The organism is Limnohabitans sp. MMS-10A-178 (assembly GCF_003063375.1).
Lineage (GTDB): Bacteria > Pseudomonadota > Gammaproteobacteria > Burkholderiales > Burkholderiaceae_C > Limnohabitans_A.
The window spans coordinates 1,529,723-1,585,930 of the sequence record NZ_NERY01000001.1; the positions used below are offsets into that span (position 1 = coordinate 1,529,723).

Annotated in this window: 60 protein-coding genes (2 of these 60 only partly in view); 34 read left to right on the top strand and 26 right to left on the bottom strand. The window is 52.0% G+C overall.

Going from position 1 to position 56,208, the window contains the following annotated elements:
• The 14 genes from fabG to B9Z32_RS07645 form a co-directional block, all read left to right on the top strand.
• Window positions 1–211 carry the final stretch of a 3-oxoacyl-ACP reductase FabG gene (gene fabG / locus B9Z32_RS07580; RefSeq protein WP_108420640.1) on the top strand. 545 nt of this gene lie to the left of the window's left edge, so 211 of the gene's 756 nt are visible here — the last part of the coding sequence; its start codon lies beyond the left edge, outside the window; its stop codon occupies window positions 209–211.
• A 36-nt stretch (window positions 212–247) separates the two neighbouring features.
• Window positions 248–484, top strand: coding sequence for an acyl carrier protein (gene acpP, locus B9Z32_RS07585; RefSeq protein WP_055361315.1), 237 nt, complete (start codon window positions 248–250; stop codon window positions 482–484).
• Window positions 485–490: 6 nt separating this feature from the next.
• Window positions 491–1,735 carry a beta-ketoacyl-ACP synthase II gene (gene fabF / locus B9Z32_RS07590; RefSeq protein WP_108420641.1) on the top strand — a complete coding sequence of 415 codons (1,245 nt, stop codon included), beginning with the start codon at window positions 491–493 and terminating at the stop codon, window positions 1,733–1,735.
• A 5-nt stretch (window positions 1,736–1,740) separates the two neighbouring features.
• Window positions 1,741–2,187, top strand: coding sequence for a hypothetical protein (locus tag B9Z32_RS07595; RefSeq protein WP_146179470.1), 447 nt, complete (start codon window positions 1,741–1,743; stop codon window positions 2,185–2,187).
• A gap of 34 nt (window positions 2,188–2,221) precedes the next feature.
• A complete protein-coding gene (locus tag B9Z32_RS07600; RefSeq protein WP_369909703.1) occupies window positions 2,222–3,715 on the top strand; it encodes a DegQ family serine endoprotease in 1,494 nt (497 codons plus the stop codon).
• 454 nt (window positions 3,716–4,169) lie between these two features.
• Window positions 4,170–5,978: a translation elongation factor 4 gene (gene lepA / locus B9Z32_RS07605; protein ID WP_108420644.1), complete on the top strand. Its 1,809-nt coding sequence runs from the start codon at window positions 4,170–4,172 to the stop codon at window positions 5,976–5,978.
• On the top strand, window positions 5,978–6,943 hold the full coding sequence (gene lepB, locus B9Z32_RS07610) for a signal peptidase I (protein WP_108420645.1): 966 nt from the start codon (window positions 5,978–5,980) through the stop codon (window positions 6,941–6,943). Before lepA ends, lepB begins: the two co-directional genes overlap by 1 nt.
• A 69-nt stretch (window positions 6,944–7,012) precedes the next feature.
• Window positions 7,013–7,699 carry a ribonuclease III gene (gene rnc / locus B9Z32_RS07615; RefSeq protein WP_108420646.1) on the top strand — a complete coding sequence of 229 codons (687 nt, stop codon included), beginning with the start codon at window positions 7,013–7,015 and terminating at the stop codon, window positions 7,697–7,699.
• On the top strand, window positions 7,696–8,610 hold the full coding sequence (era, locus tag B9Z32_RS07620; RefSeq protein WP_108420647.1) for a GTPase Era: 915 nt from the start codon (window positions 7,696–7,698) through the stop codon (window positions 8,608–8,610). Before rnc ends, era begins: the two co-directional genes overlap by 4 nt.
• 12 nt (window positions 8,611–8,622) lie before the next feature.
• A complete protein-coding gene (gene recO, locus B9Z32_RS07625) occupies window positions 8,623–9,378 on the top strand; it encodes a DNA repair protein RecO (RefSeq protein ID WP_108420648.1) in 756 nt (251 codons plus the stop codon).
• A 7-nt stretch (window positions 9,379–9,385) separates the two neighbouring features.
• Window positions 9,386–10,132 carry a pyridoxine 5'-phosphate synthase gene (locus B9Z32_RS07630; protein WP_108420649.1) on the top strand — a complete coding sequence of 249 codons (747 nt, stop codon included), beginning with the start codon at window positions 9,386–9,388 and terminating at the stop codon, window positions 10,130–10,132.
• Between the two features lie 12 nt (window positions 10,133–10,144).
• The gene (acpS, locus tag B9Z32_RS07635; RefSeq protein WP_108420650.1) at window positions 10,145–10,540 is read left to right on the top strand and encodes a holo-ACP synthase; all 396 of its coding nucleotides are present in this window, start codon (window positions 10,145–10,147) and stop codon (window positions 10,538–10,540) included.
• The gene (nagZ, locus tag B9Z32_RS07640; RefSeq protein WP_108420651.1) at window positions 10,537–11,619 is read left to right on the top strand and encodes a beta-N-acetylhexosaminidase; all 1,083 of its coding nucleotides are present in this window, start codon (window positions 10,537–10,539) and stop codon (window positions 11,617–11,619) included. The genes acpS and nagZ overlap by 4 nt, the downstream gene beginning before the upstream one ends.
• 1 nt (window position 11,620) lies before the next feature.
• The gene (locus tag B9Z32_RS07645) at window positions 11,621–11,917 is read left to right on the top strand and encodes a hypothetical protein (RefSeq protein ID WP_108420652.1); all 297 of its coding nucleotides are present in this window, start codon (window positions 11,621–11,623) and stop codon (window positions 11,915–11,917) included.
• Window positions 11,918–11,942: 25 nt separating this feature from the next.
• Here B9Z32_RS07645 and lysS read toward each other — a convergent pair whose 3' ends face one another.
• The gene (lysS, locus tag B9Z32_RS07650) at window positions 11,943–13,493 is read right to left on the bottom strand and encodes a lysine--tRNA ligase (RefSeq protein ID WP_108420653.1); all 1,551 of its coding nucleotides are present in this window, start codon (window positions 13,491–13,493) and stop codon (window positions 11,943–11,945) included.
• 120 nt (window positions 13,494–13,613) lie between these two features.
• On the opposite strand from lysS, the gene B9Z32_RS07655 reads away from it, so the two are divergent.
• The gene (locus B9Z32_RS07655; protein WP_108420654.1) at window positions 13,614–14,159 is read left to right on the top strand and encodes a YggT family protein; all 546 of its coding nucleotides are present in this window, start codon (window positions 13,614–13,616) and stop codon (window positions 14,157–14,159) included.
• Window positions 14,160–14,184: 25 nt separating this feature from the next.
• Here B9Z32_RS07655 and accD read toward each other — a convergent pair whose 3' ends face one another.
• The 17 genes from accD to B9Z32_RS07740 all read right to left on the bottom strand — a co-directional run bounded on the left by accD (window position 14,185) and on the right by B9Z32_RS07740 (window position 30,598).
• Window positions 14,185–15,057 carry an acetyl-CoA carboxylase, carboxyltransferase subunit beta gene (gene accD / locus B9Z32_RS07660; protein ID WP_108420655.1) on the bottom strand — a complete coding sequence of 291 codons (873 nt, stop codon included), beginning with the start codon at window positions 15,055–15,057 and terminating at the stop codon, window positions 14,185–14,187.
• Between the two features lie 22 nt (window positions 15,058–15,079).
• Entirely contained in the window at window positions 15,080–15,889 is an 810-nt protein-coding gene (gene trpA, locus B9Z32_RS07665) for a tryptophan synthase subunit alpha (RefSeq protein ID WP_108420656.1), read from the bottom strand.
• Window positions 15,886–17,181: a tryptophan synthase subunit beta gene (trpB, locus tag B9Z32_RS07670; protein ID WP_108421073.1), complete on the bottom strand. Its 1,296-nt coding sequence runs from the start codon at window positions 17,179–17,181 to the stop codon at window positions 15,886–15,888. Before trpB ends, trpA begins: the two co-directional genes overlap by 4 nt.
• Window positions 17,182–17,191: 10 nt before the next feature.
• Window positions 17,192–17,875 carry a phosphoribosylanthranilate isomerase gene (locus tag B9Z32_RS07675; RefSeq protein WP_108420657.1) on the bottom strand — a complete coding sequence of 228 codons (684 nt, stop codon included), beginning with the start codon at window positions 17,873–17,875 and terminating at the stop codon, window positions 17,192–17,194.
• Window positions 17,872–18,654, bottom strand: a complete 783-nt coding sequence (gene truA, locus B9Z32_RS07680; protein ID WP_108420658.1) for a tRNA pseudouridine(38-40) synthase TruA — start codon at window positions 18,652–18,654, stop codon at window positions 17,872–17,874. Before truA ends, B9Z32_RS07675 begins: the two co-directional genes overlap by 4 nt.
• Window positions 18,651–20,030, bottom strand: coding sequence for a FimV family protein (locus B9Z32_RS07685; protein ID WP_108420659.1), 1,380 nt, complete (start codon window positions 20,028–20,030; stop codon window positions 18,651–18,653). Before B9Z32_RS07685 ends, truA begins: the two co-directional genes overlap by 4 nt.
• A 29-nt stretch (window positions 20,031–20,059) precedes the next feature.
• Window positions 20,060–21,187, bottom strand: coding sequence for an aspartate-semialdehyde dehydrogenase (gene asd, locus B9Z32_RS07690; RefSeq protein ID WP_108420660.1), 1,128 nt, complete (start codon window positions 21,185–21,187; stop codon window positions 20,060–20,062).
• Window positions 21,188–21,259: 72 nt separating this feature from the next.
• Window positions 21,260–22,345, bottom strand: a complete 1,086-nt coding sequence (leuB, locus tag B9Z32_RS07695; protein WP_108420661.1) for a 3-isopropylmalate dehydrogenase — start codon at window positions 22,343–22,345, stop codon at window positions 21,260–21,262.
• A 24-nt stretch (window positions 22,346–22,369) separates the two neighbouring features.
• On the bottom strand, window positions 22,370–23,014 hold the full coding sequence (gene leuD / locus B9Z32_RS07700; RefSeq protein WP_108420662.1) for a 3-isopropylmalate dehydratase small subunit: 645 nt from the start codon (window positions 23,012–23,014) through the stop codon (window positions 22,370–22,372).
• A 46-nt stretch (window positions 23,015–23,060) separates the two neighbouring features.
• Window positions 23,061–24,482, bottom strand: a complete 1,422-nt coding sequence (leuC, locus tag B9Z32_RS07705) for a 3-isopropylmalate dehydratase large subunit (protein WP_108420663.1) — start codon at window positions 24,480–24,482, stop codon at window positions 23,061–23,063.
• A gap of 89 nt (window positions 24,483–24,571) precedes the next feature.
• Window positions 24,572–25,876: a citrate synthase gene (gltA, locus tag B9Z32_RS07710; protein ID WP_108420664.1), complete on the bottom strand. Its 1,305-nt coding sequence runs from the start codon at window positions 25,874–25,876 to the stop codon at window positions 24,572–24,574.
• A 63-nt stretch (window positions 25,877–25,939) separates the two neighbouring features.
• Window positions 25,940–26,230 carry a succinate dehydrogenase assembly factor 2 gene (locus B9Z32_RS07715; RefSeq protein ID WP_108420665.1) on the bottom strand — a complete coding sequence of 97 codons (291 nt, stop codon included), beginning with the start codon at window positions 26,228–26,230 and terminating at the stop codon, window positions 25,940–25,942.
• Window positions 26,231–26,257: 27 nt separating this feature from the next.
• Window positions 26,258–26,962, bottom strand: coding sequence for a succinate dehydrogenase iron-sulfur subunit (locus B9Z32_RS07720; RefSeq protein WP_108420666.1), 705 nt, complete (start codon window positions 26,960–26,962; stop codon window positions 26,258–26,260).
• Window positions 26,963–26,980: 18 nt separating this feature from the next.
• Window positions 26,981–28,786 (bottom strand): succinate dehydrogenase flavoprotein subunit, encoded by a 1,806-nt coding sequence (gene sdhA / locus B9Z32_RS07725; protein ID WP_108420667.1) that lies wholly within the window; start codon window positions 28,784–28,786, stop codon window positions 26,981–26,983.
• Between the two features lie 69 nt (window positions 28,787–28,855).
• Complete coding sequence (gene sdhD / locus B9Z32_RS07730) at window positions 28,856–29,221, bottom strand: succinate dehydrogenase, hydrophobic membrane anchor protein (protein ID WP_108420668.1); 366 nt, start codon at window positions 29,219–29,221, stop codon at window positions 28,856–28,858.
• A gap of 15 nt (window positions 29,222–29,236) precedes the next feature.
• Window positions 29,237–29,668 (bottom strand): succinate dehydrogenase, cytochrome b556 subunit, encoded by a 432-nt coding sequence (gene sdhC, locus B9Z32_RS07735; RefSeq protein ID WP_108420669.1) that lies wholly within the window; start codon window positions 29,666–29,668, stop codon window positions 29,237–29,239.
• Between the two features lie 147 nt (window positions 29,669–29,815).
• A complete protein-coding gene (locus tag B9Z32_RS07740) occupies window positions 29,816–30,598 on the bottom strand; it encodes a GntR family transcriptional regulator (protein ID WP_108420670.1) in 783 nt (260 codons plus the stop codon).
• Between the two features lie 230 nt (window positions 30,599–30,828).
• Here B9Z32_RS07740 and B9Z32_RS07745 point away from each other — a divergent pair, with 230 nt between their 5' ends.
• The 5 genes from B9Z32_RS07745 (at window position 30,829) to B9Z32_RS07765 (ending at window position 37,258) form a co-directional block, all read left to right on the top strand.
• A complete protein-coding gene (locus B9Z32_RS07745; protein ID WP_108420671.1) occupies window positions 30,829–31,815 on the top strand; it encodes a malate dehydrogenase in 987 nt (328 codons plus the stop codon).
• A 15-nt stretch (window positions 31,816–31,830) separates the two neighbouring features.
• Entirely contained in the window at window positions 31,831–32,826 is a 996-nt protein-coding gene (locus B9Z32_RS07750; RefSeq protein ID WP_233248125.1) for a CoA ester lyase, read from the top strand.
• Window positions 32,823–33,317 carry a hypothetical protein gene (locus B9Z32_RS07755; protein ID WP_233248126.1) on the top strand — a complete coding sequence of 165 codons (495 nt, stop codon included), beginning with the start codon at window positions 32,823–32,825 and terminating at the stop codon, window positions 33,315–33,317. Before B9Z32_RS07750 ends, B9Z32_RS07755 begins: the two co-directional genes overlap by 4 nt.
• Before the next feature lie 57 nt (window positions 33,318–33,374).
• Entirely contained in the window at window positions 33,375–35,966 is a 2,592-nt protein-coding gene (gene acnB / locus B9Z32_RS07760; protein WP_108420673.1) for a bifunctional aconitate hydratase 2/2-methylisocitrate dehydratase, read from the top strand.
• A 104-nt stretch (window positions 35,967–36,070) separates the two neighbouring features.
• On the top strand, window positions 36,071–37,258 hold the full coding sequence (locus B9Z32_RS07765; protein WP_108421074.1) for an FAD-dependent monooxygenase: 1,188 nt from the start codon (window positions 36,071–36,073) through the stop codon (window positions 37,256–37,258).
• A 34-nt stretch (window positions 37,259–37,292) separates the two neighbouring features.
• Here B9Z32_RS07765 and argF read toward each other — a convergent pair whose 3' ends face one another.
• Together argF and B9Z32_RS07775 are read right to left on the bottom strand one after the other, a co-directional pair.
• Window positions 37,293–38,228, bottom strand: a complete 936-nt coding sequence (argF, locus tag B9Z32_RS07770) for an ornithine carbamoyltransferase (RefSeq protein ID WP_108420674.1) — start codon at window positions 38,226–38,228, stop codon at window positions 37,293–37,295.
• Window positions 38,228–39,430: an aspartate aminotransferase family protein gene (locus tag B9Z32_RS07775; protein ID WP_108420675.1), complete on the bottom strand. Its 1,203-nt coding sequence runs from the start codon at window positions 39,428–39,430 to the stop codon at window positions 38,228–38,230. The genes argF and B9Z32_RS07775 overlap by 1 nt, the downstream gene beginning before the upstream one ends.
• 166 nt (window positions 39,431–39,596) lie before the next feature.
• Here B9Z32_RS07775 and B9Z32_RS07780 point away from each other — a divergent pair, with 166 nt between their 5' ends.
• Window positions 39,597–39,911: a DUF3579 domain-containing protein gene (locus B9Z32_RS07780; RefSeq protein ID WP_108420676.1), complete on the top strand. Its 315-nt coding sequence runs from the start codon at window positions 39,597–39,599 to the stop codon at window positions 39,909–39,911.
• Between the two features lie 127 nt (window positions 39,912–40,038).
• On the opposite strand, the gene rpsT is transcribed toward B9Z32_RS07780, so the two are convergent.
• A complete protein-coding gene (gene rpsT, locus B9Z32_RS07785; protein ID WP_108420677.1) occupies window positions 40,039–40,335 on the bottom strand; it encodes a 30S ribosomal protein S20 in 297 nt (98 codons plus the stop codon).
• 116 nt (window positions 40,336–40,451) lie between these two features.
• On the opposite strand from rpsT, the gene murJ reads away from it, so the two are divergent.
• Complete coding sequence (gene murJ, locus B9Z32_RS07790) at window positions 40,452–42,017, top strand: murein biosynthesis integral membrane protein MurJ (protein WP_108421075.1); 1,566 nt, start codon at window positions 40,452–40,454, stop codon at window positions 42,015–42,017.
• A gap of 14 nt (window positions 42,018–42,031) precedes the next feature.
• Complete coding sequence (locus B9Z32_RS07795) at window positions 42,032–42,877, top strand: SirB1 family protein (protein ID WP_108421076.1); 846 nt, start codon at window positions 42,032–42,034, stop codon at window positions 42,875–42,877.
• Window positions 42,878–42,880: 3 nt separating this feature from the next.
• Here the strand turns inward: B9Z32_RS07795 and purM are convergent, their stop codons facing one another.
• A complete protein-coding gene (purM, locus tag B9Z32_RS07800) occupies window positions 42,881–43,912 on the bottom strand; it encodes a phosphoribosylformylglycinamidine cyclo-ligase (protein ID WP_108420678.1) in 1,032 nt (343 codons plus the stop codon).
• A 131-nt stretch (window positions 43,913–44,043) separates the two neighbouring features.
• Between purM and B9Z32_RS07805 the strand changes: the two genes are divergently transcribed.
• Genes B9Z32_RS07805 through folK form a run of 5 tightly spaced genes read left to right on the top strand, consistent with a single transcriptional unit; the run spans window position 44,044 to window position 48,376 of the window.
• Window positions 44,044–45,123, top strand: coding sequence for an AI-2E family transporter (locus B9Z32_RS07805; RefSeq protein WP_108420679.1), 1,080 nt, complete (start codon window positions 44,044–44,046; stop codon window positions 45,121–45,123).
• A complete protein-coding gene (hda, locus tag B9Z32_RS07810; protein WP_108420680.1) occupies window positions 45,120–45,806 on the top strand; it encodes a DnaA regulatory inactivator Hda in 687 nt (228 codons plus the stop codon). Before B9Z32_RS07805 ends, hda begins: the two co-directional genes overlap by 4 nt.
• Window positions 45,803–46,468: an HAD family phosphatase gene (locus B9Z32_RS07815; protein WP_108420681.1), complete on the top strand. Its 666-nt coding sequence runs from the start codon at window positions 45,803–45,805 to the stop codon at window positions 46,466–46,468. Before hda ends, B9Z32_RS07815 begins: the two co-directional genes overlap by 4 nt.
• Window positions 46,465–47,919, top strand: a complete 1,455-nt coding sequence (pcnB, locus tag B9Z32_RS07820; RefSeq protein WP_108420682.1) for a polynucleotide adenylyltransferase PcnB — start codon at window positions 46,465–46,467, stop codon at window positions 47,917–47,919. The genes B9Z32_RS07815 and pcnB overlap by 4 nt, the downstream gene beginning before the upstream one ends.
• Window positions 47,906–48,376, top strand: coding sequence for a 2-amino-4-hydroxy-6-hydroxymethyldihydropteridine diphosphokinase (folK, locus tag B9Z32_RS07825; RefSeq protein ID WP_108420683.1), 471 nt, complete (start codon window positions 47,906–47,908; stop codon window positions 48,374–48,376). Before pcnB ends, folK begins: the two co-directional genes overlap by 14 nt.
• A 7-nt stretch (window positions 48,377–48,383) precedes the next feature.
• On the opposite strand, the gene B9Z32_RS07830 is transcribed toward folK, so the two are convergent.
• Window positions 48,384–48,851, bottom strand: a complete 468-nt coding sequence (locus tag B9Z32_RS07830) for a hypothetical protein (RefSeq protein WP_108420684.1) — start codon at window positions 48,849–48,851, stop codon at window positions 48,384–48,386.
• 8 nt (window positions 48,852–48,859) lie between these two features.
• Window positions 48,860–49,381 carry a GNAT family N-acetyltransferase gene (locus B9Z32_RS07835; protein ID WP_108420685.1) on the bottom strand — a complete coding sequence of 174 codons (522 nt, stop codon included), beginning with the start codon at window positions 49,379–49,381 and terminating at the stop codon, window positions 48,860–48,862.
• A gap of 132 nt (window positions 49,382–49,513) precedes the next feature.
• Between B9Z32_RS07835 and rpsP the strand changes: the two genes are divergently transcribed.
• From rpsP to rplS, 4 genes are all read left to right on the top strand, one after another.
• Entirely contained in the window at window positions 49,514–49,765 is a 252-nt protein-coding gene (gene rpsP / locus B9Z32_RS07840) for a 30S ribosomal protein S16 (RefSeq protein ID WP_108420686.1), read from the top strand.
• Window positions 49,766–49,814: 49 nt separating this feature from the next.
• Window positions 49,815–50,432, top strand: coding sequence for a ribosome maturation factor RimM (gene rimM, locus B9Z32_RS07845; protein ID WP_369909725.1), 618 nt, complete (start codon window positions 49,815–49,817; stop codon window positions 50,430–50,432).
• Between the two features lie 17 nt (window positions 50,433–50,449).
• Window positions 50,450–51,235, top strand: a complete 786-nt coding sequence (trmD, locus tag B9Z32_RS07850) for a tRNA (guanosine(37)-N1)-methyltransferase TrmD (protein WP_108420688.1) — start codon at window positions 50,450–50,452, stop codon at window positions 51,233–51,235.
• A 111-nt stretch (window positions 51,236–51,346) separates the two neighbouring features.
• Complete coding sequence (gene rplS, locus B9Z32_RS07855) at window positions 51,347–51,730, top strand: 50S ribosomal protein L19 (protein ID WP_108421077.1); 384 nt, start codon at window positions 51,347–51,349, stop codon at window positions 51,728–51,730.
• A 104-nt stretch (window positions 51,731–51,834) separates the two neighbouring features.
• On the opposite strand, the gene B9Z32_RS07860 is transcribed toward rplS, so the two are convergent.
• Together B9Z32_RS07860 and orn are read right to left on the bottom strand one after the other, a co-directional pair.
• Window positions 51,835–53,787, bottom strand: a complete 1,953-nt coding sequence (locus tag B9Z32_RS07860) for a DEAD/DEAH box helicase (RefSeq protein ID WP_108421078.1) — start codon at window positions 53,785–53,787, stop codon at window positions 51,835–51,837.
• Window positions 53,788–54,064: 277 nt separating this feature from the next.
• A complete protein-coding gene (gene orn, locus B9Z32_RS07865; protein WP_108420689.1) occupies window positions 54,065–54,664 on the bottom strand; it encodes an oligoribonuclease in 600 nt (199 codons plus the stop codon).
• A gap of 64 nt (window positions 54,665–54,728) precedes the next feature.
• Here orn and B9Z32_RS07870 point away from each other — a divergent pair, with 64 nt between their 5' ends.
• Window positions 54,729–55,994, top strand: coding sequence for a M48 family metallopeptidase (locus tag B9Z32_RS07870; RefSeq protein WP_108420690.1), 1,266 nt, complete (start codon window positions 54,729–54,731; stop codon window positions 55,992–55,994).
• 61 nt (window positions 55,995–56,055) lie between these two features.
• Window positions 56,056–56,208 carry the 5' portion of a ribosome small subunit-dependent GTPase A gene (gene rsgA, locus B9Z32_RS07875; protein WP_108421079.1) on the top strand. 786 nt of this gene lie beyond the right edge of the window, so the window shows 153 of its 939 coding nt (coding positions 1–153); it begins with the start codon at window positions 56,056–56,058; the stop codon falls past the right edge of the window.

Here is a 56,208-nt window from a genome sequence, read left to right on the forward strand (position 1 = left end):
AGTCAATTGCGTTGCGCCCGGCTTTATTGCCACGGACATGACCGCCGCATTGCCAGAAGCACAACACCAAGCCCTGATGGCTCAAATTCCATTGGGTAAACTAGGCTTGCCAGAGGATATTGCGCATGCAGTGTCCTATTTGGCCGGCCCTGGGGCTGCTTACGTTACGGGTCAGGAATTGCATGTCAATGGCGGCATGCACATGTCCTGATAAAATCTTATTTTTTACAACCCTCAGAGGGCATCCATGAGCGATATCGAAGCACGTGTCAAAAAAATCATTGCTGAACAACTCGGCGTTGAAGAGTCACAAGTTACACCAGAGAAAGCATTCGTTGCCGATCTGGGTGCAGACTCTCTAGACACCGTAGAACTGGTGATGGCACTAGAAGACGAATTTGGCATTGAAATTCCAGACGAAGACGCTGAGAAAATCACCACGGTCAAAGCGGCTATTGATTACGCCCAAAGCAAAAAGGCTTGATCTGAGATGACCCGTCGCCGCGTTGTTGTTACGGGCCTGGGATGTATCAGCCCCGTTGGAAACACGGTGGCGGAGGCATGGGCCAATCTCTTGGCAGGCCAGTCTGGTATTGGTCTGATTTCCAAATTTGACACTTCAGCGTTCTCTTGCAGAATTGCCGGAGAGGTGAAGGGCTTCAATTTGGAGCAGTACATTGGTGCCAAAGAAGCGCGCACCATGGACACTTTCATCCACTACGGTATTGCGGCAGCTGTGCAAGCTGTAGAGGACGCGGGTTTGCCAGTTGGCGAAGCCTTGGATGAGGAACTTGCCACGCGCATAGCCTGTGTCATTGGCTCTGGCATTGGTGGTTTGCCCATGATTGAGCAAACCCATGTCGAGTACACAGCGCGGGGCCCTCGCAGAATTTCTCCTTTCTTTGTGCCAGCATCCATCATCAACATGATCGCGGGTCATGTGTCGATGCGTTTTGGTTTCAAAGGACCTAATTTGGCCGTTGTCACGGCATGCACCACAGGGCTCCACTGCATTGGCGAAGCCAGTCGCATGATTGAATATGGTGACGCAGACGTGGTAGTGGCGGGTGGCTCTGAAGCCACTATTTCCCCTTTGGGCTTGGGCGGCTTCGCAGCCATGCGCGCTTTGTCCACTCGCAACGACGATCCCGCGGCAGCTTCTAGGCCCTGGGACAAAGACCGCGATGGTTTTGTGTTGGGCGAAGGTGCAGGTGTGATGGTGGTCGAAGAGTACGAGCATGCCAAAGCACGTGGCGCCAAAATTTACGCAGAAATTTGTGGTTATGGCATGAGCGCCGATGCAGGCCACATGACAGCGCCCAGCATGGACGGACCTCGCCGAGCCATGGTTTCTGCCATGCGCAATGCCGGCATCAATTCAGATCAAGTGGGTTATTTGAATGCGCACGGAACGTCCACCCCTTTGGGCGATGTGAATGAAACCAACGCCATCAAAGCAGCACTGGGTGATCACGCCAAGAAAACACTGATCAGCTCTACCAAATCCATGACGGGTCACTTGTTGGGTGGTGCCGGGGGCATCGAGAGTGTGTTCACAGTGTTGGCCCTGCACCATCAAAAAGTGCCGCCCACTATCAACTTGGACAACCAAGATCCAGAATGCGATCTGGACTATTGCGCCAACACCGCGCGAGATGTCAATATTGAATACGCTTTAAAGAATAATTTTGGTTTCGGTGGTACCAACGGCAGCTTGGTTTTCCGTCGGGTTTAATTCTTTTGAATCAAAGCGCTCCATCGGTCGATTACCCGGTGGGGCGTTTTTTTTGGAGCGCTTGGATGGCGCTGGGTTTTTCGCTCCTCAGCATGTTGTCGCTGGCATTTTATTTTTGGTTTGGATGGATCGAAGGCTGGCCCTTGGCATGGCTGTCCGGCGCTTGGTTTTTACTCTCCCTGTACGCAGTGGTTTCTTTCAAACAGCTTTCCCCAAAGGCCTGGTTGTGTTGGACGGGACACGCTTGGGAAGTACAGTTGATGTTGACTGCGCCTTCACAAGTTGAACACGCTATCAGCGTCCATTTGGATTTTCAAAATTACTTCTTGGTGTCATTGAGCAATCCCCATTCGGCTCGTCAGTGGTTTTGGGTTTCGAGGAAAGCATTTCCCGAGCGTTGGCATGGATTTCGTTGCGCTGTATATTCGCGTTCAGAGAGAATTTCTTTCTAAAGAATCAAGTGGAGTTTTTTGGGTCATGAACAATATGAGTTTTAAATTGCCTCGTGTTTTGTTGCCTTTGACGGTGTCCTTAGGACTTTCAATGGCAACGCTGTTGATGTGCGCACCCGTCAATGCTTTGGCGCAGCAAACCATGGTGAGAGGTTTGCCCGACTTCACGGAGCTGGTTGAGCAGGTTGGGCCTTCTGTGGTCAATATTCGCACTTTGGAAAGAGTTCGCACTCCATCTGCTGCTGGTGGCGGCATGGACGAAGAGACCCAAGAATTGTTCCGTCGATTCTTTGGCATTCCCATGCCCAATACACCCAATAATCCAAACGCACCTAGACAAGCGCCTCGGCAGGGTAGAACCCCCTCTCCAGAAGAATCGCAACCTAGAGGTGTGGGCTCTGGCTTTATTCTCACTTCAGATGGCTTCATCATGACCAATGCCCACGTGGTGGACGGTGCTGATGAAGTGTTGGTCACACTCACGGACAAGCGCGAATTCAAGGCCAGAATCATTGGTGCAGACAAACGCTCAGACGTCGCGGTGGTCAAAATTCAGGCCACAGGACTTCCTGCTGTGAAAGTTGGCGATGTCTCTCGCTTGAAAGTTGGCGAGTGGGTCATGGCCATCGGTTCGCCATTCGGCCTAGACAACTCTGTCACGGCTGGCATCGTGAGCGCCAAGCAGCGCGACACGGGAGATTATTTGCCCTTTATTCAAACTGATGTTGCCATCAACCCTGGCAATTCAGGGGGGCCGCTGATTAATATGCGGGGTGAGGTGGTGGGCATTAACAGCCAAATTTACTCTCGCTCTGGTGGTTTTATGGGGATCTCTTTTTCAATCCCCATGGACGAAGCCATGCGTGTCAGCGATCAACTGCGAACCAATGGCAGAGTCACACGAGGTCGAATTGGGGTTCAGATTGAACCGGTTACCAAGGAAATAGCCGAGTCAATTGGTTTGGGTAGAGCGCAAGGCGCACTGGTCAACCGAATTGAACCTGGCGCACCTGCCGATAAAGCGGGCCTAGAGCCTGGCGACGTCATCATCAAGATCGATGGAAAGCCCATCGAAAAGTCTTCTGACCTGCCTCGTTTGGTGGGCAACACCAAGCCGGGAACCAAAAGCAATTTGACAGTGTTCAGACGCGGTGCCACCAAAGAGATGAGCATCGTCATTGCTGAACTAGAGCCAGAGAGAGTGGCCAAGCGTGCCACCGAGCCAGAGGACAAGCCAAAGAGTGGTCAATCGGTTCAGGGCTTGGGCTTGGTTGTTGCCGATCTCACTGATGCACAAAAAACAGAATTGAAACTCAAAGGTGGCGTGAGGGTTGAGAGCTTGGTCGAGCCTGCTTTGAGGTCAGGGCTGCGTGAAGGTGATGTGATTTTGGCTGTAGGCAACATTGAAGTTAGCCAAGTCAAAGACTTCACCCTTGCTGTGGGCAAAATTGACAAGTCAAAACCCATCAGTGTGCTTTTCAGGCGGGGAGAGTTGACGCGCTACGCATTGATCAGACCCATTTCTTGATCTGTGGCTTGTCAAGAGTCCCTACCGCACTACAGGGTTTTCCATGCGTGAAAAATATTTTTTACGTGTGTGCACACTAACTTTTAATTCATATGATTATCAAAAATGGTTAAAATCTGAACGCTTGAACCAATATTCATGGCAAAAAATGCAGGGGTGGATTCACAATGTGGGATGTCCCATATCAGTCCACCGTTGATCCACAGAACACCCACAAGTTATTCATTTTAAGTTAAGCTTAATTGTGTATAAGTTGTTGATAAGTTTTCTGTTGCGAGCTTGCAACGACCTGCAAAGTGGTGTTTTAGGGGTGTACGTGTTGGGCTTTATGCCTACAATGAAGTCCCAACTATCGCAGTTGCCATTGATTGTTGGTTCAGGGCGCGTCCTCATTCGACGCGCCCTTTTTTCTTGTCTCGTCCATTGAATCTCAAACACTTGTAGCTGGTCCTTGATGAATCACATCAGAAATTTCTCCATCATTGCGCACATCGATCATGGTAAATCGACGCTTGCGGATCGATTGATTCAACGTTGCGGTGGTTTGCAAGAACGCGAAATGGAGGCGCAGGTGCTCGACTCCATGGACATTGAAAAAGAACGCGGCATTACCATCAAAGCGCAGACAGCATCGCTGCAATACAAAGCCAAAGACGGGCAAACATACAACCTCAATTTGATCGATACACCCGGTCACGTTGATTTCTCTTATGAGGTTTCACGCTCCTTGTCGGCGTGTGAAGGCGCTTTGCTCGTGGTCGATGCAAGCCAAGGCGTTGAAGCTCAAACGGTGGCCAATTGCTACACCGCACTCGACCTCGGAGTCGAGGTGGTTCCTGTTTTGAACAAGATGGATTTGCCACAAGCTGATCCAGAAAACGCCAAAGCTGAAGTGGAGGATGTGATCGGAATTGACGCCAGCGAGGCCATTCCGTGTTCCGCCAAAACTGGTATGGGCATCGATGAAATTTTGGAAGCCATCGTGGCCAAAATTCCAGCACCCAAAGGCAACCCCAACGCGCCATTGCGCGCCATGATTGTCGACAGTTGGTTTGATACCTATGTGGGCGTGGTCATGTTGGTGCGTGTGGTGGATGGCCGTTTGGGTAAAGGTGAGCGCTTCAAAATGATGGCCACCGAGACTGTGTATAACGCAGACACCATGGGTGTATTTACCCCCGCCAATGAGCCCCGCAACAGCCTTGAAGCGGGTGAGGTGGGCTACATCATTGCGGGCATCAAAGAGCTGCAAGCAGCCAAGGTGGGCGATACGATCACATTGGAAAAAAAGCTGCCCAACAATTTGGGACCTGCAGAGAAGGCTTTGCCAGGTTTCAAAGAAATACAGCCACAAGTTTTTGCCGGTTTGTACCCCACCGAAGCGAACCAATACGATTCCTTGCGCGACGCGCTTGAAAAACTCAAGCTCAACGATTCGTCTTTGCATTACGAAGCCGAAGTGTCACAGGCTCTGGGTTTTGGTTTTCGCTGTGGCTTTTTAGGCTTGCTGCACATGGAGATCGTGCAAGAGCGACTCGAACGAGAGTTTGATCAAGACTTGATCACCACGGCGCCCAGTGTGGTCTATGAAGTGGTCAAAGGCGACGGTGAAGTGGTCATGGTTGAAAATCCAGCCAAGATGCCCGATCAAGGCAAGATGCAAGAGATTCGGGAGCCCATTGTGACGGTGCATTTGTACATGCCCCAAGACTACGTGGGTCCGGTGATGACATTGGCCAATCAAAAGCGTGGCATGCAAATCAACATGGCCTACCATGGCCGGCAGGTCATGCTGACCTATGAAATGCCCTTGGGTGAGATTGTTCTCGACTTTTTTGACAAGTTGAAATCGGTATCTCGGGGCTACGCCTCCATGGACTATGAGTTCAAAGAATATCGTGCATCCGATGTGGTGAAGGTCGATATTTTGCTAAACGGCGAAAAGGTCGACGCACTCTCTATCATTGTTCACCGATCGCAGTCGGCCTACCGAGGTCGCGCGGTGGTGGCCAAAATGCGTGAAATTATCAGCCGGCAAATGTTCGATGTGGCCATTCAAGCGGCCATTGGTGCCAACATCATTGCCCGGGAAACCGTCAAAGCGCTGCGCAAAAACGTCTTGGCCAAGTGTTATGGTGGCGATATCACCCGCAAACGCAAGTTGCTGGAAAAGCAAAAGGCGGGTAAAAAACGGATGAAACAAATCGGCTCGGTTGAGGTGCCTCAAGAGGCATTTTTGGCTATTTTGCAGGTGGAAGATTGATGCAAGTCTTAACGGCTTTTATTTTGGCTGCGTTTTGCAGCTACGCAGGTGCTTGGTACTTAGGCTTCATTGAAGGCAATTTTGCCTTGCTGATGCTAATGGCTGTCGTCATTTCGGGCGTTTACTGGTTGGCTGAAAAGTTTTATTTCTGGCCCCAACGCGTCAAGGCTGTTGAGCAACTAGACAGCGACAAGGCCAAACGCCAGCAAGACTTGGCCAAATTGGGCATTGATAAATCGGATACAGACACTGGTGAAGCACGCAATCAATTGCTCATGCAGCCTTGGTGGTTGGATTGGACGGCCGGTTTATTTCCCGTCATCTTGTTCATTTTTGTGTTGCGTTCTTTCTTGTTTGAGCCGTTCAAGATTCCGTCTGGCTCCATGATTCCAACCCTTTGGATTGGCGACTTGATTTTGGTCAACAAGTACCACTATGGCATTCGTTTGCCAGTGGCCAATGTGAAGATCACAGAGGGTACACCCGTCGCGCGAGGCGATGTGATGGTTTTTCGTTACCCACCTCGCCCCAGTGTCGATTACATCAAGCGGGTGGTCGCTATTCCGGGTGACGAGGTGGCGTATCTCAATAAAAAACTCAGCATCAATGGTAAGTTGGTGCCAACAGAAAATTTGCCAGAGTTTTTTGATGAATCTGTGATGCGATATTTCAAACAGACGCAAGAAAAATTGGGCAATCAGCCCCACAATTTAATTTTGGACGATGACCGGCCATCATTCATTCCCGGTGCAGAAGATTTTCCTTATCGCGATCAGTGCAATTACACCGTCGAGGGCGTGGTCTGCAAGGTTCCGAAGGGGCACTACTTCATGATGGGCGACAACCGCGACAACTCACTTGATTCGCGTTATTGGGGTTTTGTGCCAGACGCCAACATTGTGGGTCGTGCATTTTTTGTTTGGATGAATTTTGGAAACTTGGGCCGAATTGGTTCATTCAATTGATTTTGCCAATGTCACCCAATTGATTTATTCAGCTTTGACCCCTTTTCTATTCAATACCAGGCTAAAAGTTTGAACGACGCTCTCAGTCAATTGCAAGATCGCCTTCAGCACAGCTTCAAAGATGCCAGTTTGCTGGAAAGGGCTGTGACTCACCGCAGCTACTCAGCTGATCACAATGAGCGCTTGGAGTTTTTGGGCGATTCTGTTTTAAATCTGGCTGTTGCCCACCTCCTTTACAAGCAATTGAGTGATTTGCCCGAGGGCGATTTGTCTCGTGTGAGGGCCAACTTGGTCAAGCAAGAAACCCTGCACCAATTGGCCCTTAGCTTGCAAATATCAAGCTGCTTGAAGTTGGGTGAGGGTGAGTTGAAGTCTGGCGGTCAGCGCCGCCCCTCCATCTTGGCCGATGCCTTGGAGGCTTTGATTGGGGCTGTTTTTTTGGATGCTGGTTATGAAGTTGCAGAGCAACTGGTTCATGGCCTGTTCCAAAATGTGGCCATCAATCCACAGATGCAAGCAGCATCGAAAGATCCTAAAACTGAATTGCAAGAGTGGTTGCAAGGCCGCAAACTGCAACTTCCCCAGTACAGCGTCGTAGCTACTTCTGGCGCGGCACACCGTCAAATTTTTGATGTCGCATGCGACATTCCCGAACTCAGTCTCTCACAGCATGGCAGCGGCCCCTCGCGACGTGCTGGTGAGCAAGCCGCGGCAGCTGCCATGCTTGAAATTTTGAAAGTCAAGGCACGCCGATGAACACAGAAACCAGTCCTGCCCAACGTTGCGGTTTGGTCGCCATTGTTGGCAAACCCAATGTGGGCAAGTCCACTTTGCTCAATGCACTGGTCGGTCAAAAAATCAGCATCACATCGCGCAAAGCGCAAACCACGCGCCACCGCATCACGGGTATTCGCACAGAAGGCCCCACTCAATTTGTTTTTGTCGACACCCCTGGCTTTCAAACTCGTCACAACACCGCTCTGAACAAGTCTTTGAACAAGACTGTTTTGGGCGCTGTGGGCGATGTCGATTTGGTTTTGTTTGTGGTTGAAGCTGGCATGTTCAATACAGCGGATGCCAAAGTTTTGGCCTTGCTCAAGCCAGATGTACCCGTCTTGCTCATTGCCAACAAGCTCGATGCCATCAATCGCCGTGAAGACTTGGCCCCTTGGCTCAAAGACATGCAAGAGCGCCACCCCTTTACCGAGTTTGTGCCTATGTCAGCCAAGAATGCCAAAGACATTGAGCGTTTGATGGGCTATTGCGAAAAATACTTGCCCGAGCAGGCGTGGTGGTATGCCGAAGATGAACTCACCGACCGCAGCGAAAAGTTTTTGGCCAGTGAAATCGTGCGTGAAAAGTTGTTCCGTTTCACGGGCGATGAATTGCCATACACCTCCACGGTGGTCATCGACAAATTTGAAGAAGAACCCAGCCGTTCTGCCAACCGAATGATTCGCATTGCTGCCACCATCGTGGTGGAGCGAGAAGGTCACAAAGCCATGGTCATCGGCGACAAAGGTGAACGCCTTAAGCGCATCGGTACCGAAGCGCGTCAAGAACTTGAGAAGCTCATGGACGCCAAAGTGTTCATCGAGCTTTGGGTTAAGGTTCGCTCTGGCTGGGCCGACGACGAAGCGCGTGTTCGCTCCTTCGGCTACGAATAAAAAGCGAAGGCCATGGCCGCTGTCTTGAAACGAATTTCGGATGAGCCTGCCTATGTGCTGCACCGCTACGACTGGAGCGAATCCAGTCTCATCCTAGAAGTGTTCACGCGGCATCACGGCCGCATAGCCTTGGTGGCCAAGGGTGCCAAAAAGCCAAGCTCGTCTTTCAGGCCTGTTTTGTTGCCACTTCAAGCCATTCAAGTGGCGTATGGTGGCGATGCCGATATTCGCACCCTCAAATCGGCCGAATGGGCGGGTGGGCATGTCATGCCAACTGGTGATGCACTGCTTTCTGGCTATTATTTGAACGAGCTGTTGCTGCGTTTGTTGGCACGCGATGACCCCCACCCGCATTTGTTCGATGCTTACGCCGCCACGGTGAGGGTCATGGCCACAGAACCTGGTGAGTTGTTGCAAGCTTCGCTGCGAGTTTTTGAGCTTTTGTTGCTCCGAGAAATTGGTTTGCTGCCCAGTTTAAATTGCCAAACACTGACCATGGCCGACTTGGATGAGGCGAGGGACTATTGCTTGGTACCAGAGGGCGGCTTGAGATTGGCACATCGGGATGACCGGCATGCCATGAGCGGCGCGCAATGGCAGTCTATTCAGCATGCCTTGGATGGTGTGTCGCCGTTCACAGACACGCTTCGTTTGAGTTTGGACATGCTAACGCCACTTCGTACCCAACTTCGCACCTTGCTCAATTACCATTGCGGTGTCGGCACTTTAAAGACCCGGCAAATGATGATCGATATTCAAAGTTTGTGAGCCCTGCATGACCCAACACACCCAAACGGCTTTGTCCGTCAATGTCAACAAGGTGGCACTGCTGCGCAATTCTCGTCACTTGGGAATTCCCAGTGTCTTGAAGGCGGCTCAAATGTGCCTAGAAGCTGGCGCGCAAGGCATCACCATCCATCCGCGTCCGGACGAGCGGCACATTCGGGCATCTGATGTTGTTGAGTTGGCCGAATTGATGAAGCAGTGGCCCGATCGCGAGTTCAACATTGAAGGCAATCCATTTCACCAGTTGATGGGCTTTGTTCGAACTTACAAACCGCATCAAGTGACCTTTGTGCCCGATAGCGAGGGGCAGTTCACCAGTGACCACGGTTGGTCCTTTCCCAAGGATGCTGCGCAACTCAAACCCTTGATCGATGAATGCAAGTCTTTGGGTGTTCGTGTGAGTTTGTTCATGGATCCTGAGGCCGAGCAGATGCAAGCGGTTCAGCAAGTGGGTGCTGATCGCGTTGAGTTGTACACAGAGCCCTATGCAGCGACCTTTGGCACACCGGCCAATGCAGCCTGTTTGACCAAATATGTGGATACCGCAAAAGCAGCGCTGGCGCTAGGTTTAGGGGTCAATGCCGGTCACGATTTGAACCAGGACAATTTGCCGCAGTTTGCACAATCGGTTCCCGGTCTTTTAGAGGTCTCCATTGGGCACGCCTTGATAGCAGACGCATTGGAAGTGGGATATGCAGCCACCGTTCGTGGCTACTTGAAGGCCTTGGGCCGATAGCCGGACGCCGCCATGATTTACGGCATTGGAACAGACCTGTGTGACGTGCGTCGCATTAAAGCCAGCTTGGAAAAGCACGGCGATCGATTTGCGCAAAAAGTATTGAGCGATGCAGAATTTGCCACCTACAAGTCTCGCGGTGCGCGTTGGCCCGAGCGAGGTGTGCGTTATGTGGCCACACGCTTTTCTGCCAAAGAAGCCTTCAGCAAAGCCATTGGCATGGGCATGCGCATGCCAATGACTTGGCGTTCTTGCGAAATTGGCAAGTTGCCCTCCGGTCAGCCCGTGATTGTTTTGCACGGTGCCTTGAAAACTTGGTTTGAGTCCCAACATTTAAAAGCACACATTAGTGTCACAGACGAAGCAGATTACGCTGGCAGTTATTGCGTGGTGGAAAGAACTGAATGAACATCCAAGCTCCCCTCATCATTGACATTGAAGGTTTTGCCCTCACAGCCATTGACAAAAAACGCCTCAAAAATCCTTTGACGGGCGGGATCATTTTGTTTGGTCGGAATTGGCAAAGTCGTGCGCAACTCACTGCTTTGTGCGCGGATATCAAGTCAGTCCGCAAAGATTTGCTCATTTGCGTCGACCACGAAGGCGGACGCGTACAGCGCTTTAGAACCGATGGCTTCACACATTTACCTGCCATGCGCCGCTTGGGTGAAATGTGGGCGCAGGATGGCAAGGGACTTGAAGGCGAGGGTGTTTTGCAAGCCTGCAAAGCGGCTTCGGCCGTAGGCTATTTGTTGGCGGCTGAATTGCGCGCTTGTGGTGTTGATTTGAGTTTCACCCCGGTGCTCGATTTGGATTACGGCGAGAGCAGCGTCATTGGCGACCGCTCATTTCACAGAGACCCCAGACACGTGAGTTTGTTGGCCAAAAGCCTGATGCAGGGTTTGCTCCGCGCTGGCATGGGCAATTGCGGCAAGCATTTTCCGGGTCATGGCTTTGTCAAGGCCGATTCGCATGTGGACATACCCGTTGATAAGCGCAGTTTGAAGGCTATTTTGAAAGAAGATGCCAAGCCATATGAGTGGTTGAGCAACGATCTGACAGCCGTGATGCCCGCACATGTGATTTATCCCAAAGTAGACGCGCGCCCCGCAGGTTTTTCAAAAACTTGGATCCAAGGTGTATTGCGCGAGCAAATGGAATTTACCGGTGCTGTTTTCAGCGACGATTTGTCGATGGTCGGTGCACGTGTTCTAGATGGCCAGCCCCTCAGCTTTACCGAAGGTGTTTTGGCTGCGCTGCATGCGGGTTGCGACTTGGCTTTGTTGTGCAACCAATCGCTCAAGGGAAGTCAGGTTGTCGATGAGGTTTTGGATGGCTTGGCCGAGGCTCAAGTGAAGGGCTGGTGGCAACCTGATGAACTCAGTGAAGCACGCCGCTTGGCGCTGCTGCCCAGATCGCCTGCGCTTGCATGGGATGATTTGGTTCGTTCGGTCAATTACCAACAAGCCTTAGTCTGCTTGCCCTGATATGCAATTCATTGCCTGGATTTTCAAACTGTTCTTCAGCCTGCTGGGGTTGGTGTTTGTGCTGGGTATGCTTTGCGTTTTGTTATTCGCTTTGTTGTTTGGCGCACTCTGGTCTTTGGTGCGCGGCCGCAAACCTGAAGTGGCTGTCGTTTGGCAAAAATACCAAGACATGGCTCGCAACAGAGCGCCCTTTGGCTCTTGGAGCAGCCGTCCTCAAAATGATACCGAGGTGGTCGATGTTGAGGCCAAGGAAGTTCCTGAAAGAGCAAGGCAACACGATCGATTGCCAAGGGAATAAAAAAGAGCGCTTGATGCGCTCTTTTTTATTCGTGTTCGCGCTTCAGGGCAGGGAACAAAATCACATCGCGAATGCTGGGGCTGTCGGTTAGCAACATCATCAAGCGGTCAATGCCTATGCCGCAACCGCCAGCAGGCGGCATGCCGTATTCCAAGGCGCGAACAAAGTCGTGATCAAAGAACATGGCTTCGTCGTCGCCGCTGTCTTTGGCATCGACTTGCGCTTGGAAGCGAGCCACTTGGTCTTCGGCATCGTTGAGTTCGGAGAAACCATTGCCAAATTCGCGGCCAGTGATGTAAAGCTCAAAACGCTCAGTGACTTCGGGGCGTTCGTCGTTGGCGCGGGCCAAGGGTGAAATTTCGGTGGGATGTTCCATGATGAACGTGGGCTCCCACAGTTTATCTTCGACAGTTTCTTCAAAGTACAACACTTGCAAACCTGCCAAAGATTTCTTGGACAGATTGTTTTTGGCTTCGCTCATTCCCAGTTTTTGCAAGGCTTGGGTGAGCCACGCTGCATCGTCTACTTTGTCGCCGGCTTCGGTGTGTTTCACAATGGCTTCACGAATGGTGAGGCGTGCAAAAGGCTTGGCCAAATCGACAGGCTTGCCAGCGTAAGAAAGCTGCAAATGGCCGACGGCTTTCATAGCCGCATCGCGCACCAATTCTTCGGTAAATCCCATCAAGTCTTGGTAGTTCCAGTACGCCGCATAGAACTCCATCATGGTGAATTCTGGGTTGTGGCGAACGGAGATGCCCTCATTGCGGAAGTTGCGATTGATTTCAAACACGCGTTCGAAACCGCCTACCAACAAACGCTTCAAGTACAACTCTGGCGCAATGCGCAAGTACATTTCTTGATCAAGCGCATTGTGGTGGGTTGCGAATGGACGTGCATTGGCACCGCCAGGAATAGGGTGCAACATTGGTGTTTCAACTTCTAAGAAGTTGTGCTTGACCATGAAGTCGCGAATGCCACTGACGGCTTTGCTGCGTGCTGTGAAGCGTTTGCGCGCTTCTTCGTCCATCATCAAATCAACATAGCGTTGACGGTATTTGATCTCTTGATCGGCCACACCGTGAAACTTATCGGGCATAGGGCGCAAACTCTTGGTAAGCATGCGAACGCTTGAAGCATGCAATGACAACTCGCCCATCTTGGTTTTGAACAGGTAGCCTTCTGCAGCCACGATGTCGCCCAAATCCCAGTGCTTGAAATCGTTGTAGGCTTCTTCGCCAATGTCATCGCGAGTGATATAAATTTGAAATCGACCTGTGGCATCTTGCAGCGTGGCAAAGCTCGCCTTGCCCATCACACGCTTGAGCATCATGCGGCCTGCAATTTTGGCGGTGACGGGGGTTACGCCTTCGCCCTTCAGTGCTTCGGATGCTTTGTCGCCATGTGCTGCGGTGAGGTCGCCAGCACGGTGTTCAGGTTTAAAGTCATTGGGAAAGGCCACGCCCTTGCCCTGGGCTTGTGCTTCACGCAGGGCTTTGAGCTTGCTGCGGCGTTCTGCAATCAGTTGGTTCTCGTCAACGACGGGTGTGGTTTGATTTTCTGCTGGCGTGTCTGACATGAAGGGCACTTCGGTTGAGGGGGTGTTCAAAACCCGTAAAAACGCTGAATGACAGCGCGAACCCCTTATTTTACGATTCCTTCGGGCTGCCGCTATCATCGCAAGGATTGGAGGAATTCTGTGTTTCTACAAATTATCAATTTGATCTTGGATGTTGCCACTGGCTTGGTGGGCGGAGCTTGCCTGATGCGCTTGGTCATGCAATGGCAGCGTCTGCCATTTCAAAATCCAATTGGCCGCTTTGTTTTTGCAGTGACCGACTGGTTGGTGATGCCTCTCAGACGCTTTTTGCCAGCACTTGGACGCCTTGACACATCCAGCTTGGTAGCAGCCTGGCTGATGAAGTTAAGTCATGTCACGGCCATGTGGATACTGGGCGGCTCACAAGCCGCATTTTTGGGTATTTTGGTAGCCAGTTTGTTTGGCGTTATGCACTGGCTGGTCTCAGGTTTGAGCGTCATCATTTTGCTTTATGCCATTCTGTCTTGGGTTCAGCCAAACAGCGGCAGCATGATGCTTTTGTCTCGTTTGGTCGAGCCCTGGCTGGCGCCCATTCGCAATGTCTTGCCACAGCCTGGTGGCATTGATTTATCGCCCTTGGTGCTACTGCTTATTTTGCAAATTGCCGGCATGTTGCTGGCAGGTTTGCAACACGGTGGCTTCTGATTTCAGCCACCTTAAGTTCGCCATTTTAGCTGACTGCGTCGGCTGATTGGCGTGTCAACATGGCCAAGGTGTTGGCCACAGTTAATTTCAGTTCACGCCTGTCGCAAATGAAGTCGATGGCGCCTTTTTCTTGCAAGAACTCGGCGCGCTGAAAGCCTTCGGGTAAGGTCACGCGCACGGTGCTTTCAATCACGCGGGGGCCCGCAAAGCCAATCAGGGCCTTGGGTTCAGCAATGACCACGTCGCCCATGAAGGCGAATCCTGCAGACACACCGCCCATGGTGGGGTCGGTGAGCACGCTGATGTAAGGCAGGCCCTTTTTGGCCAATCGGGTAAGGGACGCGTTGGTTTTGGCCATTTGCATCAAGGACAACAAGCCCTCTTGCATACGCGCACCACCTGTAGCGGTAAAGCAAATGAAGGGCACTTTTTGATCGATGGCGGTCTCGACACCGCGCACAAAACGCTCCCCAACCACGGAGCCCATGCTGCCGCCCATGAAATCAAATTCGAAGCAAGCTGCCACCACATTGATGCTGTGAATTGAGCCGCCCATGACCACCAAGGCGTCGGTTTCGCCGGTGTTGCTCATGGCTTCTTTGATGCGCTCGGGGTACTTGCGACTGTCTTTGAATTTCAAAGCGTCGACAGGCACCACTTCTTGGCCAATTTCATAGCGGCCTTCGTTGTCCAAAAAGTTGTTCAAACGGGCGCGTGCGCCAATGCGGTGATGGTGACTGCAGGTGGGGCAAACGTTTTGGTTTTGCTCCAAGTCAGTTTTGTAGAGCACGGATTCGCACTGGGGGCACTTGATCCACAAGCCTTCAGGCACGCTGCGGCGGTCGGCCGGGTCGGTGTGCAAAATTTTTGGGGGAAGCAGTTTTTCGAGCCAACTCATGTCGAGGTCCTTATGGGTTGTTTCAGGCGTCCATGGCCTGGCGAATGCCACGCAAAAAGTCGCCAGCCACAGTGGCGACTTTATCGCGAGGTTCATTTTCTATCAACTGGATGATTTTGCTACCAATCACGACGGCGTCGGCCACTTTGGCAATGGTTTGGGCTGTTTGGGCGTCGCGAATGCCAAAGCCAACACCCACCGGGATGCTGACTTTCTGGCGAATTCGGGGCAGCATGGCTTTTACTTCGTCGGTGTTGAGTGCGCCCGAGCCTGTTACGCCCTTGAGCGACACGTAATACACATAGCCACTGGCCACATCGGCCACCTGTTGCATGCGCTGGTCGGTGCTGGTGGGGGCCAGCAAGAAAATAAGGTCCATGTTGTGGGCGCGCAGTTTGGCGGCAAATTCAACGCATTCTTCGGGCGGATAGTCCACCACCAAAACGCCGTCGATGCCCGCTGCTGAGGCGTCTCGAATGAAGCCGTCTTTGCCGTGCTTTAGGTCGTAGCGTTCAATGGGGTTGGCATAACCCATCAGCACCACGGGCGTGGTGGAGTTGGTTTGTCTAAAGGCTTTCACCATGTCAATGACATGGGTGGTACCAATGCCAAACGCCAAGGCTTTGTCACCGGCTTTTTGAATCACGGGGCCATCGGCAGAAGGGTCGCTAAAAGGGACTCCCAATTCAATGACGTCTGCGCCTGCAGCCACCATGGCATGCATCAATTCGGGCGTGACGTCTGCAAAGGGAAAGCCGGCAGTGACGTAAGGAATGAGTGCCTGACGACCCGTGGCTTTCAGTTGTTGGAAGGTGGCTTCGATGCGGCTCATTTGACAAGCTTCACAATTTGTTCGCCCATGGCTAAGCCACCTTTGACACCTTGGCCTTGGCAGCTGGGGCGGCAATAGAAATCGGCTTGACTGAGGTCGGCCACAGTGCCGATGTCTTTGTCGCCACGGCCAGACAAGTTGACCAAAATGGATTGATCGGGCTTCATGGTGGCAGCCAATTTTTTGGCGTAGGCCACTGCATGGCTAGACTCAAGGGCGGGAATGATGCCTTCGGTGCGACACAGATAGTGGAACGCATCCAAGGCCTCTTGATCGGTAACGCCGACGTATTCGGCACGGCCAATGTCTTTCAGGAAAGCGTGTTCAGGGCCTACGCCTGGATAGTCCAAGCCCGCGCTGATGCTGTGCGTTTCTGTAATTTGGCCGTTGTCGTCTTGCAAGATATAGGTGCGGTTGCCGTGCAGCACACCTGGGCTGCCGCGCTGCAAAGAGGCAGAGTGTTTGCCACTTTCAAGTCCTTCACCCGCCGCCTCGACGCCTATCAAGCGCGTGTTTTTGTGGTTGATGTAGGGGTAGAAAATGCCCATGGCGTTGGAGCCGCCACCCACACACGCAATGACTGCATCGGGCTGCTGGCTGTGCAAGCCTGTTTGCGCCAAGAGGGTTGGCATTTGCTCAAGGCACTCATTTCCGATCACGCTTTGAAAATCGCGAACCATCATGGGGTAGGGGTGTGGGCCTGCCACCGTGCCAATGATGTAGAAAGTGTTGTCGACGTTGGCTACCCAGTCGCGCATGGCTTCGTTCAAAGCGTCTTTGAGGGTTTTGCTACCGGATGTAACAGGCACCACGGTGGCGCCCAAAAGTTTCATGCGATACACATTGGGGCTTTGACGCTTGACATCTTCAGCGCCCATGTAAACCACGCACTCCAAGCCATAACGCGCACAGATAGTGGCTGTGGCCACACCGTGTTGGCCGGCGCCTGTTTCGGCAATGATGCGCGGCTTGCCCATGCGCTTGGCCAACATGGCTTGGCCAATGGTGTTGTTGATTTTGTGCGCGCCTGTGTGGTTCAGGTCTTCGCGCTTCAAATAGATTTGTGCGCCGCCCACTTCACGGCTCATGCGGGCTGCGTGATAGATGGGGGAGGGACGACCTACAAAATGAGCCAGTTCGTATTGAAATTCGGCCAAAAACGCAGGATCGTTTTGGTACTTGGCGTAGGCCTCGCGCAACTCGAGGATGGCATGGGTCAGGGTTTCACTGACAAAACTGCCGCCATAGATGCCGAAGTGGCCAGAGGCATCGGGTTGATGATAGTCGTTCAAGGTGTTCATGTTATTCAATGGCATCGGCTGCTTTGACGGCAGCCACAAATTCTTGGATTTTTCGGGCGTCTTTGAGGCCTTTTTGGCCATCGAGCTCGACACCCGAGCTCACATCAACGGCCAAAGACAGGGCTTTGGGCCGAAGTTGACGAATGCCATCGGTCACATTTGCAGGCGTCAATCCACCACTCAAAACGAGGTGAGCGTTGACGTTTGGAGGAAGCTGTGACCAATTGAATGTTTTCCCGCCACCCCCATAACCGTCGACATGCGCGTCGAGCAGAATGGCCTGGGCATTTGAATAATCTTGGCAGAATTTTACCAAGTCAAACGAAGCTGTGTTTTCTGTTGGAATTCGGGCCGCCCGCCAGTAAGGACGTTGCACGGCTTGGGCCAATCGGTCGCACTCAAAGGGGGTTTCGTCGCCATGAAACTGGAGCAGTGCGTTGGGCACGGCACGGCAAGCCGCCTGCACTTCTTCAAGGCTAGCATTGACAAACAAGAGCACGGGCATGGTCTTCGAAGGCAACATCTTGGCCAAGGTGCCTGCCCGCTCAGGTGAAACGAATCGGGCGCTTTTGGGGTACATCACAAAACCAATGGCGTTTGCGCCAGCGTTGATGCAAGCCAAAACATCGGCTTCACGGGTGAGGCCGCAAATTTTGATGAGAGTGCTGAGGGGTGTTGAACTCATGGCAGCCAGTGAAAGGGCGGGGTGGTGGTTGGCAGACCCCATTTTGCATCGTAAACCGGACCCTGAAAATACAAGCCATCGGGCGAAAACGTGGGTGCCGCAGCATCACGGCGCTTGCTTTCAATCACCTGTGACATCCATTCTGGGGGCTGGAAACCTTGACCAATGGTGACCATGCATCCCATGATGTTGCGAATCATGTGATGTAAAAAGGCATTGCCTTCAAATTCAAAACGCCAATAGGGGCCATGTTTTAAGATGTCAATGCGCATCATCGTTTTGACTGGTGACAGCGCTTGGCAACTGCTGGCTCTGAAGGAGCTGAAGTCGTGTTCACCCAATAAATAGCGAGAAGCTTGGCGCATGGCTGCTTCATCCAAGGCGCGATAGACCCAACCAGCACGGCCAAACTCCAGGCTGGGCCTGACCGGTGACTCCAAAACAATGTAGGCGTATCGACGTGAAAGTGCGCTGCCCCGTGCATGGAAATCTGAAGAGACTTCTTGGGCCCATTGCACAGAAATATCATCTGGCAAATACCGGTTGGTGCCGCGTACCCAAGAAGACATGTCGCGGTTCAATTCAGTGTCGAAATGAACCACTTGCATCAGGCCATGGACACCGGCATCGGTTCTGCCAGCACACAAGGTTGTGACTTTTTCAGTCGTGAATTCTTTCAGCGCCTTTTCCAATTTGTCTTGGATGGTGAGGCCTGTGCTCTGGCTTTGCCAGCCTTGATAGGGCTGACCGTTGTAGGTGATGCCCAGCGCGATTCTCACTGCAGAGTCTCGGTGCTAGCAGTCGATCTGACACTGCCAGGTGATTTAGGAGAAGACGAATTTGAATCTAAATCCAAATTGAGTGATGCGATGTCTGCCGGCATTGCCAGTCGAATATCGGATGGGGCATTCACAGGCGACTTGACCAAGTCTGACTGAGGCTCCAGGGTGCTTAAGGTGTTGGATGACTTGCGACTTTGAATGCGCAGGCCTGCCCAAACAGCCAAGACCCCCAGCAAAGTGAGTGCAGCCCACAGATAAGAGTTTTTCTGAGGAGACTCTAAGAGTTTGTTTAAATTGAGCAGTCCACTGCCGCTCTGGGTTGACTGATTGGCAGCGGCAGCCGGTGCTTGACCAACGCTGATGGGCGCGGTTGCATTGAGTTGAACCAACTGGTTGACATTGCTTTGCAGCATGTCCAATTGTTTTTGAGCATCAGACAAAGCACGCTGTGCTGCCAATCTTGTTTCAGCGTTTTGTTTTTCGATGCTGGCTTGCGAGAGTTTCAGTTGATCAACCTTGGCTTGGGTGGGTGTCTGTTGCTCTTGATCTTGCCCCACTTTGCCGGACATTTGCCTGCTGGGTGCTTGGCCTTTGACTGTTTGAGTATTTTGGGCAGCAGCCTGAGAGAATGCGATGAATTCTTTTTGTTGTGCAAGCAAAAATTGGCGAGCATCTTCAGAGTCAATGGCACGAACAGCTGTTTGAGAAGGCGCTTTGAGAACAGCGCCTGCACGCAGCAAATTCACATTGCCTTGAATGAAGGCATCTGGCTGACTTTTTAACAAGGCCACCAACATTTGCTGCATGCTCATGTCTTGTGTGAGCCACTTTTGAATGATTTGACTGGCGCTCTCACCTTGTTGCACGATGTGCTCTGCAGCTGGAGCCTGTTGGACTTGAGGCAAAGCATTGGCTGCCTGGGGCAATTGAATGGGTGCGTCTGCTCTGAGAGGCGCCGGCTTGAGCATGAGAGTAAAGGCCTTGACCCATTTGCCCGATGCCGTTTGAGCTTCTATCAAAAGATCGACAAAATGATCGGAAAAAGCTTGTGAGCTTAACAAGCGTATGCGTTTACCGCCATCGCTTGATTCAAAGAGTTCAACTTTGATTTGACCTATGGCGGGAGAGAAAATCAAACCCAATTGCTCAAATCGTTCGGCTGGCGCAACTTTCACAGCCAATTGAGACCATTCATCTGCTGTGGCACTTAAAACGCTGATCTCGGCGCGCAAAGGTTCGCCTTTGTAAGACTGCACTTCGATGCCTGCCAGAGACAGGGCTTGCACACTCAAACTCAAGCTGCACAAGCTAAGTCCCAAAATGCAAGTTAAAGCCGCACGGGCCTTGGCATGGAGGCTGAGGTAGCGATTCATGCGCGCTGAGTCGGTGAAGATTGGAGGCCTTAGGCCGCCAACAAAATGCGCAGCATGCGGCGCAGTGGTTCTGCAGCACCCCAAAGCAACTGATCGCCAATGGTAAATGCACCCAGATACTCAGGCCCCATGGCCAACTTGCGAATGCGACCCACCGGAATGGTCATGGTGCCAGTGACAGCCACAGGTGTGAGGTCTTTCAAGGTGGCTTCACGGGTATTGGGAACCACTTTGACCCACTGGTTGTCGGCGGCGATCATGGCTTCAATGTCTGCCACAGGCACGTCTTTTTTCAACTTGAAGGTGAGGGCTTGGCTGTGGCAGCGCATGGCGCCTACTCGAACGCAGAAACCATCGACCGGGATGGCTGAAGAATTGAAGGCTTCGCCCAGGCCCAAAATTTTGTTGGTTTCGGCCATGCCCTTCCACTCTTCTTTGGACATGCCGTTGCCTAAGTCTTTGTCGATCCAAGGAATGAGGGAGCCGCCCAGGGGAACGCCAAAGTTGGTAGTTTCTTCGCCGGTGAGGGAGCGTTGCTTGTCGATGATCTTGCGATCGATTTCCAAAATAGCGCTTTTGGGATCGTCCAACAAAGCTTTGACTTCGGCGTTCAATGTGCCGTATTGCGTGAGCAATTCACGCATGTGTTGTGCGCCGCCGCCCGAAGCTGCTTGATAGGTTTGAGTGCTCATCCATTCGACCAAACCAGCTTTGTACAAAGCACCCACACCCATCAACATGCAGCTCACTGTGCAATTGCCGCCAATCCAATTTTTCCCGCCATTTTTCAATGCCGTTTGGATGACGGGCATGTTGACCGGATCCAAAATGATCACGGCGTCTTTGTCCATTCGCAAAGTAGAGGCAGCGTCAATCCAGTGGCCGTTCCAGCCGGCAGCCCGCAGCTTGGGGAAAACTTCGGTGGTGTAGTCGCCGCCTTGTGCGGTGATGATGATGTCGCAACGCTTTAAGGCATCGATGTTGAATGCGTCTTGCAGCGTTGTTTCGTTTTTGGCCATGGCGGGCGCTTTGCCGCCAGAGTTGGAGGTGGAGAAAAACAAGGGTTCGATCAACCCAAAGTCGCCCTCGGCTTGCATGCGGTCCATCAAAACGGAACCGACCATGCCGCGCCAGCCTACAAGTCCTACCAATTTCATGTCATCACCCTTTCAATTTAATTTTGAGATTCCGACTCGTCGAGCCGGAAGGGCATGACGAGTTTTGAGCTGTTAGCTCTTTGTCGTTTTTGTAATGGCTTTCACAACAGCCTCACCCATGTCGCGGGTACTGACTTTTTGTGTGCCTTCAGACCAGATGTCAACCGTGCGCAAACCTGAGGCAAGCACAGACTTCACGGCCGTCTCAATGCGATCGGCAGCTTCGGCTTGGTTCAGTGAAAAACGTAACATCATGGCAGCTGACAGTATTGTAGCCAATGGGTTTGCAATACCCTTACCAGCAATATCGGGGGCACTGCCATGGCTGGGCTCGTACAAGCCTTGGTTTTTGCTGTTCAAACTGGCGGAGGGCAACATGCCAATAGAGCCTGTGAGCATGGAGGCTTCGTCGGACAAAATATCACCAAACATATTGCCCGTGACCACCACATCGAATTTCTTGGGTTCTTTGACCAGTTGCATCGCAGCGTTGTCAACGTACATGTGATCGAGCGCAACGTCGGGGTATTCTTTGTGCACATCGGTGACCACGTCTTTCCAGAACTGGAATGTCTCAAGCACATTGGACTTGTCAACACTGGTGACTTTCTTGCTGCGCTTGCGGGCGGCTTGGAAGGCCACGTGCGCAATGCGCTCAATTTCGGGGCGCGAATAACGCATGGTGTCAAAAGCCTCTTCAGCGCCTGGGAAGTGACCATCGGTGGCCACGCGGCGGCCCCGTGGTTGACCGAAATAGATGTCGCCAGTAAGTTCCCGAATGATAAGGATGTCTAGCCCGGAGATGAGTTCTGGCTTGAGGCTGGAGGCGCCGACCAATTGCTCGTAGCAAATGGCAGGGCGAAAGTTGGCAAACAGACCTAAGTTTTTGCGCAAGCCCAAAATGGCTTGTTCAGGACGCAAGGGGCGATCGAGTTTGTCGTATTTCCAATCGCCCACAGCGCCAAACAAAATAGCGTCTGATTCTTTGGCCAACTTCAAAGTAGATTCTGGCAAAGGGTGGCCGTGCGCTTCGTAAGCGGCGCCGCCTACCAGAGCTTCTTCCATTTCGAATTTCAAGTCGAGCGCATGCAAGACCTTGACGGCCTCTGCAACGATTTCGGTACCAATGCCGTCACCCGGCAAAACTGCAATTTTCATGATATTTCTTCTTAAATTCGGTGATTAAGCGACGTGGGCCAGCCAAGGTTTGGTGGCCAAGCGTTCTGCTTCAAAAGCTTTGATCTTGTCTGAATGACGCAAGGTCAAACCGATGTCGTCCAGGCCATTGATCAAGCAGTATTTGCGGAAGGCTTGTACTTCAAACGGAATTTCTTCGCCTTGAGGGCGAACAACCACCTGGCGTTCTAAGTCGATGGTGAGTTGATAGCCGGGAAAGGCTGCAACTTCGTCAAACAACTGGGACACCACATTTTCTGGCAACACAATGGGTAACAGACCATTTTTGAAGCAGTTGTTAAAAAAGATGTCTGCGTAGCTAGGTGCGATGACCGCACGAAAACCGTATTGGTCAATGGCCCATGGAGCATGTTCGCGAGACGACCCGCAACCAAAGTTTTTGCGGGCCAACAAAATAGAAGCACCTTGGTAGCGAGCTTGGTTCAAGACAAAATTTGGATTGGGTTTGCGGCTGGCGGGATCTTGACCAGGATAACCTGCGTCCAAATAACGCCACTCGTCAAACAAGTTGGGACCAAACCCGGTCTTGCGAATGGACTTGAGAAATTGCTTCGGAATAATGGCGTCAGTGTCGACGTTCTCGCGGTCCATCGGAGCCACGAGGCCTTTGTGTACATTGAATTTTTGCATGTTGGTTCCTTGATCTTTTGTGCGATGCGTTCGTGATCAGTGGCGTTTAGGCAAACTGACGAATATCCACAAAGTGACCATGAATGGCAGCCGCCGCGGCCATGGCGGGGCTCACCAAGTGTGTGCGACCGCCAGCACCTTGACGACCTTCAAAATTTCGATTGCTGGTGCTGGCGCAACGTTCTCCGGGCTCGAGTCGGTCGGCATTCATAGCCAGACACATAGAGCAACCAGGCTCGCGCCATTCAAAACCAGCAGCTTTGAAAATTTCGTGCAAGCCTTCGCGTTCAGCTTGCTCTTTGACCAAGCCAGAACCTGGGACCACCAAGGCCAACTTCACACCTTTGGAAACTTTTTGGCCCAATTTTTTCACCACAGCTGCGGCTTCGCGCATGTCTTCTATGCGGCTGTTGGTGCAAGAGCCGATGAACACTTTGTCAACAAAAATATCGTTGAGCGCTTTGCCAGGTTCAAGGCCCATGTAGGTCAGGGCACGCTCAATGGCGCCGCGCTTGTTGGCGTCTTTTTCTTTGTCGGGATCGGGCACGATGCCGTTGATGCCCAGCACCATTTCGGGTGAAGTACCCCAGGTGACTTGCGGCACGATGTCGGCTGCATTGATTTCAACCACGGCATCAAAATGCGCGCCCGCATCGGATTGCAATGTTTTCCAATAAGCCACGGCATGGTCCCATTCCACACCGGTGGGCGACAGCAAGCGTCCTTTGACGTAGTCAATGGTATTTTCGTCTACAGCCACAAGACCAGCGCGCGCGCCAGCTTCAATGGCCATGTTGCAGACGGTCATGCGACCTTCCATGGACAAAGCACGAATGGCTGAACCACCAAACTCGATGGTGTAGCCAGTACCGCCGGCGGTGCCAATTTTGCCAATGATGGCCAGCACGATGTCTTTGCCAGTGATGCCTTTGGCTACAGAGCCCTCTACCTTGACCAACATGTTTTTGGCTTTCTTGGCCAGCAATGTTTGTGTGGCCATGACGTGCTCAACTTCGCTGGTACCAATACCGTGCGCCAAGGCGCCAAAAGCGCCGTGCGTGGAAGTGTGTGAGTCGCCGCAGACCACCGTCATGCCTGGCAGTGTGGCACCGTTCTCTGGGCCAATGACATGCACGATGCCTTGGCGCTTGGACATGAAGGGAAAGAAGGCAGCAGAACCAAACTCAGCGATGTTGCTGTCGAGGGTGGTGATTTGCTCTTTGCTGACAGGGTCTGTGATGCCGTCGTAGCCCAATTCCCAGCCGGTGGTGGGGGTGTTGTGGTCTGCCGTGGCCACAATAGAGCTCACACGCCAAACTTTGCGGCCGGCCTGGCGCAAGCCTTCAAAGGCTTGTGGGCTGGTGACTTCATGAACCAGGTGTCGGTCAATGTACAAAACGGAAGTGCCGTCTTCTTCTGTGTGGACGACGTGTTCGTCCCAAATTTTGTCGTAAAGCGTGCGTGCCATGGTGCTTCCTAGGGTCTAGCCCTGCATTTTAAGCTGAATGCATGAAAAAAGCCCGCGGATCGCGCGGGCTTTTAGGGGCTGGGCGAAGCTTATTTCGCGCCAGGCACGTTAAGGCGGGGTGAGCCCGTAAACAGCTGACGGGGACGGCCGATTTTGTACTCGGGGTCGCCAATCATTTCATTGAGTTGAGCAATCCAGCCTACAGTGCGTGCCAAGGCGAACACACCGGTGAACAAATTCACTGGAATGCCAATGGCGCGTTGCACGATGCCAGAGTAGAAATCGACGTTGGGATACAACTTGCGTGAAACGAAATAGTCGTCTTCCAAAGCGATTTTTTCAACTTGCTTGGCCAATTTGAACAGGGGGTCGTTTTCCAAGCCCAGCTCAGCCAACACTTCGTTGCAAGTTTCTTGCATGAGTTTGGCTCGGGGGTCGTAGTTTTTGTATACGCGGTGACCAAATCCCATGAGCTTGACGCCAGAGTTTTTGTCTTTGACTTGCTCCATGAACTCGCCCACTTTGGAGATGCCGCCCATTTTCTGGATGTCGTCCAACATTTTCAAGCAGGCCTCATTTGCACCGCCGTGAGCGGGGCCCCACAGGCATGCCACGCCAGCTGCAACGGCGGCGAATGGGTTGGTACCCGATGATCCGCACAATCGAACCGTAGAAGTAGATGCGTTTTGCTCGTGGTCTGCGTGCAAGATGAAGATGCGATCTAGGGCACGCTCGAGCACGGGATTGACGACGTAGTCTTCGCAAGGCACGCCAAACATCATGCGCAAGAAATTGCCGGAGTATGACAGGCTGTTCTGCGGGTACATGAAGGGCTGACCCACGCCGTATTTATAGGACATGGCCACCAAGGTTGGTAATTTGGCAATCAAGCGAATGGCCGAAATTTCGCGGTGCTCTGGGTTGTTGATGTCGGTGCTGTCGTGATAAAAAGCAGACAAAGCGCCTACCAAGCCAGTCATAACAGCCATCGGGTGTGCATCACGGCGGAAGCAACGCAAGAAAAATTGCATTTGCTCGTTCACCATGGTGTGGTTGTTCACCAGCTTGTGGAAATCGGTGCTTTGCTTGGCATCTGGCAACTCGCCTTTCAGCAGCAAGTAGCAAGTGTCCAAGTAATCGCCATGGTTGGCCAATTGTTCGATGGGGTAGCCGCGATAGAGCAATTCACCTTTGTCGCCATCAATGAAGGTAATGGCCGATTGGCAAGAGGCCGTCGACAAGAAGCCTGGGTCATAAGTGAACATGCCAGTTTGGCCATAAAGTTTTCGAATATCGATCACATCAGGACCAATGCTGCCGCTGTAAACGGGCATTTCAATGCTAGGGCTGCCGTTACTGAACGACAGGGTGGCTTTGTTGTCAGCAAGTTTCATGATTCAATTTCCTCTGTTAATCAGTCAATTTACATTGTTTTAATTGCAATTTGCTTGCAAACTTCATTGCAGTAGCATCGTCAGCACTTCGCTAACCTCTTCAGATTCTATGTCCGAGCCTAGGGGTTTGCGCCTCATGAACAAATCCATCAGATCGTTGTCAGACAGGTCCATCAGCACATACATGCCGCGTGCTTGTCCCACTGTCATCTGAGGGGCAAAACGGTTGAAAAATCGCTCGATGAAAAGATCGTTCTCCAACAAGCCGCGCCGGCAACGCCAACGCAGCTTGCTCAGAGCGCGCTCACCCAAAGGGGTGTGGCGATCCAATCCTTCGAGCAGTTCATCTCCCATTTTGATCGACTCTTTGTGTGATCTGGATTAAACGGCGCGACGCACCATCATCTCTTTGATCTTGCCAATCGCTTTGGTGGGGTTGAGGCTCTTCGGGCACACGTCCACGCAGTTCATGATGGTGTGGCACCGGAACAAGCGATAGGGGTCTTCTAAATTGTCCAAGCGCTCGGCCGTGCCGTGATCGCGGCTGTCAGCCAAGAAGCGGTAAGCCTGAAGCAAACCAGCAGGGCCCACAAACTTATCGGGGTTCCACCAGAAGCTGGGGCAAGAAGTAGAGCAGCTGGCGCACAAGATGCACTCATACAAGCCATTGAGCTCTTCGCGCTCTTCAGGGCTTTGCAGACGCTCTTTTTCGGGCGGAATGCTGTCGTTGATCAAGTAGGGCTTGATGGAGTTGTATTGCTTGAAGAATTGCGTCATGTCGACGATCAAGTCGCGCACCACGGGCAAACCAGGAAGGGGTTTCAAAACAATCTTGCCAGGCAAAGTGAGCATGTTGGTGAGGCAAGCCAAACCATTTTTGCCGTTGATGTTCATGGCGTCAGAGCCGCAAACACCCTCACGGCAAGAGCGGCGGAATGACAAAGTAGGGTCTACTTTTTTCAACTTCATCAAGGCATCTAGCAGCATGCGCTCGTTGCCATCCAATTCAACCTGAATGGTTTGCATGTAAGGCTTGGCATCCTTGTCTGGGTCGTAACGATAGATTTCAAATGTACGTAATGTCATGATTCAACCTTCAGGAATTTAGAACGTCCGGACTTTGGGTGGCACAGAGTCCACCGTGAGCGGTTTCAAGTTAACGGGCTTGTAGGTCAGGCTGTTGTCGTCGCTGTGCCACAAGGTGTGTTTCATCCAGTTGGCGTCGTCACGACCCAATGGCGCGATAGGATCATCAGCAGGACGCTCGTAATCGCTCACAGTATGAGCACCGCGGCATTCTTTGCGAGCAGCAGCAGACACCATGGTGGCTTGTGCGCACTCGATCAGGTTGTCTACTTCCAAGGCTTCAATGCGTGCTGTGTTGAAAACTTTGGATGTGTCTGTCAAGCCAATGGCGTTCACGCGTTCGCGAATTTCGGCAATCTTGACAACGCCTTCGTCCATGCCGGCTTGCGTACGGAACACCGCAGCGTGTTTTTGCATGGCAGCGCGCATGTCGTTGGCCACATCTTGTGCGTACTCGCCTTTGCGGCCTTCCAAGCGGTTGAGGCGCGCCAAGGTGAAGTCGGCCGCATCGTTGGGCAAATCTTTGTGTGACTTGGTTTTGCTGGCGAAATCAACGATGTGGTTGCCAGCGGCGCGGCCAAAAACCAACAAGTCGAGCAAGGAGTTGGTACCCAAGCGATTGGCGCCGTGAACGCTCACGCAGGAGCATTCGCCCACAGCATAAAGGCCGTTGACCACAGCGTTGTGACTGCTGGCAGTCTGCGTGACCACTTGGCCATGAACATTGGTGGGAATGCCGCCCATCTGATAATGAATGGTGGGCACCACAGGAATAGGTTCTTTGGTGATGTCGACGTTGGCAAAGTTGACGCCAATTTCGTACACGGAAGGCAAACGCTTGTGAATGGTTTCTGCACCCAAGTGGTCCAGTTTCAACAACACGTAATCTTTGTTGGGGCCGCAACCGCGACCTTCTTTAATCTCTTGGTCCATGGCGCGTGACACGAAGTCGCGTGGCGCCAAGTCTTTCAATGTAGGTGCATAGCGCTCCATGAAACGCTCGCCATTGCTATTGAGCAAAATAGCACCTTCACCGCGGCAACCTTCTGTGAGCAACACACCGGCACCGGCCACGCCGGTGGGGTGGAATTGCCAAAATTCCATGTCTTCCAAAGGAATGCCAGCGCGTGCTGCCATGCCCAGACCGTCGCCGGTATTGATGAAGGCGTTGGTGGAGGCTGCAAAGATGCGGCCAGCACCGCCGGTGGCTAACAGCACAGTCTTGGCGTGCAAGATGTGCAAGTCGCCGGTTTCCATTTCTAAGGCGGTAACACCCACCACGTCGCCTTCGGCGTCGCGGATCAGGTCAAGGGCCATCCACTCCACGAAGAAGCTGGTTTTGGCTTTGACGTTTTGTTGGTACAAGGTGTGCAGCATGGCATGACCTGTGCGGTCGGCTGCAGCGCAAGCGCGTTGAACGGGCTTTTCGCCATAGTTGGCGGTGTGGCCGCCAAAAGGACGCTGGTAAATGGTGCCATCGGGGTTGCGGTCAAAGGGCATGCCCATGTGCTCAAGGTCGTAGACCACCTTGGGTGCTTCACGGCACATGAATTCAATGGCGTCTTGGTCGCCCAACCAGTCTGAGCCCTTGATGGTGTCATAAAAGTGGTAGTGCCAGTTGTCATCAGACATGTTGCCCAATGAAGCGCCAATGCCACCTTGCGCAGCCACAGTATGTGAGCGGGTAGGGAATACTTTGGAGAGCACGGCAACGTTCAAACCAGCACGCGCCAGTTGCAAGGAGGCGCGCATGCCAGAGCCGCCTGCGCCGACGATCACAACGTCAAATTTGAGCGTGGCGATCTTGTCTTTGGTGTAAGTCATGGTGTTTGAGTTCTTGTATGAGAGGTGAGGTTTCAAGACCTGAGAAGTTTCAATCGGTGCTGAACAAAATCAAAGACGCCACAATGCCTGAACAGACCAGCCTGCACAGCCGATGAGCCAAACCAGGGAAGCGACATGCAAGAAGAGACGCAAAGCAACGGGTTTGACGTAGTCCATCCAAATGTCGCGAATGCCAATCCAAGCGTGGTAGAGCAATGACAAGATGGTGACGAAGGTCAAGAACTTCATCCATTGAGAGGCAAAAATACCAGCCCATTGCTCGTAACCGACAGGGCCACTGGTGAAAATAAACTGAACCAGAACCAGCAAAGTGAATGCAGCCATCAAGGCTGCAGTGATGCGTTGTGCCAACCAGTCGCGGAGGCCATAGCGAGCGCCCGTGGTGACGCGTTTAGAGCCGTAATTTACTGACATTTGATCTGCTCCTGATTAGTAAAGGCCAAACAACTTGGCGGCCAAAATAACAGTCAGCCCTAGGCTGAGAACCAAGGTGGCGACGGCTGAAGACTTGCCAAACTCTTTGGTAACGGCGTGAAAAGTATCCATGTACAGGTGGCGAATGCCAGCAATGAAATGGTGCAAATAAGCCCAAATGATGGCCAAAGCCACCAGCTTCATGAACCAACCTGGAACAAAGCCGATGCCCACATTGAAGGCTGCCGCGAAACTTGCAAATGAAATTTCGGAAGTGATAGATGAGTCAAACATCCAAATAATGAAAGGCATTAACAAGAACATCAATGCGCCGCTGACACGGTGCAAGATGGACACCCAACCCGCTGCAGGCAAACGGTAGCTGGGCAAATCGCTGATGGCATTGATGTTGCGAAATTCAGGCCTCTTACGGGCAGTTTCGGTCATTTTTTAATCCTCTTTGATAACTTCATTGGCATTTTGATTTGATTGGCGGATTCTATTGCAATGCAGCAAACTGAAATTGCTATTCCCTGAAGAATTGTAGGAAGTTGCTCTCATGGCGCTGGTGTTTTTTCAAAAGTCGCCTTGGCGTCAATTTAATGCATTGTGATAGTGGTGGGTATTTGTCACATAAAAGCCTCTGCGCAACTCCATGGGGGTGTCGTTGTAAGTGAAGGCTGTGCGTTCAACGCTCAAAAGCGGGGTATGAGGTTTAATTTCTAGCAATTTGCATTGCGCAGCGTCTGGCACCACGGCTTTGATTTTTTCTTCTGCACGGACCATTCTGACCCCAAATTCGGTTTCAAACAAAGCATACATGGGGCCGTCGTATTCACTCAGGCGTTCAGCGGTAAGCCCCTTGAATGGCGCACCGGGAAGCCAAAGGTGTTCCAAAATGGTGGGGCTACCGGCAAATAACAAGACCCGACTGACTTGAAGCACCGCATCGCCGTTTCGGATGGCCAATGCCCGACTGATTTCGGCATTGGCCCTGAGTCGCTTGCAGTCTATGATTTTTCTTTGAGCAGGGCCTTCGCTTTTGGGATTGCCCGAGTCGGGCATGAGCTTGAGAAAACGGTATTGCACTTGTTGCTCGGCGTGGGTGGCAACGAAAGTGCCTTTGCCCTGCCTGCGAATGAGCAGATTGCCACTGGCCAACTCATCGATGGCCTTGCGCACAGTACCCTGGCTGACCCGGTAACGAGCGGCCAATTCCATCTCACTGGGAATACCTTCCCCGGGCTTCCACTCGCCAGATTGAAGGCTTTGAAGAATCAGCCCCTTAATTTGCTGATAAAGCGGGCTGAAAGCTGGCGCAGCAGAGGCGGCATCAGTCAATCCAGAGGCATCAACAGAGAAAACTTGAGAGGTCATTTCAATTGCCCTGCAAAAGGGCTTGCTCAAAAATTGGAGCAATGATATCTTATATAAGACATAAGACAAATTGACTTTTCAAGGTTTTCGCGAGTACACTCGAAAGCTGTTTGCCCGTACGCACTTTGCATGGCGTACCCGTCTGGAAACTCCAGACGACCCGGTTGGCAGTGAATGCCAAGATGGGGTCGGCGAAGTCCGTTTTCTTATCACTATCTGGAGTTCACACCATGAGCAAAAAGCCCGTTCGCGTCGCCGTCACAGGAGCCGCTGGTCAAATTGGATACGCATTGTTGTTCCGCATCGCTTCTGGCGAAATGCTGGGCAAAGATCAGCCTGTGATCTTGCAATTGCTTGAAATTCCAGACGAAAAAGCCCAAAAAGCCCTCAAGGGCGTCATGATGGAATTGGACGATTGCGCGTTCCCTTTGCTGGCAGGTATGGAAGCCCATTCTGACCCCATGACAGCGTTCAAAGACACTGATTACGCCTTGTTGGTGGGCTCACGTCCCCGCGGCCCTGGCATGGAGCGTGCTGAGTTGCTGGCTATCAATGGTGCCATCTTCACGGCACAAGGCAAGGCCTTGAATGCAGTAGCCTCCCGCAACGTCAAAGTCTTGGTGGTTGGCAACCCTGCCAACACCAACGCCTACATCGCCATGAAGAGCGCCCCCGATCTGAAGCCAGGTAACTTCACTGCCATGCTGCGTTTGGACCACAACCGCGCGGCATCACAAATTGCTGCCAAAACTGGCAAAGCCGTTGCCGACATTCAGAAGCTGTGCGTTTGGGGCAATCACTCTCCCACCATGTACGCAGATTACCGTTTCGCCACCATCAATGGCGAATCTGTGAAGACCATGATCAATGATCAAGAATGGAACGCCAATGTGTTCTTGCCTACTGTTGGCAAACGCGGCGCTGCCATCATTGAAGCTCGCGGTTTGTCTTCAGCGGCTTCTGCGGCCAATGCCGCAATCGACCACATGCGCGATTGGGCCCTGGGCACCAACGGCCAATGGGTCACCATGGGCATTCCTTCACAGGGCTGGTACGGTATTCCCAAAGACGTGATGTTCGGCTTCCCAGTCACATGCGCCGACGGCGAATACAAAGTGGTGGAAGGTTTGGACATTGATGCATTCAGCCAATCTTGCATCGACAAAACTTTGAAAGAGTTGACAGACGAGCAAGCCGGCGTGGCGCACTTGCTCTAATCAACAAACACTTTCGTGAAACATCCGCGCGACATACTGTTGGGTTCACAAGCGGCAAGCAGCGTATTGCCTGTTTGTGATCACTACAGTGGTGTCGAAGTGCGGATGCGCAAAAGCTTGCAGCTGCAAGCTGAGATGACGCAAGAGTTTGGCGCGTGCGTTTTCGATGTCACTTTGGATTGTGAAGATGGTGCCCCTGTTGGGGGTGAAATTGAGCATGCCCATTTGGTCAAAGAAATTGCAGCCAACGCAGCGCCAGAGGCCAGGGTAGCGGTTCGCGTGCACCCAGTTGATCACCCTTCATTTGAGAGCGATATCACCCTCATTGTGGGTTCTGCTCAGCACAAGTTGCGGCACGTGATGATTCCCAAAGTGGAAACGGTTGCTGATGTGGAGGCTGCTGCAAAGGCGTTGAATCAGGTGGGAGCCTCTAGCCTTCCCTTGCATGTGCTAATTGAATCTCCTGCCGCAGTGCACCGTGCTTTTGAAATTGCAGCACATCCTCGCGTGCAATCCCTGAGTTTTGGTTTGATGGATTTTGTGTCTGCCCATGGCGGCGCCATTCCATCGAGTGGCATGGGCGTGCTTGGACAATTTACACACCCTTTGGTGGTCCGAGCCAAATTGGAAATAGCCAGCGCTTGCCATGCGCATGGCAAAGTGCCTTCTCACTGCGTGGTCACTGAGTTCAGTGATTTGGAAGCCATTAAAGTGGCTGCCACAAAGGCTTCACGTGAATTGGGTTACACCCGCATGTGGAGCATTCACCCAGCCCAAATTCGTCCTGTATTGGAAGCCTTGGCACCCAGTGATCACGAAATTGAGCAAGCGGCCGATTTGATATCAGCTGCGCGCAACGCCAATTGGGCACCAGTTAGCCATGGGGGTCAGTTGCACGACCGCGCCAGTTATCGTTTTTTTTGGCAAGTGCTAGAACGTGCCCATCAAACTGGCAGACATTTGCCAGAGTCAGTCGAGTTGTATTTCGGGGAGACCTCATGCGCAGCATGAAGCATCTTGCCTCGATGGTTTGGAGCTGCTTGTTCGGATTCGGCCTGGCTACCTTGGCCTCTTCGGCATATGCGCAAACAGCGTCATCCAGCCGATCCGTGAAATCGGCTGAGCAACCCTTGGGGGCGCAAGAGCTCAGTATTGCAGAACGCGTTCATGTGGGACATTTGCCTTGTGAGCTTGGCGCGTCGGTGCGCATGACGGCCGATAAAAAAACCCCTGGCTACTTTAACTTGCAAGGCAAGGGCTACAAATACCGAATGAAACCCGTGCCCACCAGCACGGGTGCCATCCGATTGGAAGATGAAAAAGCAGGCGCAGTTTGGCTGCAGCTAGCCAACAAATCCATGCTCATGGATCAAAAGAATGGACGTCGATTGGCCGATGAATGCGCCCACCCAGATCAGGTGGCATTTGCCAATGACATGAAGGTCAATCCACCACCAGCCTTGATTGATGTCAGCAACACAGCTGCGTCTGACCAACGCTAGCGGGTGTCGTTTGAAAATTTTGGATGTATCAATTTTTTAGTTAGACAGGAGAAAAAAATGTTGAAAGCCTACCGTGACCACGTTGCAGAACGCGCAGCGCTTGGAATCCCACCATTGCCGCTGGATACCAAGCAAACAGCTGAACTGATTGAATTGATCAAAGCGCCGCCACAAGGCGAGGACGCTTTTTTATTGGACTTGCTCACGCACCGTGTTCCCCCTGGTGTTGACGATGCAGCCAAAGTCAAGGCGTCTTTCTTGTCAGCCGTTGCACACGGAGACGTCAAAATTGCATTGATCAGCAAAGCCAAAGCCACTGAGTTGTTGGGCACCATGGTGGGTGGCTACAACGTCAAGCCTTTGATTGATTTGCTGGACGACAAAGAAGTGGGTGCAGTGGCCGCTGAAGGTTTAAAGAAAACATTGTTGATGTTCGACTTTTTTCACGACGTTGCAGAGAAATCGAAGTCAGGCAATGCCCACGCAAGTGCCGTGATCAAGAGCTGGGCCGATGCCGAGTGGTTCACTTCACGCCCTGAGGTGGCCAAAAAAATCACGGTCTCTGTGTTCAAGGTTCCTGGTGAAACCAACACCGACGATCTGTCACCTGCACCAGATGCTTGGAGCCGCCCCGACATTCCACTGCACTATCTGGCCATGTTGAAAAACACTCGACCTGATGCTGCTTTCAAACCAGAAGAAGATGGCAAGCGCGGCCCTATGGCCTTCATTGAAGAGCTGAAGAAAAAGGGTCACTTGGTGGCTTATGTGGGTGATGTGGTTGGCACAGGCTCTTCACGCAAATCAGCCACCAACAGCATCATCTGGGGCTTTGGTGAAGACATTCCTTTTGTGCCCAACAAGCGCTTTGGTGGTGTGACTTTGGGCGGCAAAATTGCTCCCATTTTCTTCAACACGCAAGAAGACTCTGGCGCCTTGCCGATTGAAGTCGATGTTTCCAAATTGGAAATGGGCGACGTGATTGATGTCCTGCCTTACGAAGGCAAGATCATGAAAAATGGTGCTTTGCTCACAGAGTTTGAACTTCGCAGCGACATGTTGTTTGACGAAGTTCGTGCAGGCGGTCGTATCAATTTGATCATTGGTCGTTCATTGACAGGCAAGGCCCGTGAGTTCTTGGGCTTGCCCACTTCGTCCTTGTTCCGTTTGCCTAAGGTGCCCACTTCGACCAAAGCCGGTTTCACTGTAGCGCAAAAAATGGTGGGCCGTGCATGTGGTTTGCCAGAAGGACAAGGCGTTCGCCCCGGTACCTATTGCGAACCTAAGATGACCACTGTGGGCTCACAAGACACCACGGGCACCATGACTCGCGACGAGTTGAAAGACTTGGCTTGCTTGGGCTTCAGTGCCGACATGGTGATGCAGTCTTTCTGCCACACAGCGGCATACCCCAAGCCTGTTGACGTGAAAATGCACCACGAACTGCCAGCCTTCATGAGCAACCGTGGCGGTGTTTCTCTGAAACCGGGCGACGGCATTATTCACAGCTGGTTGAACCGTTTATTGTTGCCCGACACAGTGGGCACAGGTGGCGACTCCCACACACGTTTCCCCATCGGCATTTCTTTCCCTGCAGGCTCAGGTTTGGTGGCCTTCGGCGCAGCAACTGGCGTCATGCCCCTCGACATGCCTGAATCTATTCTGGTTCGTTTCAAGGGCAAGATGCAGCCTGGCATCACATTGCGCGATTTGGTTCACGCTATTCCTTACTATGCCATCAAGGCGGGTTTGTTGACAGTTGCCAAGTCTGGCAAGATCAATGAGTTCTCGGGTCGCATTTTGGAAATTGAAGGCTTGCCAGATTTGAAAGTGGAGCAAGCGTTTGAATTGTCCGATGCATCAGCGGAGCGCTCAGCAGCGGGCTGTACAGTGAAGCTCAACCCAGAACCTGTCAAAGAGTACTTGAACTCCAACATCGTGTTGATGAAGAACATGATTGCGCAGGGTTACAACGACAAGCGTGCACTTGAGCGTCGCATTAAGGCCGTCGAAGCGTGGTTGGCCAACCCCAAGCTGCTTGAAGCGGATGCCAATGCCGAATACGCCCACGTGCTTGAAATTGACATGGACCAGCTCAAAGAGCCTGTCTTGTGCTGCCCTAACGACCCAGATGACGCCAAGTTGTTGTCTGATGTGGCCGGTACCAAGATTGACGAAGTCTTCATTGGTTCTTGCATGACCAACATTGGTCACTTCCGCGCAGCCTCTAAGTTGCTTGAAGGTCGTCGTGACATTCCCGTGAAGTTGTGGATTGCACCGCCCACCAAGATGGACGCTGCCGAATTGACCAAAGAAGGTCACTACGGTGTGTTTGGCGCTGCGGGCGCACGCACTGAAATGCCAGGCTGCTCTTTGTGCATGGGCAATCAAGCCCAGGTTCGAGAGGGCGCAACGGTGGTGTCTACTTCAACACGCAATTTCCCCAACCGCTTGGGCAAAAACACCAATGTTTATTTGGCCTCCTCTGAGGTGGCAGCCATCAGCTCCAAACTGGGTCGCATTCCCACCACAGAAGAGTACCAAGCGAGCATGACTGAAATTAACAAAGATGGAACTCAGATCTACAAGTACATGAACTTCGACAAGATCGAAGAGTACGCAGAAGTAGCCAAAGGTGTTGCAGCCTAAATCTGCTCACTCATCCTCTTGCGCAAGCCCAAAAGATCTCGGTCTTTTGGGCTTTTTTAACAGCTCATCGCTTTTTGCAATCAGATCGTTGCAAAATCAAGTTTGTGAAAAACTCGATGATCATTGTGGGGGGCGGAATTGGCGGACTGGCCGCTGCTTTGGCTTGTGGTCTGGTGGGCGCGCGCGCGCATGTGCTTGAACGCGCAGCCAATTTTTCTGAAGTTGGTGCGGGCATACAACTGAGCCCCAATGTCACACGCACCTTGCATGCCTGGGGCTTGGCTGAAGAGCTCAAGGGTATCGGGTTTGCACCGCGCAAGCTTGAAGCCAAAGATGCCCAAACGGGACTTGTGATTGGCAGCTTGCCCTTAGGGCAACGAAGTCAAGAGATTTATGGCGCGCCTTATTTCACGGTTCACCGCGCAGATTTGCATCGTCTTCTTTTGCAAAAAATCAAACGTTCAGGTCTTGCTGATTTAAGTCTTCATTGCCAGGTGGATGAGGTCATTGAGCTAGACCCCATGCAGGTCAGTGTGCTTCAGTTGGCAACAGGCGTGAGAGAGGTTTTTGAAACCGATGCCATGGTGGGTGCAGATGGTCTTTGGAGTGCAACGCGCCAAATGGTGGTGCCTTCAACACCACCCAGAGTGACGGGCTTGTTGGCCTATCGAGCGCTTGTGCCCATGCAATCAATTCCAGAAAAGCTTCGGTTCAAAGACGTGAATGTTTGGCTCGGTCCTCGACTTCATGCTGTTTTGTACCCTGTTCAAGGCGGTGATTTTTTGAACATGGTCATCGTAGTTCAAGGGCCCTTGCCATCAGCGATGGAAGAATGGGATCACGCCGCCAACAAACAAGACTTAGAAGCCGCCATGGGCCCAGCTCACCCTCATCTCAAGGAGCTTATAGGGGCTGCACCCGCGTGGCGACTTTGGCCACTTTGTGATCGTGCACCAATGCAGGGGCCACATGAAATGGCCAAGGGGCGAATTGCTTTGTTGGGAGATGCTGCGCACCCCATGAGGCCGTTCTTGGCACAGGGCGCAGGCATGGCCATTGAGGATGCTGCTGAATTAGCCAAAAGCTGGTCGAGGAAAGACATGTCTGTGGCTGACCGCTGGAATGCATATGCGCATGCGCGTTGGGCTCGCAACGCTCAAGTTCAACAACGATCTATTCGAAATGGCCAAATTTTTCACCTGACAGGCCCGATGCGATGGGGGCGAAATTGGGCCATGAAGCTATTTGGCGAAACTTTGATGGACAGTCCTTGGCTCTATGCGGGGCCTTAGTCAAATATCCTGAATGACGCTTTCAATTGGCATTTCAAAGCTTGCCAAACATTAAAAATTCCATCAAGGCCTTTTGGACGTGCATCCGATTTTCTGCTTCGTCCCAAACCACAGATTGAGGCCCGTCAATTACTTCTGCGCTCACTTCTTCTCCGCGGTGAGCAGGAAGGCAATGCATGAACAGCGCATCAGGCTTGGCTATTTTCATCATCTCCTCGTCCACGCACCAATCGGCAAAAGCTTTTTTGCGAGCTTCATTTTCAGCTTCATAACCCATGCTGGTCCAGACATCGGTGGTGACCAAATCAGCCCCTTCACACGCCTGCATGGGATCTTTGAAGAATTGCATGCTGGATGCCGTTCTCACGCCTACAACAGCGGGATCCACTTCATAGCCGCTGGGTGTGCTGAGGTGAACTTTAAATCCCAGCAAGTCGGCCGCTTGTAACCAAGTGTTGGCCATGTTGTTGCCGTCACCTACCCAAGCGACTGTTTTGCCTTGAATAGAGCCGCGGTGCTCTATGTAAGTGAAGATGTCGGCCAGAATTTGGCAAGGATGAAACTCGTTGGTCAGCCCGTTGATCACGGGCACACGGGAGTGCTTGGCAAAGGTTTCAATCTTGTCCTGTCCATAGGTTCGGATCATGACCAAGTCGACCATGCGGCTGATCACTCTGGCGCTGTCTTCAATGGGCTCAGCACGACCTAATTGGCTATCGCCTGTGGTGAGGTGAACCACCGAGCCACCCATTTGGTACATACCGGCTTCAAAGCTCACACGCGTTCGAGTTGAGGCCTTTTCGAAAATCATGGCCAAGGTGCGGTCTGTCAGTGGCTGGTATTTTTCGTAAGCTTTGAATTTGGCTTTGATGAAAGATGCGCGTTTGAAAACATGCGCATACTCATCGGCTGTGAAATCTTTGAATTGCAAGTAATGCCGAATTGGCAGCTCTGGAGAATTCGAGGGCATCAAGATTTCTCCGATAAGAACTCATGTATGAGCGGCAGCAAAATATCTGCAACTTCATCTGCTTCTGCAATGGTCATGATGAGGGGGGGCACCATGCGAATGACGGTGTCTGCTGTCACACTGATCAGCAAGCCTCTTTCTGCCGCACGCATTGTGAGATCGCTGCAAGGCTTCATCAATTCAATGCCAAGCATCAAACCCTGACCCCTAATTTCTTTAACGCCCTGTGCGCCAGCAAGTCCTTTTTCTAGGCGTGCTTTGAGGTGAGCGCCTACGCGAGCTGCATTCTCAAGCAGGCCATCTTTTTCCATGATGCGAATGGTTTCAACACCTGCTCGCATGGCCAACGGGTTGCCACCAAAAGTGGTGCCATGATTGCCGGGTTGAAAAATGTGGGCGGCCTTGGGTCCTGCCACAACAGCCGCAATGGGAACGCCAGAACCCAAACCCTTTGCCAAAGGCATGACGTCGGCCTTGATGCCAGCCCATTGGTGAGCAAACCACTTGCCAGTTCTGCCCATGCCGCATTGAACTTCGTCAATCATCATGAGCCAATCTTTTTCATCGCACAGTGCGCGAACATCGCGCAAGTAGTCCATGTGCATGGGGTTCACGCCGCCTTCACCTTGAATGGTTTCAAAGAAAACGGCAACCACATTGGGATTGTTTTCAGTGGCCTTTTTCAAGGCCGCTATGTCATTGACTGGAACGCGCAAGAAGCCCTCAACCAAGGGCCCAAATCCCTTTTGAATTTTGGTGTTGCCTGTGGCACTCAAGGTGGCAATGCTGCGCCCGTGAAAGGCTTTTTCATAAACCACGATGACGGGCTTGTCGATGCCTTTGTCGTGACCAAACTTCCGTGCCAATTTAATGGCGGCTTCATTGGCTTCAAGGCCCGTGCAGCAAAAAAACACATTGGTCATGCCCGACAACTCAACCAATTTGGCCGCCAGCTTTTCTTGGTTGGGCACGTGGAAGTAGTTGCAACTGTGGATGATTTTGCTCAATTGGTCTTGCAGCGCAGGCACCAATTCTGGGTGGTTGTGGCCTAAGGTGTTCACAGCAATGCCACCCAATGCGTCCAAATACTCTTTGCCATTGACATCCCACACTCGGCAACCCTGACCGTGGCTCATGGCGATAGGCAAGCGGCCATAGGTGTTCATGGTGTGCGGCGAAGTGGCTTCAATGAAAGCGGACATGCTGAGACTCCTCTGAAAAGAAATCGGCCCAACGAAGAGGGCCGCTGAGATGCGATTTTAGAGCCAGAATTTAGGCTTCAAGTCTTATATAAGATACAATTCTTTTGCAATGCAGCATCGAGGCGATCCCTGATGTTTGCCCACGAACTCTTCCAACCTCTGACCGATGGTTTCAAACAACGCCAAAGAAGTTCTGATTCAAGGTATCACCTTGGAAGGCCGCACTTTCCGCCCCAGCGATTGGGCAGAACGATTGGCCGGCGTCATGGGTCAATTTCGGCCGGGCGGAGCCACACCAGGGAGTCACCTCAGCTATTCGCCTTGGTGCATTCCGCAAACACTGGGCAGCATCAAGTGCGTGGTGGTGCACACCGATCTGCGTGAATACGAACCCATGGCCTGGGACTTTTTGATGAATTTCGCCAAGGACAACAATCTGCAAGTGTCTGAGGCTTGCTTATTGCCCAACCCTCCCAAATAGAGGTGTCTTGAAAAACACGCCCACAAAAAAGCCGTCCTAAGACGGCTTTTTGCTTTTTCTTTGCTGACAGCGCACCCGTTTCAAACGGCGGCAACCCTAATGGGTGCCGGGCTGATGATCAATTTGATCAGGCGATGGCCAAGGCTTTCACCTTGGTTGACAAGCGGCTCTTATCGCGAGCTGCTTTGTTTTTGTGGAAGATGCCTTTGTCGGCAACGGTGTCCACAACCGCTTGCATTTTGGCAAACAGTTCGGTTGCTTTTGTTTTGTCACCAGCCAGAACAGCTTTTTCAACGTTCTTCACGGCGGTGCGGTATTTGGAGCGCAACGATGTATTGGCTGCGTTCAGTTTCACGTCTTGACGTGCGCGTTTCCGGCCTGAGGCCAGGCGGGGGTTCTTTTTCTTGGGTTTTCCAGAAGCCATTATGTTTATCCTAGTTGTCTGAGGATGTTGTCAGCAAAGCCGGCTATTGTATCAGCCAAACCGCAGCTTGGTCGAGGGGTATGTCAACTGGGCATTTCAGTCGCTACACTCTCTTTGTGAGCCTCCTCAAATCAGCATCCACCGTCTCTCTCTGGACTCTGGCTTCCCGCATCACGGGATTGGTCAGAGAGCTGCTCATTGCCGCTTCATTTGGCGCAAGTGCTCTCACAGATGCCTTTAATGTGGCCTTTCGTATTCCAAATCTGTTCAGGCGTCTCTTTGCAGAGGGTGCCTTCAGTCAGGCTTTTGTCCCTGTTTTGGCAGCCAGCAAAGCCCAACATGGCGAAGAAGTCACGCGACAAGCGGTTAACCATGTGGCAACTCTTTTGGCTTGGTCCCTTTTGGTACTGAGTCTTTTGGGTGTTTTGGCTGCGCCATTTTTGGTTTGGGCGATGGCCAGCGGACTCAAGCAGCACCCTGAATCGTATGAAGCGGCTATTCAGATGACGCGCTTCATGTTCCCCTACATTGGTTTCATGTCCATGGTGGCTTTGTCTGCCGGCATCTTAAATACCTGGAAAAAATTTGCGATTCCAGCCGCCACCCCGGTCTTGTTGAACATGGCCATGATTGGTGCCGCATGGTTTTTAGCGCCTTGGTTAAAGTCGCAGGGTATTCAGGCCATCTATGCCTTGCCTGTGGGCGTGATGCTTGGGGGCTTTCTGCAGTTGGCCCTTCAAATTCCTGCGCTGAAAAAAATAGGCTTGCTGCCCCGCATTGGGCTGGGCTTCAAGGCCATCCGGCAAGCCGCATCTGATCCAGCTTCTCGCCAAATTGCCAGCTTGATGCTGCCTGCATTGTTGGGCGTGGGCGTGGCGCAAATTTCTTTGTTAATCAACACCCAAATTGCATCGTATTTAGCGCCTGGCAGTGTCAGTTGGTTAACTTATGCCGATCGGTTGATGGAATTTCCCACGGCTATTTTGGGCGTTGCCTTGGGTGCGGTGTTGATGCCGCAGTTGGCAGCCGCAAAAGCCAATGGCAACCAAATTGAATATGCGGCCATGCTCGATTGGGGTTTGCGTTTGGTGGTGCTGCTGGCGCTGCCTTGCGCAGCAGCTTTGCTGGTTTTTGCGCAACCCTTGGTGTCGGTGCTGTATCACTACGGCGCATTCACAGATCGAGATGTTCAGCAAACCACTCTGGCGCTGAGTGGTTATGGCGTGGGCTTGTTGGGGTTGGTGGCCATCAAAGTGTTGGCGCCTGGTTACTATGCCAGTCAAGATATCAAAACCCCGGTGAAAATTGCTGTGCTTGTGTTGTGTTTCACGCAAATCATGAATGTGGTTTTGGTGCCTCACTTGGCACACGCAGGCTTGGCTTTGTCGATTGGCCTAGGCGCTTTGCTGAACGCGCTTTGGTTGTTGGTGGGTTTGTTGCGCAAAGGAAGTTACAAACCTTCGCCAGGCTGGTTGGTCTTTGCTGCTAGAGTGCTTTTAGCAACTTTGCTTTTAGCGCTGTTTCTCGCTTGGGTGGCTGCTTCCTTTGATTGGTTGGCAATGCGCCAACAAGCGTGGTCTAGGCTGGGCACCATGGGCTTGGTATTGATGGGCTCTGCTATGTTGTATTTTGGTTGTTTGCGCCTAAGTGGTTTGCGTTTGCAATCTTTTGTCCGCCGCTAATGGGGGAAACACACATGAACCTCCAATCAATGCCAGTCACGCCCCTGAGTTATTTCCAAAGTCTGGTGAAGACAGATTCAGATTTTCCTTTGCTAGAGGCAGCTGCTTCGATTGCGCAAGATGAAGAGCCCTCCATCGACATTCAAGATGTGTTGGCGACGTGTGACGCGCTGTTGGTTCGACTAAGGCGGCGCCTAAAGTCGGACGCTGATCCTTTGAAGACGCTCTCTGTGTTGAATCAATTTTTCTACACAGAGCTCGGATTTGCGGGCAATGCCAACAATTTTTATGCGCCAGAAAACAGTTACTTGAGCGAAGTATTGAGATCAAGAAGAGGCATCCCCATCTCCCTTGCTGTCATTTGGCTTGAGCTTGCTCAATCGCTTGGCTTGCAGGCAGCGGGTGTTTCATTCCCAGGGCACTTTTTGGTGAAGGTGACCTTGCCAGAGGGCTTGGTTGTTTTAGATCCCCTGACAGGCGATTCTTTGGGTTTGGACAATTTGGCAGAGCGATTGGCACCCTTTCGTCCCCACATGGGTGAGACAGGTGATATGGACACCCCCTTGGGCCTTTTCTTACAGCCCGCCTTGCCGCGCGACATCGTGAGCAGAATGCTCAGAAATCTCAAAGAAATTTACAGCAGTCAAGCCGATTGGGCGCGGCTTGTTTTGGTCTTGGATCGCTTGATCGTCTTGAACCCGGATGCGTTTTTTGAGATCCGCGATCGCGGATTGGCGCTGATTGAGTTGGGTCAAAAAGAGCGAGCCCTACAAGACTTGACGCGCTATGTCGCTGAAGTGCCCAATGCATCCGACACATTGGATGTGAAGCATCGTTTGGCCACGCTTCAAACAGAGTGATGCTTACTTCACCACAACTTGGTGGCCATCGCCTTGAGCGGCAATGACACCAATTTGGTAAACCTTTTCACCTGACTGGCGCAAGGTTTCTGCACATGCTTGGGCATGGTTTTGATCAATGACGACCACCATGCCGATGCCATTGTTAAAGGTGCGGTTCATTTCGATGTCATCGATGCTGGCTGTTTTTTGAAGCCATGCAAACAACTCAGATTGCGGCCAGCTGCCTTTTTTGAGGTGTGCCGCCATGCCTTCAGGCAAGACCCTCGGAATATTCTCAAGCAAGCCACCACCTGTAATGTGAGCCAAGGCTTTGATGGGGTGAATTGACAAGGCATGGAGTACTGGCTTCACGTAAAGCCTGGTGGGAGCCATGATGGCTTCTTTGAAAGGCTGTCCATCCAACGTAAGTGGCAATTGTTGGGCTGCACGTTCGATGCATTTGCGAACCAAGCTGAAACCATTGGAATGCACACCATGCGAGCCAAGGCCCAATACAACATCGCCAGCTTGAACATCCTTGCCCGTCAAAATTTTTGATTTTTCTACAGCGCCCACGGCAAATCCAGCTAAGTCATATTCGCCAGCGGGGTACATGCCCGGCATTTCGGCGGTTTCACCGCCAATCAGGGCGCAGCCAGACATTTCACAGCCATTGGCAATGCCGCCCACAACGGCTGCGGCCGTATCGACATCCAGTTTTCCGCAGGCAAAATAATCCAAGAAGAACAAAGGCTCAGCACCTTGCACCAAAACATCATTGACACTCATGGCCACCAGATCGATCCCAACGGTGTCGTGCATATTCCACTCAAATGCCAGCTTCAACTTGGTGCCCACCCCGTCGGTGCCAGATACCAAAACGGGCTCTTTATAGCGTTTGGGGACTTCAAACAAAGCGCCAAAACCGCCAATTCCAGCCAAGACACCCTCACGCATGGTCTTTTTCGCCAAAGGCTTGATGCGTTCTACCAAAGCATCGCCGGCAACGATGTCGACGCCAGCGTCTTTGTAGGAGAGGGGGGGTGAGCTCATGTGAAAAAAAGGAAAATGGTGGTAATTGATGCAGGCGGGACTAAAATCAAGCCTTATTTTAAGGTCTGCACGTGAATTGCTGACCAAAGCCAGAATCTTCTTTCAATTTACTTTTGTAGCCGCCTCCCACAATGTCCTTCAATCTGAATTCAAAACGACTTGCTCTGTGGTTGGCAGCCTCAGTTGTTTTGCTAATGATTTTGTGGGCTCTGGGGCCTGTACTGGTGCCCTTTGTGCTGGCTGCTGTTTTGGCCTATGCCCTGCATCCCTTGGTGCTGTATTTGCAAAGGCTCAACTCGTCTTTCCTGCCCCGAGTGGTCTGTGTACTTTTGGTTGAGGTGATCGCTTTGTTGGCTATGTTGGGCATCATCTTCTTGTTGATACCCATCCTGACTCATGAAATTCCCCTGCTTCAAAAACAGTTGCCTGCATTGCTTGATCGATTGGCCGTCAATGCCAATCCTTGGCTGGCAAAGTACGGTATTGAGTTAACGCTTGATCTTGCAAGCCTCAAGGAACAGCTGATTAAATATTTAAGTGCCAACCGAGACGATTGGCTAGACCCCCTGGTAGCTTCCCTGAAGTTAGGTGGCAACTTTGCGCTGACTGCAATTGGCAACATGATATTGATCCCTGTGGTTCTCTTTTACTTGCTGAACGAGTGGGATCGATTGGTGTTGCAGGTCGTCCAATGGGTGCCGCCACAATGGCGCACCGCCTACGACAGTTTCATGAGTGAATGCGACGCTGTATTGGGGCAATACTTGCGCGGACAGCTTTTGGTGATGCTGGCCTTGTCAATCTTCTACGCTGCCGGACTGATGGCCTTTGGACTTGATTTGGCCATTCCCATTGGTGTGTTCACTGGCTTGGCTGTCTTTGTCCCCTATCTTGGATTTGCTTTGGGTTTGATATTGGCATTGTTGGCTGGCGTTTTGCAATTTGCCTCATTTCATGCCTTGTTGATGGTGGCAGTTGTATTTGGTCTGGGGCAATTGCTAGAAAGTTTTTGGTTGACTCCCAAGTGGGTGGGGGAACGCATTGGTTTGCACCCCTTGGCTGTCATCTTTGCTTTGTTGGCTTTCGGCCAAATTTTTGGCTTTGTGGGCGTGTTGGTGGCATTGCCAGCAAGCGCAGTTATTTTGGTGGCTCTGCGCAGAGCTCGAGAACAATATTTTGAAAGCCAAATATACCGAGGCCCAAGCTCATGAAGCAAATGGCACTCGATATTGGTTTGCACACAACTCCCACATTGGACAGTTTCTTTGCCGGACCCAATTCAGCGGCACTTCAGCACCTCAAGCTTTGGACTACCAGCCAAATGCCAAGCCCAGTTCCAACTTACCTTTGGGGTGAGAGTGGCTCTGGTAAGTCGCACTTGCTTCGAGCCGTTCAAGCTGAGTTGTCCAACGCTGGTGTGTCTGTGGGTTGGCTCGATGCCGATCAAAATGAGCGTTTGAATTTCGATGAGGCGTGGACGGCTGTCTTAATGGACGATGTCCATTTGTACAACTTGGAGCAACAACAACTTGCGTTCAATTGGTTCGTCAATGCACTCACACCTAAATCTGGCTCGCCCCGATGGGTGCTTGCAGCAGGCATGTTGCCACCTGCAGACTTGAAGTTGCGTGATGATTTGCGATCTAGGTTGGGTTGGGGCCATGTCTATGGCCTTCAGGTTTTGAGTGATACCGAGCGGCGCGCGGTGTTGCGCTCAGAGGCAGATGCCAGAGGTCTTTTTTTAAGTGACGAAGTGATGAGCTACATGCTCAGTCGCTTTTCTCGCGATCTCAGCAGTTTGATGAGTTTGCTAGACCACCTCGATCAATTTGCTTTGCAAACAAAAAGGGCAATCACCATCCCCCTTATCAAGTCCATGCTGGAGAGCACATGAACTTAGCCCTCTTTGATCTCGACAACACCTTGTTGCCAATCGATTCAGACTATGCCTGGGGTGAGTTTACAAACCGCTTGGGTTGGACGGACCCGCTTGTTTTCAAAGCAAAAAACGATCAGTTTTATGCAGATTACCAAGCGGGCGTTTTGGACATTCACGACTACGTTCGATTTGCCACGCAGGCTGTCAAGTCAAGAGGTGCAGAGCTTGGAGCCAAAGCGCATGCGCAGTTTATGCAGGAAGTGATTCTGCCGCATCTCAAACCACAGGCCCTTGAGTTGGTAAGGCAGCATCAAACAGCCGGCGATCATGTGATGATTGTGACGGCTACCAATGAGTTTGTGACGCGTCCCATTGCACAGGCTTTTGGCGTTCAAGAGTTGATTGCTGTTGAATTGGAAAGAGACGCGCAAGGCTGGATCACGGGTGAAATTTCAGGCACACCCTCTTTCAAAGAGGGCAAAGTACTTCGAATTTCAGAATGGTTAAGCGCAAATCAAAAAACTTGGCAGGACGTACAAATTACTTTCTATTCGGATTCGATCAATGATTTGCCCTTGCTCGAGCGAGCTCAAATTCCTGTGGCAGTGAATCCAGATGCGCGTTTGCGTCAACTTGCGACCGATCGGGGTTGGCGCATACTTCAACTCTTCTCATGATCAAAAAATTCATTCAAAAAATACTGGGTAAGCAAAATGCCGCGCATGCTGCAACTGACTTTGGAAAACGTGTCGAAATTCCAGCTTCCGTTCACGGCATCGATCCAAGCTTGGTCGACGACCGTGCATTGAATGTCGTTCGAACATTGCAAGACGCTGGATATGAGGCCTATGTCGTGGGCGGTGCAGTTCGCGATTTGCTGTTGGGTTTGCGCCCCAAAGATTTCGATGTGGCAACAGATGCCACGCCAGAGGAAGTTAAGGCATTGTTCAGGCGCGCATTCATCATTGGCCGTCGATTTCGAATTGTGCATGTGGTGTACGGCAGAGGCCGCGAGCATGAGGTCATTGAAGTCTCTACCTTTAGAGCTCACTTGGACAATCGGGCAGCTGAGCAAGTTAAAGGCAATGAGCGCACAAGCAAATCAGAGTTGGCTGGCATGAAGCACGCTGTCGATTCAAGTGGCAGAGTGTTGCGAGACAATGTTTGGGGTCCTCAAGACGAGGATGCAACCCGCCGCGACTTCACAGTCAACGCCATGTATTATGACCCTGAGTCGCAGTACCTGGTGGATTACCACGGCGGTATGAAAGATGCCACTCAAAAGGTCTTGCGCATGATTGGTGACCCTGTGGCGCGATATCGCGAAGACCCAGTTCGCATCATTCGAGCTGTTCGCTTTGCTGCCAAGTTAAACCCCTTGGGCTTCAAGCTTGAAAACAAAACAGCCAAGCCCTTGGCCACCATGTTGAGTTTGTTGGCCGATGTGCCGCAAAGCCGCTTGTTTGACGAAATGCTCAAGTTGCTGCAAACCGGTCACGCGTTGGCATCTATTGAGCAACTCCAAAAATTAGGCTTGCACAAAGGTATTTATCCTTTGCTTGACGTCGTTGTGGAGCGGGCTGACACGGCTTTTGTGAAGGCAGCTTTGTTAGACACCGATCGTCGGGTCGGTGAGGGCAAGCCAGTTGCGCCCAGTTTCTTATTGGCCTGCGTGTTGTGGGCTGATGTGAAGTTGGGGTGGGATCAGCGTTTGGCCAAGAAAACACCACCATTTCCTGCATTGCAAGAAGCCATTGATGAGGTATTTGATGCACGGATTGGCGATGTCTCGGGCCGCGGCAAGTTGGCCGCTGACATGCGCGAAATTTGGATGATGCAGCCTCGTTTTGACAAACGAATTGGCAGTACGCCTTTTAGCCTGGTAGAACAAGCGCGATTTAGAGCGGGCTTTGATTTCTTAAGGTTGCGAGCAGAAGTTTCCGAAGTTGAAGTGAGCTTGGCAGACTGGTGGCAAGAGTTCAGCACTGCAGACGATGCTGCAAGAGAAGATCTCATTCAGCTGGTCAAAGCTGAAAAATCACCTGCGTCCGCAGGCGGTACTCCAAAAAGTCGACGAGCACCCAGAAGGCGCAAGCCATCTGGCCAATCTGCCGATGGTGAAGCGTGAACTGATCGATGCCTATGTTGGCCTAGGTGCCAATCTGGGTGATTCACGGCGTCAGCTTGAATCGGCTATTTTGTCCTTGACGCATTTGCCCCACACCTTGCTTGTGGCGCATTCTTCTTTTTATCGGTCAGCCCCTTTCGAAGCCGATGGTCCTGACTATGTGAATGCTGTGGTTCACATCCAAACACGTTTGAATGCTTGTGAATTGTTGGCGGCGTTTCAAAATATTGAAAACCTTTCAGGGCGTGTTCGCCCTTACCCCAATGCGCCTCGCACTTTGGACATTGACTTGCTGCTTTATGGCGCTGGCACCATTCAAAGTTCGGTGCTTCAGGTGCCTCACCCTAGAATGAAAGAAAGAGCATTTGTCTTAATGCCGCTGCGCGAAATTGCGCCTCACTTGGTAAGCGCTTCTGAAATTGTCAAAGTGGCAGACCAAGCGATTTGGCCACTTTAACTTGGCTTCAAGGTTTTGCTTTTTCGGTGCCTTGGCTGATGGCTTTGGCTTGCTCGATCTGGCTTTCAAAATAGCGTTGAAAACTGAACACTATGCTGGCCATGAGCACCGTGGTGCCCAACAAGAGTGAACTTGCTACGCCGAAAACAGTGAGCCAATTGGTTTGGCCAGATGGGCTTGAGGGTTCACTTTCAGAATTGAACTTGGCATTCCATTTTTCAGTTGCCATGAGCCCATAGATGATGGCGTTGAGCGCACAGCCGGCAATGGTGAAGCCAAGCAGGGGAATCAGCAGCCAGCTGATGACATCATCTTGGCCTAGCTCGAATGCCCGTTGAATGCCATGCCAACCCAGCAGGGTGGGTATGGGAAGCAGCCACCCCAAAACATCGGTGAACCCCTTGAGGTAAAACCTGTGAAGCCCGATGGGCCCACCAAAGAACGTGAGCCAAACAGCAAATGTTTTGTTTTTCATAGACGGGATTATTCAGGAGAACGGCTTTGCCCGTGCCCCAAAGCCTTTTCCATCATCACGATGTCTAGCCATCGATCGAATTTCCAACCGCATCCCGACACAATACCCACGTGTTCAAAGCCAACCGACTTGTGCACACCTATCGAGCCCGCATTGCCTGAGTCTCCAATGACCGCGATCAGTTTGCGGATACCTGCTTTTTCTGCGGCTTGGCACAATTCGGCCAAAAGCATACGTCCCCAGCCCTTGCCAGCCGTCTGTGGCGACAAATAAATAGAGTCTTCAGCAGAAAACCGGTAGGCCGGGCGAGGTTTAAACCAGTTGCAATAGGCAAATCCCACCACTTTGCCGTTTTCTTCCATGCTCAGGTAGGGCAGGCCCTTGCTTAAGACATCTTCTCTGCGGGATGTCATTTCCTCTAGGCTGGGAGGGGCTATCTCGAACGTCCCTGTGCCGTGAAGCACGTGGTGCTGGTAAATGGCCGTGATTGTGGGCATGTCTGAGGCTTGGCTAGGTCGAATGGTTGGCATTCTTAAACTCCGGGTTATAATCAGCGGCTTTTCAGTGTGTCACTGGCCGGGTGGCCAGTTGCGTGTCTCAAACGCTGGAAGAATTTGTGGGATAGCAATTTTTGCTTTCTCGACACCACCCTAGGATAAATCATGGTTGTCATTCGTCTTTCTCGTGGCGGTTCTAAAGCCCGTCCATTTTTCAACATTGTTGTGGCCGACAAGCGCAACCGCCGCGATGGGCGCTTCATTGAGCGCATTGGTTTTTACAACCCAATCGCCAAGGGTACCGAAGAAGGCTTGCGCGTTGTGCAAGATCGTTTGACTTACTGGATCGGCGTTGGCGCACAAGTGTCACCCACCGTTCAGCGTTTGGTCAAACAAGCTGCCGCCAAAGCTGCCTAATCGGGTTTTGGCCAAACAATCGGATTTTGGCTAATCCAAAGGCTTCGCAGTGCTGCCCCATTTAGAGTTTGCCGACATGCCGGCAGACGCCATCGAAGTAGGGCGCATTGCAGATGCTTGGGGTATCAAAGGCTGGTTCAAAGTTTTGCCCCACAGCGCCTCGCCCGAGGCGCTTTTTTCTTCTAAGCGATGGTATTTGCTGCCCTCCGATCGCCATGTTGGCGGCAACAAATCACCCAGCCAAAAGACAGCAGTCGCCCTTACAGCTGGCGCTGAAAAACCTGTATTGCTCAAAATCAAAGAAGCCAAAGACCATGCCGATACGGTGGTGGCCTGTTCATTGGATGTGGCGGACCGAAATCAAGCAGAGGCTCTCAAGGGTGCGCGTATTTTTGTTCCGCGCTCTAGCTTTCCGACGGCAGGCACCGACGAATACTATTGGGTTGATCTGTTGGGGCTTGATGTGTTCAATCGTGAGGGCGTGGCACTGGGCCAAGTGAAAGATTTGATGTCGACGGGTCCGCAAACTGTGTTGGTCTTGGCGCAGGCCTCAGACGAGCCAGGCAAGCCAGCCATTGAGCGCATGATTCCATTTGTTGCGGCCTTTGTAGACAACGTGGATTTGCAAGGCCGCAAGATCACGGTTGATTGGCAACTTGACTACTAGGAAAGTGAAGGCAAGCCATGCGCTTTGACGTCATCACATTGTTTCCTGAGTTGTTTGCGCCATTTTTAACTTCGGGTATCAATCGACGTGCCTTTGAAACAGGTGCTGTTGATTTAAAGCTCTGGCAGCTGCGCGACTTTGCAGATGGCACTTATCGAAGGGTCGATGATCGACCCTTTGGCGGAGGGCCTGGCATGGTGATGTTGGCTGAACCCTTGGAGAAGTGTTTGCAGGCCATCCGACAAGACCGAACAACTCAAAGCGCCAACAAACCCCAGGTGCCGGTGGTTCTTTTTTCTCCAATTGGTCAAACCCTCAATCACGCTGGTGTCGAGTCATGGTCAAAAAGTGATGGCGCTATTTTGATTTGTGGCCGCTATGAAGGTTTGGACCAACGCTTCATTGATACCCATGTGGATGTGCAAATCAGCTTAGGTGATTTTGTTTTGTCGGGCGGCGAAATTGCAGCCATTGCATTGCTTGATGCTATTGCTCGGTTGCAGCCAGGTGTTCTCAATGATGAAGGCAGCCATCAAATGGACAGCTTCAACCCTGCGCTCGATGGTCTGCTCGATTGTGGCCACTACACCCGCCCAGAAACTTGGCACAACGATACTGTTCCGCCCATTTTGATGTCGGGGCACCATGCCGACATTGCCAAATGGCGCCGCCAGCAAAGTTTGGCTTTGACTCAGAAACATCGGCCTGACTTGGTCGTGGCGGCCAGGGAAATGGGCAAGCTGAGTGTCAAAGATGAACACTTTCTGGCTACTTTGAATGCGGCAAAAGACAGTGGCACTTAGGCGCAAAACAAATATATAATCATAGGCTTGCCGATCCTCTGCCCGCCGCGGCTTATTGAAAGTCGCCTTTAGCGTAGCGTTGTGCACGATCTGTATTTGAAAGAGCTCAAAATGAATTTGATTCAAACTCTCGAGCAGGAAGAAATTGCCCGTCTGGGTAAAACCATTCCTGACTTCATGCCTGGTGACACCGTGATCGTTAGCGTCAACGTGGTTGAAGGTACACGCAAGCGTGTACAGGCTTATGAAGGTGTTGTCATTGCCAAGCGCAATCGCGGCCTGAACAGTGGTTTCACCGTTCGCAAAATTTCAAGTGGTGAAGGCGTGGAGCGTACGTTCCAAACATACAGCCCCTTGATTGCCAGCATTGAAGTCAAACGCCGTGGTGATGTTCGCCGCGCCAAGTTGTACTATTTGCGCGATCGCAGCGGCAAGTCTGCACGTATCAAAGAAAAGCTGCCACAGCGCGCTGCAAAAACAACTGCAGCCGCTTAAAGCGACTTCGAAGGTCTTTCGGGACCTTCATGAAAAAACCGCCAAGGCTTTCGCCAAGGCGGTTTTTTTACGCCCCTGCAGAGCAAGGGCGTGGGGTAGGGGAGTTAACCGCGTGTAACTTTCAACACTTTGGCGCCAGTTCGCTTAGGTGCTGCGTAACCACCCGCATTGTGGGGCTTGAAATTGCCAGCACCGATGACTTTGGGGCCACGGGGCGCAAAGCGGTCGCCTGCGCCACCACGAGAATTGTCACGGCCGCCTGGAGCGCCCGAAGAACGGGGTGCTCGGCTGTCGCGGTTGTCGCGAGCTTCGAAGCGGTCACCGCCACGATTGTCGGGGCGCTGATCGCCGCGGGGCTCGAAACGGCCTTCGCCACCGCGAGGTGCAAAACTGCGTTGTTCGCCACGGAAATCACCACGGGGTTCGAAACGACCTTCGGGACGGAAATCGCCACGACCATCGAAACGGTCGCCACCACGGTTGCCTTCAAATCGAGGCGCGCCGCGTGATTCAAAACGATCACCACCGCGGTTGCCACCAAAGCCGCCGCCACCACCACCACCGAATGAACGGCCACGTGCGCCACGGTCATTGCCGCCACGGCCGGAACGGGTTTCTGGGAAGTTGAGTTTTGGCTCCATGCCTGGAATCACTTCAGCTTTGAACGGCTGACGGCTGTAAGCCTCGATGTCCATGATTTTGCGACGGTCGCGAATTTCGGCAAAGGTGACGGCCAAGCCATCACGGCCGGCACGGCCTGTACGACCAATGCGGTGAGTGTAGTCTTCGGCTTTCATGGGCAAGCCAAAGTTGAAGACGTGAGTGATGGTGGGCACGTCAATGCCGCGAGCAGCCACATCGGTGGCCACCAAGATTTGAACTTGGCCATTGCGCAAAGCCATCAAGCGGCGATTGCGCAAACCTTGGCTCAAAGCACCATGCAATGCAACCGCGTCAAAGCCATCTTGCTGCAAGTCTGCTGCCAAACCATCGCACTCAATTTGCGTGCTGGCAAACACAATGGCTTGGTTTATGGATGCGTCACGCAACCAATGGTCGAGCAATTTGCGTTTGTGCTGTGCGTTGTCGGCCCAGAACAAAATTTGCTTGATGTTGCTGTGTTTTTCTTGAGGAGAATCGATTTGGATTTTTTGAACAGAAGAACCACCGTCGTGCATCACGCGCATGGCCAACTGTTGAATGCGCGGCGCAAAGGTGGCGCTGAACATCATGGTTTGCTGGCGTTGGCTGGTGAGTTGGTTGATGTCGGCCAGGTCGTCAGAGAAGCCCAAGTCCAACATGCGGTCGGCTTCGTCAACCACCAAGAATTTGACTTTGTCGAGTTTGATTTGCATAGAGCGTTGCAAATCGAGCAAACGACCTGGTGTGGCTACTACCAAATTGGCGTTTTGCAACTTGGCAATTTGCAACTGGTAAGGCATGCCGCCCACTATGTTGGCAACGCGCAGGCCGCGGCAATGCTTCACCAAATCGATGGCATCGTGAGCAACCTGTTGGGCCAGTTCACGCGTAGGGCAAACAATCAAGGCACCAGGTGAGGGGGCTTTGAAATTGCGTGCGTTGGTGGGGTCTTTGCGCTTAGGACGCTTGGGAGCTGGTTCGCCATTGGCTGCAGCATCTGCGCAAGCTTTTGCAAATGAAGCGCGCTCGGCTTCTTCTTCAGCTGCCAGTTCTTGCAACAAAGTGTGCAAAACGGGCAACAAGAAGGCAGCTGTTTTGCCACTGCCTGTTTGGCTAGACACCATCAGGTCGATGTAGCTGTTGGCCTTGCCCAATGTTTCTTTGGGCAATGCCAATGGAATGGCTTTGAGCTGAACAGAAGTTGGTTGTGTGTAGCCCAAATCGGCCACGGCTTGAACCAGTTCAGGGGCCAAGCCCAAAAGCACGAAGCCATTGGGTTGCTCGGGTGCGGTTTCAGTTTCGATGGTTTCGTTGATATTGGCCGCGTCAAGCGCCAAAGTTTCGGTCACGAAAGTTTCGTTCGTAGAGGATTGCGCAGACGACAAGTCGTCCTGCACTTCAAAAGCGTCAGTCATATTTTTTCTCGCACGGACGTCCGCAAGATTTGCGGTGGCGCCGTTCATGGTTAAAAAACATCAACCATCAAACGGAGCTCGGTGCTGTTTGAAGAGTGTGGGCAAGACGAAGTGTCGGATCCCAAATCTTCCAGTCGAGTGACTCTTATCAGTGAGTCAAAGGCATGAAGGGTGATGCACAAGGGCTGCGGCACAAGGCCTGTTTGCAGCACAGCGTGCGATTATGGCACAGAAGTTTGAACTTGCGCGGGTTTTCCCTGAAAACTTTTGAGCAAATTCAAAGCTTGATGAAATGCTCTCTGTAATGCGCCAATTCTTCAATCGATTCGTGCACATCCGCCAGCGCAGTGTGCTTTTGTTGCTTTTTGAAGCTGTTGAACACCTCCGGTTTCCAGCGCTTGGAGAGTTCTTTGAGGGTGCTCACATCGAGGTTGCGATAGTGCAAATACGCCTCTAATTTCGGCATGAACTTCACCAGAAAACGCCGGTCTTGGCTGATGGTGTTGCCACAAAGTGGTGAGGTATTTTTTGAGACATATTTCTTGATGAAAGCCAATATGGCTTCTTCAGCATCATGTTCTGAGGTGGTGGATGCTTTGACCTTGTCGATCAGACCGCTCTTGCCATGCGTGCCTTTGTTCCAAGCGTCCATCTTGTTGAGCAGATCGTCGCTTTGGTGAATGACACAAACAGGGCCTTCAATTCGGGGTGTCAGGTTGGGGCCCGTCACAATCACGGCAATTTCAAGCAAGCGCTCTTTTTCTGGGTCGAGACCGGTCATTTCGCAGTCGATCCATACCAAGTTGTCGTCTGACTTGGCCAGGGTTGTATTGGCTTCGGGCTGATTGGCAGGGGGAGTGGCTGAATGAGCAGTCATTTCAAAAACGGGATTTTCCAAAGCTTTAGATTGTCGCTGATGTTGGCTGATCTACACTTCGGGTATGAATCCGACATTGACCCTGACTTATTTTTTGGTAGGCGCACTGCTGACCAACGTTTTATTGAAACTTTGGCTCAATGCCAGACAAGTTCGGCATGTGGCGCAACACCGCGGTGAAGTGCCTGCTGCGTTTGCCCGTCAAATTTCGCTCTCCGACCATCAGAAAGCGGCTGACTACACCCTGGCCAAAGCCAAGGTTTCGCAATTTGACATCTTGTTGGATGCCGGTGTGCTGGTTGCTTGGACTTTGCTGGGCGGCTTGAGTGCGTTGAACCACTTCATTTTGGAACTCATGGCGCCTGGGCTTGGTCAGCAGGTGGTATTGGTTTTGTCCTTCACTTTAATCAGTGGCCTCATTGGATTGCCGCTGTCGCTTTATCAAACTTTTGTGTTGGAACAAAAATTTGGTTTTAACAAAATGACATGGAAACTTTGGCTGAGTGATTCGGCCAAGGGCTTGATATTGGGCTTGGTATTGGGTGTGCCGCTCATCGCCATGGTGTTGTGGCTGATGCAGGCGGGTGGAGTTTACTGGTGGTTCTGGACTTGGTGTGCTTTGGTGGTTTGGCAACTGTTGTTGATGGCCATCGCCCCCAATTTGATCATGCCTTTGTTCAATAAATTCACACCGTTGGAAGATGAAGCCTTGAAGGCGCGTGTCAATTCGCTCATGCAGCGTGCCGGGTTCACGGCCAAAGGATTTTTTGTGATGGATGGCAGCAAACGCTCGGCCCATTCCAATGCATTTTTCACAGGCTTTGGTGCCAGCAAGCGCGTCGTGTTCTTTGACACACTGCTCAAACAACTTTCCCCTTCTGAAATGGAGGCTGTGCTGGCACATGAATTAGGCCACTTCAAGCATCGGCATATTCTGAAAATGATGGCCACCAGTTTTGCAATGAGCTTGTTGGGCTTGGCTGTGCTGGGCTTTGCGTCACAGCAAATTTGGTTTTATACGGGCTTGGGTGTGATGCCCAGCTTAACCAGTGGCAATGAGGCAGTGGCGCTCTTGCTTTTCATGTTGGTGGTGCCCGTTTTCACATTTTTATTGGCGCCTATTTCTTCTTGGCGATCAAGGGTGCAGGAGTATGAGGCCGATGCTTATGCTGTGTCCCAAACACCGGTAGCCGACCTGAGTTCAGCCCTATTGAAGTTGTATCAAGACAATGCTTCAACGCTCACGCCCGATCCTTGGTATGTGAAGTTTTATTATTCACATCCACCCGCGAGTTTGCGCTTAGCTCACATGCAGCATGCGCAAGCTTAATCAGCGCACTCATACCAAGACCAAGGCGGCTCAGGCTTTGGTGGTTTCCACACAAGAAGCCATGAATACAGGCCTGGTGGTGGCCACCCATGGCAGACATTGTGTGGTTGAGTTAGACGATGGCATGCGCATCCTGTGTCATCCCCGGGGTAAAAAAAGTCAATCTGTGGTGGGCGATCGCGTTCGGTGGCAAGCGGCTGCCGACGAAGGCACG

Bases quoted from the DNA above. Each gene is read 5' to 3' on its own strand.
- acpP (WP_055361315.1), top strand. From the start codon at position 248: ATGAGCGATATCGAAGCACGTGTCAAAAAAATCATTGCTGAACAACTC.
- fabF (WP_108420641.1), top strand. From the start codon at position 491: ATGACCCGTCGCCGCGTTGTTGTTACGGGCCTGGGATGTATCAGCCCC.
- B9Z32_RS07600 (WP_369909703.1), top strand. From the start codon at position 2,222: ATGAGTTTTAAATTGCCTCGTGTTTTGTTGCCTTTGACGGTGTCCTTA.
- lepA (WP_108420644.1), top strand. From the start codon at position 4,170: ATGAATCACATCAGAAATTTCTCCATCATTGCGCACATCGATCATGGT.
- lepB (WP_108420645.1), top strand. From the start codon at position 5,978: ATGCAAGTCTTAACGGCTTTTATTTTGGCTGCGTTTTGCAGCTACGCA.
- era (WP_108420647.1), top strand. From the start codon at position 7,696: ATGAACACAGAAACCAGTCCTGCCCAACGTTGCGGTTTGGTCGCCATT.
- recO (WP_108420648.1), top strand. From the start codon at position 8,623: ATGGCCGCTGTCTTGAAACGAATTTCGGATGAGCCTGCCTATGTGCTG.
- B9Z32_RS07630 (WP_108420649.1), top strand. From the start codon at position 9,386: ATGACCCAACACACCCAAACGGCTTTGTCCGTCAATGTCAACAAGGTG.
- acpS (WP_108420650.1), top strand. From the start codon at position 10,145: ATGATTTACGGCATTGGAACAGACCTGTGTGACGTGCGTCGCATTAAA.
- nagZ (WP_108420651.1), top strand. From the start codon at position 10,537: ATGAACATCCAAGCTCCCCTCATCATTGACATTGAAGGTTTTGCCCTC.
- B9Z32_RS07645 (WP_108420652.1), top strand. From the start codon at position 11,621: ATGCAATTCATTGCCTGGATTTTCAAACTGTTCTTCAGCCTGCTGGGG.
- lysS (WP_108420653.1), bottom strand. From the start codon at position 13,493: ATGTCAGACACGCCAGCAGAAAATCAAACCACACCCGTCGTTGACGAG.
- accD (WP_108420655.1), bottom strand. From the start codon at position 15,057: ATGAGTTGGCTCGAAAAACTGCTTCCCCCAAAAATTTTGCACACCGAC.
- trpA (WP_108420656.1), bottom strand. From the start codon at position 15,889: ATGAGCCGCATCGAAGCCACCTTCCAACAACTGAAAGCCACGGGTCGT.
- B9Z32_RS07675 (WP_108420657.1), bottom strand. From the start codon at position 17,875: ATGAGTTCAACACCCCTCAGCACTCTCATCAAAATTTGCGGCCTCACC.
- B9Z32_RS07685 (WP_108420659.1), bottom strand. From the start codon at position 20,030: ATGAATCGCTACCTCAGCCTCCATGCCAAGGCCCGTGCGGCTTTAACT.
- asd (WP_108420660.1), bottom strand. From the start codon at position 21,187: ATGAAATTGGTAGGACTTGTAGGCTGGCGCGGCATGGTCGGTTCCGTT.
- leuB (WP_108420661.1), bottom strand. From the start codon at position 22,345: ATGAAAATTGCAGTTTTGCCGGGTGACGGCATTGGTACCGAAATCGTT.
- leuD (WP_108420662.1), bottom strand. From the start codon at position 23,014: ATGCAAAAATTCAATGTACACAAAGGCCTCGTGGCTCCGATGGACCGC.
- leuC (WP_108420663.1), bottom strand. From the start codon at position 24,482: ATGGCACGCACGCTTTACGACAAAATTTGGGACGAACACGTCGTCCAC.
- gltA (WP_108420664.1), bottom strand. From the start codon at position 25,876: ATGAAACTTGCTGACAACAAAGCCACCCTGTCGTTCAGTAACGGCAGC.
- B9Z32_RS07715 (WP_108420665.1), bottom strand. From the start codon at position 26,230: ATGGGAGATGAACTGCTCGAAGGATTGGATCGCCACACCCCTTTGGGT.
- B9Z32_RS07720 (WP_108420666.1), bottom strand. From the start codon at position 26,962: ATGACATTACGTACATTTGAAATCTATCGTTACGACCCAGACAAGGAT.
- sdhA (WP_108420667.1), bottom strand. From the start codon at position 28,786: ATGACTTACACCAAAGACAAGATCGCCACGCTCAAATTTGACGTTGTG.
- sdhD (WP_108420668.1), bottom strand. From the start codon at position 29,221: ATGTCAGTAAATTACGGCTCTAAACGCGTCACCACGGGCGCTCGCTAT.
- sdhC (WP_108420669.1), bottom strand. From the start codon at position 29,668: ATGACCGAAACTGCCCGTAAGAGGCCTGAATTTCGCAACATCAATGCC.
- B9Z32_RS07740 (WP_108420670.1), bottom strand. From the start codon at position 30,598: ATGACCTCTCAAGTTTTCTCTGTTGATGCCTCTGGATTGACTGATGCC.
- B9Z32_RS07745 (WP_108420671.1), top strand. From the start codon at position 30,829: ATGAGCAAAAAGCCCGTTCGCGTCGCCGTCACAGGAGCCGCTGGTCAA.
- B9Z32_RS07755 (WP_233248126.1), top strand. From the start codon at position 32,823: ATGAAGCATCTTGCCTCGATGGTTTGGAGCTGCTTGTTCGGATTCGGC.
- acnB (WP_108420673.1), top strand. From the start codon at position 33,375: ATGTTGAAAGCCTACCGTGACCACGTTGCAGAACGCGCAGCGCTTGGA.
- argF (WP_108420674.1), bottom strand. From the start codon at position 38,228: ATGCCCTCGAATTCTCCAGAGCTGCCAATTCGGCATTACTTGCAATTC.
- B9Z32_RS07775 (WP_108420675.1), bottom strand. From the start codon at position 39,430: ATGTCCGCTTTCATTGAAGCCACTTCGCCGCACACCATGAACACCTAT.
- B9Z32_RS07780 (WP_108420676.1), top strand. From the start codon at position 39,597: ATGGTTTCAAACAACGCCAAAGAAGTTCTGATTCAAGGTATCACCTTG.
- rpsT (WP_108420677.1), bottom strand. From the start codon at position 40,335: ATGGCTTCTGGAAAACCCAAGAAAAAGAACCCCCGCCTGGCCTCAGGC.
- B9Z32_RS07795 (WP_108421076.1), top strand. From the start codon at position 42,032: ATGAACCTCCAATCAATGCCAGTCACGCCCCTGAGTTATTTCCAAAGT.
- purM (WP_108420678.1), bottom strand. From the start codon at position 43,912: ATGAGCTCACCCCCCCTCTCCTACAAAGACGCTGGCGTCGACATCGTT.
- B9Z32_RS07805 (WP_108420679.1), top strand. From the start codon at position 44,044: ATGTCCTTCAATCTGAATTCAAAACGACTTGCTCTGTGGTTGGCAGCC.
- hda (WP_108420680.1), top strand. From the start codon at position 45,120: ATGAAGCAAATGGCACTCGATATTGGTTTGCACACAACTCCCACATTG.
- B9Z32_RS07815 (WP_108420681.1), top strand. From the start codon at position 45,803: ATGAACTTAGCCCTCTTTGATCTCGACAACACCTTGTTGCCAATCGAT.
- pcnB (WP_108420682.1), top strand. From the start codon at position 46,465: ATGATCAAAAAATTCATTCAAAAAATACTGGGTAAGCAAAATGCCGCG.
- folK (WP_108420683.1), top strand. From the start codon at position 47,906: ATGGTGAAGCGTGAACTGATCGATGCCTATGTTGGCCTAGGTGCCAAT.
- B9Z32_RS07830 (WP_108420684.1), bottom strand. From the start codon at position 48,851: ATGAAAAACAAAACATTTGCTGTTTGGCTCACGTTCTTTGGTGGGCCC.
- B9Z32_RS07835 (WP_108420685.1), bottom strand. From the start codon at position 49,381: ATGCCAACCATTCGACCTAGCCAAGCCTCAGACATGCCCACAATCACG.
- rpsP (WP_108420686.1), top strand. From the start codon at position 49,514: ATGGTTGTCATTCGTCTTTCTCGTGGCGGTTCTAAAGCCCGTCCATTT.
- trmD (WP_108420688.1), top strand. From the start codon at position 50,450: ATGCGCTTTGACGTCATCACATTGTTTCCTGAGTTGTTTGCGCCATTT.
- rplS (WP_108421077.1), top strand. From the start codon at position 51,347: ATGAATTTGATTCAAACTCTCGAGCAGGAAGAAATTGCCCGTCTGGGT.
- B9Z32_RS07860 (WP_108421078.1), bottom strand. From the start codon at position 53,787: ATGACTGACGCTTTTGAAGTGCAGGACGACTTGTCGTCTGCGCAATCC.
- orn (WP_108420689.1), bottom strand. From the start codon at position 54,664: ATGACTGCTCATTCAGCCACTCCCCCTGCCAATCAGCCCGAAGCCAAT.
- B9Z32_RS07870 (WP_108420690.1), top strand. From the start codon at position 54,729: ATGAATCCGACATTGACCCTGACTTATTTTTTGGTAGGCGCACTGCTG.